Origin of the sequence: Croceibacterium salegens (assembly GCF_009827435.1) — a bacterium.
Classification (GTDB): domain Bacteria; phylum Pseudomonadota; class Alphaproteobacteria; order Sphingomonadales; family Sphingomonadaceae; genus Croceibacterium_B; species Croceibacterium_B salegens.
This window is the reverse complement of the sequence record NZ_WTYM01000052.1, coordinates 109,930-165,451: the sequence shown is the minus strand read 5'-3', so window position 1 is coordinate 165,451 and position 55,522 is coordinate 109,930. Positions and strand designations below refer to the sequence as shown.

Here is a 55,522-nt window from a genome sequence, read left to right as displayed (position 1 = left end):
AGCACGCGCTCGGGGCAATAGGCGATGGAGATGTCGGGTGTGCCGTCGCACATGCCCGGCACTCTTAGATCGGGGCGCTTGCTGGCGATCATGTCACGCATCGCCTCGGTCGTGCCGACCGGCGAGGTCGATTCGAGGATTACGCAATCGCCGGGCTTGATGACCCTGGCGACGTTCTCCGCCGCGGCGAGCACATAGGAGATGTCCGGCGTGTGCGCGCCATCCTTGTGGAACGGGGTCGGCACCGCGATGACGAAGACGTCGGCCGCCTGCACCTCGGTCCCGGCGCGCAACAGTCCGCGCTGGACCACGCCCTGCACCAGCCCGTCGAGATCCACTTCCTCGATGTGGATCTCGCCGCGATTGATCGTGTCGACCACGTGCTGGCTGACGTCCACGCCGTGCACATGCATGCCGCTGCGGGCGATGATCGCCGCCGTGGGCAGGCCGATGTAGCCGAGGCCGATGACCGAGACTTGCGGAAGGTTCTCGCCGCGCATGTAACACCCTTGCTGCTTGCGCCCACCGCCTTGGCAGCAAAGGGTTGATATTCGGGTAACGCTCTTGTTCGCCTCAAGCGCCGGCGCCGGCATCCGCCGGCTTGTCTTTCCTCCCCCGAACATGGTCCGGGGTCCGGACGGCCGTTCGGCCTTGCGGTCCGCAATGCGGACCGAATGCGCTATCCGACGAGCAGATCGGCGATACGCGCGGAGCTGCGGCCGTCGCCGAAGGGATTGTGCGCCCGCGCCATCGCGGCATATGCCTCGGCGTCGTCGAGCAACTGCTCGGCTTCGAATACGATGCGATCGGCATCGGTCCCGACCAGCTTCGCCGTGCCGGCTTCGACGCCTTCGGGCCGTTCGGTCGTCTCGCGCATGACCAGCACCGGCTTGCCCAGCGCGGGCGCCTCTTCCTGCACGCCCCCGCTGTCGGTCAGCATGAGGGTGGAGATAGCGATCAGACGGGCGAAGTGCGGGTAGTCGAGCGGTTCGATCAGCGCGACGTTGTCGAGGCCGACGAGACGCTCGTTCATGACTTTGCGCACGTTGGGGTTGAGGTGGACGGGGAAGACCAACGCGACGTCGCCGCGCTCTGCCAGGCGACGGATCGCGGTGGCGATTGCCTCCATCCCCTCGCCGAAGTTCTCGCGCCGGTGGCTGGTGACGCCGATCACGCGCTTGCCGGCGAAGCGTGCCTCGATGTCCGCGAGACCCGCAGCGAGCGATGGATCGGCTTCGACCCGTGCAACGATCCAGTGCAACGCATCGACCACGGTGTTCCCGGTGATATGGATGGTCGCCGGATCGACGTTCTCGCGCTTCAATGCAACGGCCGAAGTCTCGGTCGGTGCGCAATGCAGAGCAGCAATTGTGCCGATGATCTTCCGATTGACCTCTTCGGGCCACGGATGATGGATGTTTCCGCTGCGCAGGCCCGCTTCGACGTGGCAGACGGGGATCTTGCGGTAGTAGGCGGCGAGCGCCCCGGCCATGGCAGTGGCGGTATCGCCCTGCACGACGACCCAGTCCGGCCGTTCCACGTCCAAGACCTTGCCGAGACCGGTCAGCAGCGCCGCGGTGAGTCCGTCGAGGGTCTGGTCGGGCCGCATCAGGTCGAGATCGTGATGGGGCAAAATGCCCGCTATTTCGAGCACTTGGTCGAGCATGCCGCGGTGTTGCGCGCTCACGCAGACCCGGCTGTCGAACCGCGCGTCGGCTTCGAGCGCGTGGACCAGCGGGAAGAGCTTGATGGCCTCCGGACGGGTGCCGAAGACGGTGAGAATGCGTTTACGGCCGCTCATGCAGCCGCCCTTAGCCCAATTCGGTTAATCGCGCGCTTACGCTGTCAGTCGCCCGGCGGGGTAGCGAGATCGGCGTTGCTGTCCGGATTGACCGCGTCGTCGGCAGAGGCGGCCGCGGCGGCTGCGTCTTCGCGAGCGAGACGATCCATGTATTCTTTCTCGATCTGCTCGACGCGGGCCTGCGTCGCGGCAGCCTCCTCGTCGATCGTCGAGAGGCGCTCCTCGCGCGCCTTGGCAACCAGCTCGGCCATCTTGACCGAATTGCCGTGCTTCTTTTCCTCGTAGGCCGCCTCGATCATCTTCGCGGTGCAGCCGAGTTCGCCGCCGAGCCCGACGGCCGAGCACGACAGGGGGCCGAAATCGCCGACCGCCTCGAACGACTTCACGCGGTTGGTCCACGGCACGTTGTCCGGGCTGTCGCTCTGCCGCAGGTCGGGCGGGATGCGGTAGCGTTCGCTCTCGTCGAGGCGGGCGCAGACGGTGATTTCGCCACCTTCCGATTTGGGGCACTCGTCGTCGCCGTAAATGATCAGCTGGTTGATCTTTTCGCCGCCGTCGGCGTCCTGCGCGGCAGCGGGCACGGAGGCGAAGGTGCTTGCGGCGGCGAGCGCGGCGAGAACGGGGAGGGCTTTCATCGTCGGCATTCCTTCAATCGGCGGGCGCCATTGAGCATGTTGCGGCGTGAACTGCATATGAAGCGGCCCGCCGATGTGCGCCAGCCTTGTTCTATGAAACCGGCGACGCGGCGGCCTTGTTCCGCGTCAAATCTTCTCGGAAAGGCGGATTGCCGCGCGGCAGCCGAGCCGGATCGCCGCCGAGAGCAACGGATAGCCCGGCGCCCGCTCGGCGCCGGCGGCGAGCGCGGCATCGCGGTGCGCCTGCTCGTCGGCGCGGAATTCGGTGATCATCCGGGCGAGTTTGGGATCGTCGCCGTCTGCCTCGAGCTCGTCAAGCTGGCGGGTGTAGTGACGGTCGATCTCTTCCTCGATCGCCGCTGTGCAGGCCATGGCAGCTTCCGGGCCGATCAGGGCGGTCGCCGCGCCGAGGGCATAGCCGGCAACCGACCAGAACGGCTGCAGCGCGGTCGGACGCGTGCCGCGTTCCGCCATCAGGACGTTGAATTTCGCGAGGTGCCCCGCTTCCTGCTCGGCCATGGCGCGGATCTCGGCCGAATCCGGCCCCCGGTCGCCCATCACCGCGAGCTGCCCTGCATAAATCCTGGTCGCGCCGTACTCGCCGGCCTGGTCGACCCGGATCATCGTGGCGCGGTCGGTCATACAGCCTTCCTTCCCAAGAGGACGAAGATCACGATCGCCGAAGCGGTCGAGATGAGGAAGTTGTAGCCCGCCAGCGAGATTCCGAACAGCGACCATTGCACTTCGTCGCAACGCACCAGCGGGGCGTTGAGGATTGCGTCCATCGCGCTGCCGCCGTTTGCCGCGGCGGTGTTGCTGCACGCAGTCAGCCCTTCCCACCAGTCGTATTCGACCCCGGCATGATAGGCGCCGATCAGCCCGGACGTCAGGATGCCGCCTGCGGCAAGCGCGACCCACAGCCGCTTCGGCGCGATGACGAACGAGACGAGTGCCAGCGCCAGCGCCACAAAATGCGGCCAGCGCTGCCACCAACACATCTCGCAGGGGTAGAGATCGAAGCCGTACTGCCCGAGATAGGCCCCGCCGAGCAGGAGCAGCGGGACGGCGAGCGCCAGTTTCTGGGCGAGCCGGTCGGAACTGGTCACGGGAAGCCTTTCGGTCAGCGGCGGGCGGTCATCACACCGGCGGTGCGCTTGAGCGTCTTGATCGCATAGTCGAGCTGGAAGTCGTCGATGCCTTCCTTCTCGAGCTGCGCCGCGGTCTGGGTGAAGCGCGGATCCTGCTTGGTATCGCCTTCGAGCGCCTCGTCGTCGAGGTCGACCTCGTTGACGAGGTGCCGCTTGAGGTCGCTCTCGCGATAGGAATACTTTGCGCGGAGTTCGGCGTCGGGGTCGGACAGCTGCGGCACGCGGATGTCGGGTTCGATCCCGCCTTCCTGCACCGACCGGCCCGAGGGCGTGTAGTAGCGCGCCGTGGTCAGCTTGAGCGCGCTGGTGCGGGTCAGCGGCAGCAACGACTGCACGCTGCCCTTGCCGAAGCTGCGCTCGCCCATGATCAGCGCGCGGTGCTGGTCCTGCAACGCGCCTGCGACGATCTCGCTGGCCGAGGCGGTGCCTGCGTCGATCAGCACGATGATCGGGATGCCGGCGGCGGCATCGCCGCGGAACACTGATTCGGCGTCGTAGTAGACGGTGTCACGGCGCGTGCGGCCGCGCTGCGAGACGATCGCGCCCTTGTCGAGGAACAGGTCGGACAGCGCGACCGCCTCATCGAGCGAACCGCCAGGGTTGCGACGCAGGTCGAGGACCAGGCCGCCGAGCCGCCCGGACGCTTCCTGGCGCAGCGCGCGCAGGGCGTTGTTCACGTCGTTGCCGACATCGCGGCTGAACTCGTTGACGCTGATGTAGCCGATGTTGCCGGACTTCATCTCGTAGGTGACCGGTTCGAGCTCGATCACGCCGCGCGTCACGGTCACGTCGAACGGCGCATCGCGGCCGCTGCGTACCACCGAGAGGCGGACGGACGACCCGGCCGGCCCGCGCATCTGCTCGACCGCATCGTCGAGTTCGAGTCCGTAGATGAGCTTGCCGTCGATGTGGGTGATGAAGTCCCCGGCCTTGATCCCGGCCTTGTCCGCCGGGCTGCCCTTGAACGGGGAGACGACCTTCACCGCGCCCTGGTCCATCTGAACCGAGATGCCGAGGCCCTGGTAGTTGCCGTCAATCAGCGTCGTCAGGCGTTCGAAACTGGCGCCTTCGAGATAGGCCGAGTGCGGGTCGAGCGCGGCGAGCATGCCGTCGATCGCGCCCTTGATCAGCACCTTGTCGTCGACCGGCTCGACGTAGCTGGTCTTGATCCGCTGGTAAGTGGCGAAGAACTTGGCGAATTCCGGCGAGACTGCGCCGTCGACCTGGGCATAGCCCGCGGTCGTCGCAGGCAGCAGGGCGACCGCGGTCAGCAGGGCGGCAGCGCGCAAGTGGGGAACGAACTTCATCGGCGGATCCTCGTCGGTGTTGCCGGGGGTTGTATCGCGCGTGGCGGGTTAACGCCAGATGAGGCAGGCGCCTTGTCTCTCGGCGGCACTTTTCAGCCGACGAACTGCAATGGATTGACCGGTTCGCCGCCGCGCCGCAATTCGAGCGCAATGGTCGGCCGGCCCTGCCCGGCGATGCCGAGCGGAGCGCCGCCCACAAGCGTTGCGCCGACCTGTACGTCGATCCTTGCCATTCCGGTGACGAGGCTGGTCCAGCCGCCTGCGTGCTCGATGATCACGATCCGCCCGTATCCACGATAGGGCCCAGCGAAGACTACACGCCCTGCGGCGGGAGAGACGACCTGCGCGCCGCCGCGTGGCGCGAGCGTGAGTGCGCTGCTCTGCCCCCCCTCCGAGGGCGTGCCGAAACCGCTGACCGTGCGGCCGGTGACGGGTAGGTAATAGGGCGACGGCGGCGGCCCCGCACTGTCGTCACCAGCCGGTGCGACCGGTTCCGGCACCGCCTCGTTGCGCGCCAGCTCGGGATCGGGTGGACGCAGCACCGGCCCGGGAAGGGCGGCGAGACGGCGGCGCAGGTCGCCGTCCTTGTCGAGCTGGCCGACGAGACTGTCGAGGTCGCGTGCCTGCTCGGCCAGCGCCAGAGCCCGCTCCGCTTCGCGCGCGGCGTTACCGCCGGCTTCGCGCGAGGCGAGCCGCTGGCGGGTTTCGAGCGCAGCGAGCTCGGCGCTGCGGGTGTCGAAGTTCTCTTGCTCGTCGCGCAGCACGGCTGCGGCCTGGACCGCCTGCGCGCGCAAGGCGCGGCTGCGCGCCAGCCGGGCGCGCAAGCCCGAAGTGCGGCGCTGTACCGTGGGCACCGCGTTCGACAGCAGCGCGCGGGTATAAACGATGTCGCGCACCGATCCGGGACGCAGGATCGAGAGCGCGGCGGGACGGCGCGAGAACTGCTGCAGCGCCGCGGTCAGCTTGACGAGCGGGCCCTGCTGGCGGCCGAGCTCCTCGCGCAGGGTCGCGCGTTCGCGATCGACCAGCTTGATCCGCGCCTCGGCGGCGGCGATCCCGGCCTCGGCCTGCTGGACGCGGGCGGCGAGCGCGGCGGCCTCGCGACGGGTCTTGTCCGCCGCCACAGTGGCGCGCGCCGCTTCGGCTTCGAGTTGCTTGCTGCGGGTTTCCGCCAGTTTCTGATCGGACAGGGCCTGGCGCATCGCCTCGCGGGTCTCACCCGGATCGTCGAACAGCGGCGCAGCGCCGTAAGCCCCCACGCCGAGCGCGGCAGCCAGGGCAATCGCCAGAAGTGGAAGAGCGCGCTTCATCTGAAGCTACCCTGCCCGATGATAGGGATGCCCGGCAAGGATCGAGGTGGCGCGAAACAACTGTTCCACCAGCATCGCCCGAGCCAGCAGGTGCGGCCAGGTGGCCGATCCGAACGCGAGCAGCAGGTCGGCCCCGGCGCGCTCCTCGTCTGAGTGTCCATCCGCCGCGCCGATGACGAACCGGCATTCGCGAATTCCCCCATCGCGCCACTTTTCGAGCTGGTCGGCGAGATGTTCGGAGGAAAGGTCCTTGCCGTTCTCGTCGAGCAGGACGGTGCGAAGCGGTGTCTGCGGCTCAGGAACGCGACCGCCGCTCTCAGGCAATTCGGTGAGTTTGAGAGGCCAGGTGATGCGCTTCTCATACCGCGCGACGAGTTCCGCTTCAGGCGAGCGGGCAATCTTGCCGCGAGCGATGACGTGAAGGAGCATCAAACAGCCCTAGCCCAATTCGGCAAAACGCTGAAACGGTCCGCGACCAGCGGACCGCAAGGCCGAACGGCCGCCCGCAGTGGCCCCGCAGTCCCGGGTTCGTCCCGGGACGGAGGGAACAGCCACGAGGACGAGCGCCCGGAGGGGCGCTCGCAAAGACAGTCAGGCCGTGCCTACGGCCGTCGCGCCCTCTTCGCCGAAGCCCCACATCCTTTCGAGGTTGTAGAAGCTGCGCACTTCGGGGCGGAACAGGTGTACGACCACGTCGCCCGCATCGATCAGCACCCAGTCGGCGGCAGGCAACCCCTCGATACGCGGGGAGCCGTAGCCGGCGGTCTTGAGCCGTTCGGCGAGTTTCGTGGCAATCGCCGCAACCTGACGCGTCGAACGCCCGGAGGCGACGATCATGTAATCGGCGATACTGGATTTCCCTTCGAGAGGGATGGTCACGATGTCCTGGGCCTGATCGTCCTCGAGGCTTTCGAGAACGGAACTGAGCAATTCGTCAGCAGGCATGCGGACGGATTTGGCAATACCGGCAGCGGCCGGCGCGACATGCGCTGGTGTCATTACGGCAGTATGTGCTCCTGGAACGGGGAATGTCCGGTCCTGGTGCGGCTTGCCTCATGCGGCGGCCGTTCCGGGATGGTCGGATATGAGAGAGTGCGTAACCGCATCGCGCGGCTTCGGGCCGGACAACTTCTTGGCCCAATCGGAATCCGACTGGCGAAGCTGTGTCGCCGAACGCGGATCGGGATCGAAACGCAGTACAATCAGCGCCGGGGCGCTCCATTCCTTCCGGTTTTTCAAGCCGGATGCGGGCAACCGGTAGCGCCGCAGCCAGGCCATCGCGGGGCTCGCGAGAGCCTTTCCGTCATACCCCGGTCGGGCGATGACCGCAATCGGCATCGTTCTCGCTATGGCGCGCCAGTCCTTCCAGCGATCGAATTGGGCGAGGTTGTCGCTGCCCATGAGCCAGACGAATCGGCGTTTCGGGAAGCGACGCGTGAGCGCGCGCAGGGTGTCGATGGTGAAGCGCGTGCCGAGCTCGCGCTCGATCGCAGTCACCCTGATCGGCGCCCGGCGTGCCTGTGCCCGGGCCGAGCGGACGCGGGCGGGGAGCGGTGCCATGCCCTTGTTCGATTTCAAGGGGTTGCCCGGCGAGACCAGCCACCAGACTTCGTCGAGGCCGAGCGCTTCCATTGCGAGCAGCGAAATCCGCCGGTGCCCGCCATGCGCCGGGTTGAAGCTCCCGCCGAGCAGGCCGGTCAGCGGGCCGCGGCGCGTCACTTGGGCGAACGGCGCGGCGAGACGCGGAAGCCGTGGCGCTGGGTTTGCGAGGCGATGGCCCAGCCGGGATATTCGGGTTCGAGCGCGCCGATCGCTTCGAGCTCGGCCAGTTCCTCGCTGGTCAGCTCGATCTCGCTCGCCGCGAGATTCTGCGACAGCTGCTCGGCGCGCTTCACGCCGACGATGACCGAGGACACGACCGGGCGGTGGAGCAGCCAGGCGAGCGCGATGGCGGCGACCGAAACGCCGCGCTTCTCGGCCATCGGAAGCATGGCATCGACCGCGGCGAAGCTGGTTGCCTTGTCGACGCGCGGGAAATCGATCTTCGCCCGGCGCCCCTCGCCGCTGACCTTGCCCTCCTCGTCGCGGGCGTACTTGCCCGACAGCAGGCCGCCGGCGAGCGGGCTCCAGACCATCAGGCCGAGCCCTTCGCTTTCGAGCAGCGGGCCCAGCTCGCGTTCGAGTGCGCGGCCCGAAACGGCATAGAAGGCCTGCAGCGAGGCGTACTTGTCCCACCCATGACGATCCTGGATGCCGAGCGCCTTGGCGATCTGCCACGCGGCCCAGTTTGAGACCCCGACGTAGCGCGCCCGGCCCGAACGGACGATGTCCTCCATCGCCCTCAATCCCTCCTCCATCGGCGTGTGCGGGTCCCAGCCGTGGATCTGGTATAGATCGACGTGATCGAGCTGCAGCCGCTTCAGGCTGGCATCGACCTGGTGCAGCAGGTGATAGCGCGAATAGCCCGAATCGTTCGGCCCCTCGCCCATCGGCCCCATTCCCTTGGTGGCGATGACCACCTTGTCGCGCGGGGTGCCGAGATCCTTGAGCGCCTGTCCCAGGAACTCTTCGGACTGTCCCGCCGAATAAACGTTCGCCGTATCGATGAAGTTTATGCCCGCTTCGAGAGCTTGATCGACAAGAGCGGTCGACCCTGCCTGGTCGAGATCGTGCTGGAAGAAGCCGCTCGGCTTGTTGCCGAAGGTCATCGCCCCGAGGCACAGCTCCGAGACGACGAGACCCGAATTGCCGAGACGATTGTAGCGCATGTGCTTCTCCCTTCGCCCCGCTTCTACGGGGGCGGGGGAAGGAACATCAAGGGCGCGTTTGCCCGGTGCCGCGGACCTGCCACTTGTAGGTCGTCAGCCCCTCGAGAGCGACCGGCCCGCGCGCGTGGAGGCGGCCGGTGGCGATGCCGATTTCCGCGCCGAGTCCGAACTCGCCGCCGTCGGCGAACTGGGTGCTGGCGTTGACCATGACGATGGCGCTGTCCACCTCGGCAAGGAAGCGCTCGGCCACGGCTTCGTCCCCTGTGACGATTGCGTCGGTATGACCCGAGCTGTGGCGGGCGATATGGTCGAGCGCGGCATCGAGCCCGTCGACCACCGCGACCGACAGGATTGCGTCGAGGTATTCGCAATCCCAGTCGTTGGCGCTGGCCGGCCTGATCCGCTCATCGAGCGCCTGCGCCCGGGCGTCGCCGCGCAGTTCGCACCCGGCATCGAGCAGAGCGCCGACGACATCGCCGCCGGTGGCGAAGTCGGCGTCGAGCAAAAGGCTCTCCATCGCCCCGCAGATGCCCGTCCTGCGCATCTTGGCGTTGAGCGCGATCTCGCTGGCCATCGCCCGATCGGCGGCCGAATGGATGTAAGTGTGGCAAATGCCGTCGAGGTGCGCGAGCACCGGCACGCGGGCGTCGTTCTGCACGCGCTCGACCAGTCCCTTCCCTCCGCGCGGCACGATCATGTCGACGAGGCCTGCGGCCCTCAGCATGGCCCCGACCGCGGCGCGATCCTGCGTCGGCATGAGCTGGACCGCCTCGGCCGGGACACCGGCTTCGGCCAACCCCTCGGCCAGCGCGGCATGGATCGCACGGTTCGAATTGACCGCTTCCGACCCGCCGCGCAGCAGCGCGGCGTTACCCGCACGCACGCACAGTGCGGCGGCGTCTGCGGTCACGTTGGGCCTGCTTTCATAGATGATGCCGATGAGGCCGATCGGGATGCGCACGCGCACGAGGTCGAGCCCGCTCGGAGCGGTGGTGTGGGAGATGTGCTCGCCCACCGGGTCGGACAGTGCGGCCACTGCCTCGACGGCGGCGGCGATGCCCTCGAGCCGCTCCTCATCGAGCCTCAGCCGGTCGAGCATAGCTGGGGACAAACCGCGAGCCGTCCCGGCGGCGACATCGCGTGCATTGGCCTCGACGATCGATCCTGAATGTCGGCGCAGCGCCGCAGCAGCCGAACACAGCGCAGCAGCCTTGGCGGCATCGTCCATCCGCGCGAGCACGCGCTGGGCAGCGCGCCCTGCCCGGGCGAACTCGGCAACGAGCGCAGCGTAATTGGTCGTCTGGTCGGGTTGTGTCGACATAGGGCGCGCCTTACCATCGGTGTGGCGCTGTGTCAGGAGCGAACTGCTCCACCCGGCGACATGGCGACCGAACGAATCAGGCAGTTCTAATATGGTTCCCGCGATTCGTCGCGTTTCGATGCTGTGCCGAAACGACTCGTCCCGAATCCGGCCCGCCTCGCCCCCGAGTCCCGCCAGCCGGATTTGTCATTAACATTTACATTGGTACGCAGGCGTCACTCAAAGAAGAACGAAACTGGGGTCGAGAACTTGGAGAAACTCACCGCTGGCGGAATTCGGGACCGCCTGCGAGCCTGGTTTCCGGATCGCGAATTTTTCATGCGATCACGGGGGCAGGTGCGCTTTGTTACACTGACGTCGAAGATGCAGATGCTCGCCGCCGGCGGCGCGCTCGCGGCTGTCTCTATTTGGGGCGGATCGATGGGCGTGATGGGCATCCTGCAGTATCAGGCCCAGTCCGAGCGCAATTCGTTGCTGAGCCGCGAAGCTCAAGTGGCCAAATCGGAAAGCCGCGTCGCTGCCTACCGCGACGACCTCGACAAGGTCGCCGACGATCTCGGCCGGCGGCAGGACTTCATTGAGAGCGTCCTGCCGATGCTGCCCGACGACGTGAAGGCCGACGAAACCGTGTCCGACAGCAAGGACGAAGCGGCAAAGACCGTCGCCAAGGTCAGCGCGGCGATCCCCGAGGCTGGCGCTCTGGCTCGGCTCGAAGCACGCCAGCTCGCTTTCGTCGAAAACCTGACTCGCTATGCCGACCGCCGTTCAGCCGCTGCTGAGAAGGCGATCCGCCAGCTCGGGCTCGACCCGAGGCGCATGCTCGCCGAAACCCGCACCGGCCAGGGCGGTCCGCTACAGCGGCTTTCGACCAGCCGTGACGGCTCGCTCGACCCGCGCTTTGCACGCCTCGGCGCCAGCCTCTCACGGATGGACGCGCTCGAACGCGGCCTCAACGGCATTCCGCAATTCATGCCGGCCGACTACAGCCAGATTTCATCGGGCTTCGGTTATCGCCGTGACCCGTTCAACGGCGGCGCGGCAATGCACGCCGGCCTCGATTTCCGCGGACCGATCGGTTCGCCGATCCACGCCGCGGCCGCCGGCGTCGTCAGTTTCGTTGGGCAGATCAGGGGCTACGGCAACGTCGTCGAGATCCGCCACGGTAACGGCATGCTTACGCGGTACGCGCACATGTCGCGGTTCAAGACCAAGAAGGGTACGCCGGTCGAGGCCGGCGACGTGATCGGACTTATCGGCAGCACCGGCCGCTCGACCGGTCCGCACCTCCACTTCGAAGTCCGCGTCAACGGCCGCGCGGTCAACCCCCGCCCATTCCTGGAGTCAGCACCACATGTTCTCGAAGAAGCCCGAGGAACCCTTGCAACAAAGGACGCCTCGACCAATGGCTAACGGAAGTTCGACCTTTTCGGTCATCGGAACCGACGTCGTCATCAAGGGTGACGTCTCGGCCAGCGCCGACCTTCACGTCGATGGCCGGATCGAAGGCGACATTACCTGCGCCTCGCTCGTCCAGGGCGACGGCAGCACCATCGAAGGCGCGATCAAGGCCGACAACGCCCGCCTCGCCGGAACGGTCAAGGGCACAATCGAAGCCAAGGAACTGGTGGTCCTCAAGACCGCCAGGATCGAAGGCGACGTGCACTACGATGCCCTGACCATCGAGCAGGGTGCCGCGGTCGAAGGGCGCTTCGCCCACACCGAGCGTCGCGTCCAGCCCGTCGCCGCGCCGGCCCAGCCGCAAGCGAAGAAGGATGACGGCGAAGAGCCGCGCCTGACGTTGGCCGGCTAGGTCGAGGCCTCGCCCGCACAAGAAAAAGGGCCGCTTCCCCAGGGGAAGCGGCCCTTTTTCCTTGCCTTGGCTTCGCGTCGGATCAGGCCGGCGATTCGCTTTCTTCAGCGGCGCGCCTAGCCTCGAGCCATGCTTCGGCTTCCGCTTCCTGCGCGGCTTCGGCAGCGGCCTTTGTCGCCGCTTCCCGCTCGGCGCGCAGTTCCTCGATGAGCTTCTCGCGGTCGTCGCGCGGATCGATCACGACGGTTTCCTCGTCCTCGGTAACCTCGGGCTGCGGGGCGCGCTTGGCGGCCTTGGCCACTGCCGCATCGAGTTCGCGCTGCGAACATAGGCCGAGCGTCACCGGGTCCTTGGGCTGGATGTTCTGGATGTTCCAGTGCGAGCGCTCGCGTATCGCGTTGATCGTGTTGCGGGTGGTGCCGATCAGGCGGCCGATCTGGGCGTCGGAAATTTCCGGGTGGTTGCGAATGATCCAGGCGATGCCGTCGGGCTTGTCCTGCCGCTTCGAGACCGGCGTATAGCGCGGGCCCTTGGTGCGGCTGACGTCGACCGGCGCGCGTTGCATCTTGAGCGCATAGGTGGGGTCGGCCTGGCCCTTGTCGATCTCATCGTGCGTCAATTCGCCCGAGTGAACCGGATCGCGCCCGGTGTACTTCGAGCTGGCGAGGTCGTCGGCCATGGCCTGGACCTCGAGGATGTGAAGCCCGCAGAACTCGGCGATCTGCTCGAAGCTCAGCGAGGTGTTGTCGACCAGCCACGAGGCGGTCGCATGGGGCATCAGGGGAGTGGGCTGGGCCACGCTATCTCTCCGTCAAAAATACAAGGGCCGCCCCTCTCGGGACGGCCTGACACGAGGGGGATGTAGGCGATTAGGCGGCGCGCGGCAAGGATTCTCCTCCCGGCTCGGGCGGAGCGGCGGTTTCCTCTTCCGGGGGGAGCGGTTCGAGCGCGGCGAGGAACTGGTCGGTGCTTGCCTGCCAGGTGAAATCCCGGGCCCTGGCAAGGCACGCCGAGCGTTCGAGCCGCAACGCCCCGGCGATCGCGTCCTCGAGCCTTTCTGCCATCACGCCCGAGCGCGCATCGAGCACGTCGCGCGGTCCGCAGACCGGATAGGCGGCAACCGGGGTGCCGCAGGCCAGCGCTTCGATCATCACCAGTCCGAAGGTGTCGGTCCGGCTCGGGAACACGAAGACGTCGGCGCCGGCGTAGCAGGCGGCCAGTTCGAGGCCGATCTTGCGGCCGAGGAAATGGACCTCGGTCCATTCCGAGCGTAGCCGATCGAGCGCCGGGCCGTCGCCGACCACGACTTTCGACCCTGGATGTTCGTTGGCGAGGAAAGCCTCGATGTTCTTCTCCGGCGCGACGCGGCCGACATAAAGCTGGATTGGACGCGGCAGCCCCAGGAACAGGCCCGGCGGGGCGATTTCCGGGCGAAAGATCGAGATGTCGACCCCGCGCGTCCAAGGCCTGAGGTTGCCGATGCCGTGTGCGCGCAACTGCTCGCGCACACTCTCGGTGGCGACCATGACCCCGGCGGACTGGCGGTGGAAGCGCCGAAAGAGCGGCCAGAACAGTCCTGCGGGCAAGCCGGTGCGGCGGGCGACGTAGTCGGGGAACTGCGTGTGGAACGCGGTTGTGAACGGACGCCCGGAATGAAGGCAACTGCGCCGCGCCGCGCTACCCAATGGACCTTCGGTAGCTAAGTGGACAGCATCGGGCGCGAACTGGTCGAGCCGCAACCCGACGGCGCGCGCGCCGGCAAGGGCAAGGCGGATCTCGGGATAGGTCGGGCACGGCACGCTGCGGAACTGGTCGGGCGCGATGACCGCCACAGTGTGCCCGCGGCGGGTCAGCTCGCCGACCGTCGCCATCAGGGTGCGCACGACGCCGTTGACCTGCGGCAGCCAGGCGTCGGTCACGAGGGCGATGCGCATGTCAGGCGGCCGCCGGCATGCTCGCGGCGGCTGCGGCGGCTTCCTCGGCTTCGCGGCGGGCGATTTCCTCGGGCCAGTGGAGGATCTCCATCCGCCCGTCGAAATGCTCGACCAGCGCGGTGCAGCCTTCGACCCAGTCGCCGTCGTTGTAGTATTCCACGCCGTCGAACTCACGTATTTCGGCGGTGTGGATATGGCCGCAGACCACCCCGTCGACACCGCGCTGCGCGGCGGCGCGGGCGACAAGTTCCTCATACTGCGAGATGAACCCGACGGCGTTCTTGACCTTGTGCTTGGCCATCTTGCTCAGCGACCAGTACGGCAGGCCGAGGCGATTGCGCACCGCGTTGACCCAGCGGTTGAGGCCCATCAGCAACGTGTAGGCAGCGTCGCCGAGGAAGGCGAGCCAGCGGTGCGCCAGCATGACCGCGTCGAATTCGTCGCCGTGCATCACCAGCAGGCGGCGGCCATCGGCGGTTTGGTGGACGGCCGCACGCTCGATCTCGACGCCGCCGAAGTTCATGCCGGCGAACTGGCGGAACATTTCGTCGTGGTTGCCGGGGACATAGACGATGCGCGTTCCGCGCTTGGCCCGCTTGAGCGCGCGCCAGACGATGTCGTTGTGCGTCGCCGGCCAGTAGAGCCGCTTCTTCAGCCGCCAGCCGTCGATGATGTCGCCGACAAGGTACATCGTCTCGCTATCGGTGTGGTCGAGGAAGTCGATAAGCAGCTCGGCGTTGCAGCCCTTGGTGCCGAGATGAACGTCGCTGATCCAGATCGTGCGGAAGCGGCGCCGGCCCTCGATTTTGGGTTCGGGTATCCTTTGCGGGGCTAACCGATGCCCCGGAAAGGCGGAAACCCCGCGCGTGTTGCCGACGTCTTTCTCTTCGAATGCCTGTAGCATGATGCCCGTGCCCCTTGCGGCTATCCGGGCGCTTCCAATGACGTGCAATTGTTACAGGGGATTCACAGTTTGCGGTCTGTTCCGCGACACTGTGACCGTTCCGCGTCAGCCCGTCAGGCGAATTCCGGCATGACCTCGCGAGCGAACAGCTCGGCGCTCTGCGCGATTTCCTCCTGGTTCATGTCGCCGAAGCCGATCTCCAGTGCCATGTAGTCTATGCCGGCATCTTCGCGCGAACGGGCGACCCAGTCGCGCACCGAAGCCGGCGAGCCGCCGAACGCCATACCACTCTCCATTGCCGCACCGAAGGTCGGGGCGAGCGGGAATTCGGGCATGGCGAGCCGCCGGGGCAGCCAGTTAAACGAATCCGCGAAGCGTTTCCACGCCCGTTCACCGAGCGCGATGGCCACTGCATCGGTCGGCGCGACCACGAGCTGGCGGGCGAGTCCGGTGAACGGGATCGCATCTCCCGTCTTGCCCAACTTCGCCAGTTCCTCGCGGTAATCGTCGAACACCGGCCGCGCCCGGGTGTCGGGGATCAGGCACAGCAGGTTGACGTCATGCCGCGCGGCCCAGGCGTTGCGGTGGCTCGAGGCGGTACCGTACCACAGCGGCGGATGTGGTTTCTGCACCGTGCGGACGCGCAGGTCGACATCGGGCAGATCGTAGTACTTGCCCTTGTGCGCGCCGATCGTGCCGCCGAGACCCTCGACCACAAGGTCCATCGCCTCCTCGAACATCGGCGCGAGATCGTCGACCTCCAGGCCGTAACGGGTATGCTCCGCCGGTTGCCCGCCGCGACCGATCCCGACCTGGATGCGTCCGTTCGAGAGGTGATCGAGCATGCCGATCTCCTCGAGCACACGCACCGGGTGGTGAAGCGGCAGGAGGTAGACCAGCGAACCCAGCCTGATCGTCGAGGTGCGCTGCGCCGCTGCGGCGAGGAACACCGAGGGCGACGGCGCCATCCCGAGTTCGGTCGCGTGGTGTTCGGTCAGGTGGTAGCAGTAAAAGCCGAGCCTCTCGTAGAGTTCGACCAGTCGCAGCCGCTGGGCATACTGCTCGCCGGCCGATGTGCCGTTGGCATCGATGTGGTCGAAGATGCCGAAGCGCATGCCCCGGCTCACTTGCCGTTCTCCGCGAAAGGCGATCGCATGTGATAGGGCACGTCGATGAAGACTGCTTCGACCGCGGCGATTTCGCCGTCGACGATCTTGAACGCCTCCATCAGGTAATAGCTGTGCGGAAAGGTGTAGAAGCTGTGCACGGGCGTCTTCCCGTCGGTCCAGGTGAAGTCGACCAGCTTGCCCTTGTGGTCGATGAAGCCGCCGGCGATAACGACGCCCTTCTGCTCGTCGACCAGCGGGAAGCGCCGTTCGCGCAGGCGGTCGTCGTAGCGGTACTGGCCCAGCTCGAACTGCTCCTGGCAGCCGTACTTGGCGATCGGGTAGTTGGGGAACGCCGCCTCGTTGCGGGTCGTCTGCAGGCCGTTTTCGATCCGGTCGCATTCGGGCGAGAACCTGGTCAGGATGTTTCCGTCGTTCTGCTCGATGGTGTTGAAGTAGCCATCGGCCAACGCGATCATCCGTTCGCGCGAGGTCCGCTTCGATGCCGGGACATCGTCGAGCATGATCTTGCGCGGGGTGACATAGGTGTCGATCGAGGGGAACGGGCTGTTCTCGACCTTGCGGGTGACCACCTGCTCGACTTCCGCGATCTTCCCGCCTTCGATCTTCAGCCGCAAGGCCATGATCGCCGGGATGCCGTGCTCTTCGATCACCCCGAACCACGAGACTGCGCCGCTAGCGGGATCGGCGAACTTGAGGTCGTAGCCGCGCCTGCCGCTGACGGTGTCCCAGGTGCCGTCGCCAACATCGATCTGCACGTTGTTGTCGGTGAACACAACGTGGTCGGCCCAGGGCAGCCGCGCCGGGTCCTGCTTCACCAGCGCATCGAGATAGGCATCAGCGTGCCCGTAGAGGCAGGCCTGGTCGCAGGCGGTCACCGGGCTGGAGTTCATCCCGCCTTCGTGCGCCGCCGCCGGAACGGCAGCCCCGGCGAACAGGAGCGCCGCAATCACTCGCTTCATATGATTTATCCCTCTCCCGCGACGTTGAGCACGATTTTGCCGATATGCTCGCCCGCTTCCATCCTTTTGTGCGCCGCCGCAGCTTCGCGCAGCGGAAAGACCATGTCCATCGCCGGGCGAAGCTCGCCTTCGGCGACCGCCGGCCAGACGTTCTCGCGGATGTCCTGAGCCAGCATCGCCTTGAAGTCGGCCGAGCGCGGGCGCAGCGTCGAGCCCGTCAGGGTCTGGCGCATGACCATCATCTTGCCCACGTTGATCGTCGCCTCGCGTCCCCCGAGCGTGGCGATCGTCACCAGCCGGCCGTCCTGCGCAATGCAGTCGAGATTGCGCTGGGTGTAGCTGCCCGCGACCATGTCGAGCGCCAGCTCCACGCCCTTGCCGCCAGTCAGCCCGCGCACCGCTTCGACGAAGTCCTGCTCGCGGTAGTTGATCGCATGGTCGGCGCCGAGGGCGACGGCGGCGGCGCACTTGTCGGCGCTGCCGCAGGTTACGATCACCGTCATGCCGAACAGCTTGCCGAGCTTGATCGCCATAGTGCCGATCCCGCTGGTGCCGCCGTGAACCAGCATGGTCTCGCCGTCGCGGGCGAGGCCGCGCTGGAACACGTTGTGCCACACGGTGAAAAGCGTTTCGGGCAGTGCCGCGGCTTCGACCAGCGGCAATCCGTCGGGAACCGGAAGGCAGTGGCGCCAGTCGACGGCGCAATATTCGGCATAGGCGCCGCCATTGGTCAGGGCGCAGACCTGCGATCCGAGCAATTCCCGCGGCGCGGCTCCTCCAATGGCGACGACCTCGCCGGACATCTCGAGTCCCGGCAGCAGCGAAGCCCCCGGCGGGGGCGGATAGGCCCCGGCGCGCTGCAGGGCGTCGGGCCGGTTGACCCCGGCGTAGGCGACCCTGACGAGGATTTCGTTTTCACCGGGACGAGGCACGGCGCAGTCCTGCGCCACCAGCACTTCTGGTCCGCCCGGCTCGCTGATCGCGACCGCCGTCATCCTTTCGGGAATTGCCGTCACACCCACGCGTCCGCCCAGTTCCTGCCCTGTCGCCTCAAAGCCACATCCACATTGCTAACGACGGGCCCCATTGACAGCAAGCACCGCGCATTGCGATGCTTCCCGGCAATGGACGATGACGATCTCCCACGCGTTCGCGGAGATGCCGCCAGCCAGCTGGCGCAAGAGAGCCTCGACACTTATTCCCAGTTCGAACTGACCGCGCGCATCGAGCTGCTCGAAGCCGAGATCGCGCGGATCAGGGCCCACTCGAAGCGTGCCGCCAGCGACCGCGCCGCCGCCGAGGCGCTGTTCAGCCCACGAGAGACTGACTGATGGTTGCCCGCCCCTCGCAAATCGACCGGGGCGCACCATATCGTTGCTGTATGAAACGCACATTCGGCTTCCATTCAGGCCGGCCTTGCGAATTTCTTCACCCTTCGGATCGTATCAAACCGCCAACGAACGGATAAGACATGCCAAGTTTCGCCCAGAGCCTCGAAAAGACCCTGCATGGTGCGCTTCAGAACGCCACCGACCGGGCTCACGAGTATGCGACGCTCGAACACCTCCTCCTGGCGCTGGTCGACGACCCCGACGCCGCCGAGGTGATGACCGCCTGCGGAGTCGACCTCGACGAGCTGGGCAACGTGGTGCGCCAGTACCTCGACCAGGAATACCAGTCGCTGAAGACCGAGGACGAAAGCGATCCGCAGCCGACCGCCGGATTCCAGCGCGTCATCCAGCGCGCGATCCTCCACGTGCAGTCCTCAGGCAAGGACACGGTGACCGGCGCCAACGTGCTCGTCGCGCTGTTCTCCGAGCGCGACAGCTATGCCGTCTACTTCCTTCAGCAGCAGGACATGAGCCGCCTCGATGCGGTCAGCTTCATCAGCCACGGCATCGGCAAGGGCGGCAAGCAGCTTGAGAGCCGCCCGCCGCAGGGCGCCGCCGAGCCGGGCGAGAAGACCGAGGAAAAGGCCGAGAAGGGCAAGAAGGATTCCGCCCTCGACCAGTTCACCGTCAACCTCAACCAGAAGGCTTTGGACGGCAAGGTCGACCCGCTGATCGGCCGCGGCCCCGAGGTCGACCGCACGGTGCAGATCCTGTGCCGCCGCAGCAAGAACAACCCGCTCTACGTCGGCGAACCGGGCGTGGGCAAGACCGCCATCGCAGAGGGCCTGGCTCGCAAGATCGTCGAAGGTGACGTGCCCGAAGTCCTGCAGGACGCGGTGATCTACTCGCTCGACATGGGTGCGCTGCTCGCCGGCACACGTTATCGCGGCGACTTCGAGGAACGCCTCAAGCAGGTCGTCTCCGAACTCGAAAAGATGCCGGAAGCTATTCTTTTCATTGACGAAATTCACACTGTGATCGGCGCGGGCGCAACCAGCGGGGGGGCGATGGACGCTTCGAACCTGCTCAAGCCGGCGCTGTCGAGCGGCGCGATCCGCTGCATCGGGTCGACCACGTACAAGGAATTCCGCAATCACTTCGAGAAGGACCGAGCGCTGTTGCGCCGATTCCAGAAGATCGACGTGAACGAGCCCACCGTCGAAGACACGATCAAGATCCTCAAGGGCCTGCGCAGCGCTTTCGAGGAACACCACAAGGTCACCTACACGCCTGACGCGATCAGGACCGCGGTCGAGCTGTCGAGCCGCTACATCAACGACCGCAAGCTGCCCGACAAGGCGATCGACGTGATCGACGAGGTCGGCGCGATGCAGATGCTCGTTCCGCCGAGCAAGCGGCGCAAGAAGATCACCTCCAAGGAAATCGAAGCGGTCGTCGCGACGATGGCGCGCATCCCGCCGAAGTCGGTAAGCAAGGACGACAAGGCGGCGCTCGAGAATCTCGAAAAGGACCTCAAGCGCGTCGTCTTCGGCCAGGACGACGCGATCAAGCGGCTGTCGACGGCGATGAAGCTGTCGCGCGCCGGCCTGCGCGAACCCGACAAGCCCATCGGCAGCTTCCTGTTCACCGGTCCGACCGGCGTCGGCAAGACCGAGGTCGCGCGCCAGCTCGCCAGCATCATGGGCATCGAGCTCAAGCGCTTCGACATGTCGGAATACATGGAACGCCACTCGGTCAGCCGCCTTATCGGCGCGCCTCCGGGCTATGTCGGCTACGACCAGGGCGGCCTGCTGACCGACGCGATCGACCAGCACCCGCACTGCGTGCTGCTGCTCGACGAAATCGAGAAGGCGCACCCCGACCTGTTCAACATCCTGCTGCAGGTGATGGATAACGGCCGCCTGACCGACCACCACGGCAAGACGGTCGACTTCCGCAACGTCGTGCTGATCATGACGACCAATGCCGGTGCGTCGGACATGGCGCGCAATTCGATCGGTTTCGGTGCGGGCACCAAGACCGAAGCGCAGGAAGAGGCGGTGAAGAAGATGTTCACCCCCGAATTCCGCAACCGCCTCGATGCCATCGTGCCGTTCGGCTACCTCGGCACCGAGACCGTCAGCCGCGTGGTCGACAAGTTCATCCTCCAGCTCGAACTGCAGCTTGCCGAGCAGAACGTGCACATCCAGTTCGATAACGATGCGCGCAGCTGGCTGGCCGAACGCGGCTACGACAAGCTCTACGGCGCGCGGCCGATGGCCCGCCTGCTGCAGGACGAGGTCAAGCAACCGCTGGCTGAGGAACTTCTGTTCGGAAAGCTTTCGGCGGGCGGCGAGGTTCACGTCAGCATCAAGGACGACAAGCCGGCCTTCGAGCTGACCCCGGCCCCGCCCAAGTCGCGGCCGAAGCGCAGTCCGAAAAAGGCTGCGGCGGCGAAGAAGCCTGCTACGAAGTCGGAAGCCAAGGCCAACGATGGCCAGGACAAATCCGAGGACTGAGCCCTTTATGAATTCCGTCAAAGTCCTGCGCGCGGCGCTTGCCTGCAGCGCTATGCTTGTTGCCGCAGTGCCGGCCGGGGCGCGAGACATATCGCACGACGACGTTTCCCCGCACACGTCGGAGAGCGGCGCGCCGCTGACCGCGGTCGAACAGGCGATGGCGCTGCCCCACCTCGCGCTGGCGATCGACGTCTTCCCGGATTCGAAGACCATCAAGGGGTTAGCCGAATACACTGTGCAGGCGGCGGCCCCGCTTTCCACGGTGGAATTCGACCTCGACCATCGCTTCAAGATTACCGACATCACCGTCGACGGCGCCTCGCTCGGGAAGGACGCGTGGAGCAATGACGAGGGCCTGCTGCACATCGCCCTGCCCACTCCGCTCGCAACCGGATCGAGCATCCAGCTCGGCATCACCTATTCCGGCGCACCCCGCGTGGCGCCGAACGCGCCGTGGAATGGCGGGTTTGTCTGGTCCTCCACCCCCGACGGCAAGCCGTGGATCGCCACGGCGGTGCAGAGCGAGGGCTGCGACCTGTTCTGGCCATGCGTCGACCATCCCTCGCGACGGGTCGACGTTCTCGACCTTTCCGTCTCGGTGCCCGAAGGCCTCGTCGTCGCTTCGAACGGAAGGCTGATCGGCTCCGAAACGGTCGGCAAGCGCACGACCTGGCGCTGGCAGGCGCGCAAGCCCAACGGCTATGGCGTCTCGCTGCAGATCGGGCCCTACGAACTCGCGCAGGCGGACTATGCCAGCCGCTTCGGCAACTCGATCCCGATCAGCTTCTGGTACCTGCCCGGGAACAAGGCCGGCGCGGACCGGCTGGTCGCCGAAATGAAGGACTACCTCGACTTCTTCGAGAGCACAGTCGGGCCCTACCCGTGGGGCGACGAGAAGGTCGGCCTGGCAGAAACTCCGCACCTTGGCATGGAGCACCAGACGATCAATGCCTACGGCGAGAACTACAAGCTCGCGCCCGAAGGCTTCGACTGGCTCATGGCGCACGAATTCGCGCACGAGTGGTTCGCCAACCAGCTGAGCAATGCCGGCACCGCCGACATGTGGTTGCAGGAGGGCTTCGGCACCTACATGCAGCCGCTGTTCCTCAAGTGGAAGCAGGGCGAGGCTTCGTACATTTCGAAGATGTGGGAGGACCGTCCGAAGATCAGGTCGCGTGTCCCGCTGGCTCCGCGCGGATTCGTCCAGAGCAACTATTACGACGACGAGGAGGCCGCCTGGGGCGGCGACATCTACACCAAGGGTTCGTGGGTCATGCACACCCTGCGCTACCTGGTCGGCGACAAGGCGTTCTTCGCCGCGGTCACCAACCTCGTCTACAATCGCGACGATCCCCGGCCCGGCAATTTCGACATCGTCGTCGCCAGCACCGACGACTTCCAGCGCATCGCCGAGGAGAAATCGGGCCGCGACCTCGGCTGGTTTTTCGACGCCTATTTCCGCACCGCGCCGCTGCCTCGGCTCGATTCGGCCCGCTTCGGCACGACATTGTCGCTGGAATGGAGCACGCCTGCCGCCAAGCCCTTCGCCATGCCGGTGGAGGTCAACGTCGACGGCAAGCTGGTGACGGTGCCGATGACGGCCGGGCGCGGCGAGATCACGTTGCCCTCCGCGCAGGCGCACGTCGTGCTCGATCCTTGGGCGCGTATCCTGCGCTACGATCCGGCGATCGAGGCCTGGCAGGCGCAGCAGGACAAGGCGAGGGCGAAGGCGGCCCAATAGACCGCCGGTCAGGAACGAAGGCGTGCTATGCGCCTTTGCCTGACAATGGCCGCCCCGTTTTCCTGGATCCGCCCCGAACCGCACGGGATCTACGTCTCCCCGGCCGATTGCTGGATTGACCCGAGTCGCGCGGTCGGCCGGGCGCTGGTCACCCACGGCCACGCCGACCACGCCCGCGGCGGGCACGGCGGAACGCTCGCCACTCCGGCAACGTTGGCGATCATGGAGTTGCGCTACGCAACTCGTGACGGCGCGACGCCGGTTTCCTACGGCGAGACGATCCGCCTGCCCGGCGGAGTCGATGCGACCTTCGTGCCCGCCGGCCATGTGCTCGGCTCGGCGCAGGTCCTGCTCGAGCACGCCGGCGAGCGGGTTGTCGTCACCGGCGACTACAAGCGCCGCCCCGACCCGACTTGCCCGCCGTTCGAGGTCACGCCCTGCGACGTGTTCATCACCGAGGCGACATTCGGCCTGCCGGTCTTCACTCACCCGCCGGTCGCCGACGAAATCGGCAAGTTGCTCAAGGCGCTGGCGGATCATCCTGGTCGCTGCGTGCTGGTCGGAGCCTATGCGCTGGGCAAGGCGCAACGCCTGATCGCCGAATTGCGCGCCGCCGGACACACCGATCCGATCTACCTGCACGGCGCGATGGAGCGAATGTGCCGGCTCTACGAGGACTTCGGCGTCGATCTCGGCGAATTGCGGCTTGTTTCCGACCATACGAAGGACGAAATGCGCGGCAGCGTGGTCGTCTGCCCGCCCTCAGCGCTGAACGACCGCTGGAGCCGCCGCCTGCCGGATCCGTTCACCGCGATGGCGAGCGGCTGGATGCGGGTGCGCCAGCGCGCCCGCCAGCGCAACGTCGAGCTGCCGCTGGTCGTCTCCGACCACGCCGACTGGCACGAACTCACCCGGACCATCGCCGAAGTCGACCCCGCCGAGACCTGGATCACTCACGGCCGCGAGGAAGCGCTGCTGCGCTGGTGCCAGCTCAACCAGCGCCGCGCCCGCGCGCTGGCACTCGTGGGGTACGAGGATGAGGATGATTAGTGCCGGCCAGACTCTCCCCCCTTGTGGGAGGTGGCAGCGCGCAGCGCTCACGGAGGGGGTGAGGCACGCACTGTGCCAGCCCCCGCCACCACCCTTCGGGCGGTCCCCCTCCCCCAGAGGGGGAGGATCCTAGGTTGGAATCCTTCGCCGCCCTCGTCGATGCGCTGGTCTACACGCGCAGCCGCAACGAGAAGCTGCGGCTGATCGCCGAATACCTGCGCCGCACGCCCGATCCGGATCGCGGCTGGGCGCTCGCCGCGCTGACCGACGGGCTCGACTTCCCCGCGGTCAAGGCAAGCACGATTCGTAACCTGATGCACGAGCGCGTCGATCCGGTGCTGTGGACGCTGAGCCGCGATTTCGTCGGCGACACGGCGGAAACCGCGAGCCTGCTGTGGCCCGAGCCGGAGCGCGGCGCCATGACGCCGCCGAGCGTTTCGGAAGCGGTCGATCTCCTGCTGCACATGACTCGCGCGAGCGTGATGTCCGACCTGCCCCGGCTGCTCGACCGCCTCGATGCCGACGGACGCTATGCGCTGATCAAGCTCGCCGCAGGGGCGATGCGGATCGGGGTTTCGGCGCGGCTCGCCAAGGTGGCCTTCGCGCAGGCCTTCGAGGTCCCGGTCGAGGAGGTCGAGGAATACTGGCACGGCATCGACCCGCCCTACGCGCCGCTGTTCGACTGGGCCGCGCACGGCAAGCCGCCGCCCGACACCGAGAACCTGCCGCTGTTTCGGCCCTTCATGCTCGCCCACCCGCTCGAAGACACGGTGGTCAACCTCGTGGACTTCGTTGCCGAGTGGAAGTGGGACGGGATCCGCGTGCAGCTGGTCCACGCTGGCGGCGAGACGCGGCTGTTCTCGCGCGGCGGAGACGATATTACCGCCACCTTCCCCGAAATGACCGCGGCGCTCGACTTTCCGGCCGTGCTCGACGGCGAACTGCTCGTGCGCGGAACCCACCAGGGCGGTGACGCAGGCGGCGCGGCGAGCTTCAACGCGCTGCAGCAGCGGCTCGGGCGCAAGACCGTGAGCAAGAAGATGCTGGGCGAATATCCGGCCTTCGTCCGCCTCTACGACGCGCTGATCGTCGAAGGCGAGGACCTGCGCGACCTGCCGTGGAGCGAACGGCGCGCGCGGCTCGAAGCGCTGATGGCCCGCCTGCCCGCCGAGCGCTTCGACCTCTCCGCGGTGATCGAGGCCGATCATTTCGAGCACCTCGCCGAAATCCGCGAAGGCGCGCGCGAGGAGGCGATCGAGGGCCTCATGCTCAAGCGCCGCGACAGCCCCTATGTCGCCGGGCGCAAGACCGGGCTGTGGTACAAGTGGAAGCGCGACCCGCTGCTGGTCGACTGCGTGCTGATGTACGCCCAGCGCGGCAGCGGCAAGCGCAGCAGCTTCTACTCCGACTACACCTTCGGCTGCTGGGACGGCGAGCCCGATGAAGGAGCCGAACTGCTCCCGGTCGGCAAGGCCTACTTCGGTTTCAGCGACGAGGAACTCAGGCTACTCGACCGCCACGTCCGCCAGCACACCGTCAATCGTTTCGGCCCGGTTCGCGAGACCGACAAGAGCCTGGTCTTCGAGGTGGCCTTCGATTCGGTCCACGAGAGCAAGCGCCACAAATCCGGCCTCGCCATGCGCTTCCCCCGCATCCACCGCATCCGCTGGGACAAGCCGGCGCACGAGGCCGACCGGATCGAAGCGCTGCAGGCGCTGGTGCGGGATTAGTCGAAATTCGAACTGGCCAGGACATTTCGCTTCGCCCGAGTTCCCCTTGCCCCCCGTAACGTGCCAGAATAGATGGTCGCTTACGGGGCAAAGCAACCTCCCGGTCAGGCCTTTCGCGCCCAAGCGTTGCCTTCGCTGCCTGCCGTCGCCGCAGGTCTGGAGGTTCGCACGCAATGACCGATCCTGAAATCCAGACGCCGAGCTTCGGCGATCTCCTGCGCGTCTCGACCCGCATCGGCTTCCTGAGCTTCGGCGGTCCGGCCGGGCAGGTCGCGCTGATGCATCGGGAGCTGGTCGACGAACGGCGCTGGGTTGCCGAGGACGATTTCCTCCAGGCCCTGAATTTCTGTCATCTCCTGCCGGGACCGGAGGCGCAGCAACTCGCGACCTGGATTGGCTGGAAGCTTCACGGGTGGAGGGGCGGCCTCGCCTGCGGCCTGCTCTTCGTGCTGCCCGGAGCGCTGGTCATGCTCGCTCTGTCGATCCTCTACGGATTTGCCGCCCGGCTTGACTGGTTCGCGGCCCTGTTTCTCGGGATCAAGGCGGCGGTGCTCGCTATCATCGCGCAGGCCCTGCTGCGCATTGCCGGCCGGGCGCTCAAGACGGACTTCCAGCGTGCGCTGGCGCTGATTGCCTTCGCGGCCCTGTTCCTCTTCAACGCGCCCTTCCCGCTTGTCGTGCTAGCGGCGCTTGCCGTGGGCGCGCTGGCCGGAAGCCGGCGACCGGACTGGCTTGCGCTCAAACAGGCGGTGTCGCACCCGATTTCCGAGCGCAAACCGTGGCTCGCCTCGTTCAAGACCTTTGCAGTCTGGACGATCGTCTGGGTGCTTCCCCTGGCGGCCGTATTCCTGATGCTCGGACCCGACCACGTGCTGTGGCGCATAGGCCTGTTCTTCTCGAAACTCGCCGTGGTCACATTCGGCGGCGCCTACGCGGTGCTGGCCTATATGGCGCAGCAGGCCGTGACCGGCTTCGGCTGGCTCGGCCCGGGCGAGATGGCCGACGGTCTGGGACTTGCGGAGACCACTCCGGGTCCGTTGATCATGGTCACCCAGTTCGTCGGCTACCTCGCGGCCTTTCGCGATCCCGCACCGTTCAGCCCAATGGTGGCCGGCGTGCTGGGCGCCGTCCTCACCACCTGGGTGACCTTTGCCCCGTGCTTCCTGTGGGTCCTGACTCTCGCCCCGTGGATGAGCCGCCTGCAACGGGCGCCCGCCCTCAAGGGCGGACTCGCTGCCGTGACCGCCGCAGTCGTGGGCGTCGTCGCCAACCTCGCGGTCTGGTTCGCGCTCCATGTGCTGTTCGCGCAAGTTTCGGTGGTCGCGTTGGGCCCAATGCAATTGCAGTGGCCCGACTGGTCAACGTTCGATTGGCGCGCCGCATCGATCGCCGTCGTGGCCGTGCTGTTGATCTTTCCGCTCAAGCGCGGGATCACCACGACACTGGCCGTCACCGCAGCACTGGGACTGGCGTTGGGCCTCGTGTGACGGGGCAAGGGCTTCGCCGCACGAGCTAGTCGCGCGGCAACTGCACCAGCTTGTCCCGCCCGGTTGCGCCGCGCAACATGTGGAGGCGTGACGTCGCTACTCCAAGCGCTGAGGCGAGGAGTGCGAGGACGGCTTCGTTCGCCTCGCCGTCCTTGGGCTTGGCGCGGACCTTCACCAGCAGGACTCCCTCGCCGATCTCGATGCTTTCGGAACGCGCCCCCGGGGTGACGCGCAAGGCCAGCCGGCCCTCGCCATCAGCCAGCGCGCGGATCGCCTCCGCGGGGGGAAGGTCAGCCTTTGGACGCGCCACGCAGTTCGGCGAGATGCTTTTCGGCGAGGCGGCAGTAGCGCTCGGTCTGGAAGCGGATCTTCTCGACCTGTGCCTCGCTCTGCGTCTTGAGGAACTTGGCCGGGCGGCCGACCCAGATTTCGCGCGGCGGGATGTGCCTGCCCGGGCCGAGCAGCGCGCCGGCGGCGAGCATCGCGCCTTCGCCGATGCGGCTATCGTCCATCGCCACCGCGCCCATGCCGACGAATCCGCGATCCTCGACCGTGCAGCCGTGGACCACCGCCATGTGGCCGATCACGCAGTCCTCGCCAATGATCGTCGGGCAGCCGTCGGTATCGGGGCGCGGGCCCTCGACATGGAAGACGCCGCCGTCTTGCACGTTGGAACGCGCGCCGACTTCGATGCGGTGGATGTCACCGCGCAGGACGCAGTTGTACCAGACGCTGGCCTGCGGCCCGAGCGTGACATCGCCGATGATCCGCGCGCCGGGCGCAACGAAGGCGGTCTCGTGAATCTCGGGCCATACGCCCTCGAACGGCAGGATTGTCGCCCAGGGGAAGCGCTCGGCGGGGGTCATGCGGCGATCCTTTCCCATTCGGCCTGGTCGAGCGAATAGAGAATGATCCGTCCGCCATCGAGCGCGTAGGTCGGGTCGATGAAGTCGAGGTCCTCGCGCCGCTTCATGCCGAGCCGTTTCATCAGCCCCCAGCTGCGGTGGTTTCGCTCGACGGTCAGCGCGACGACGTGCGGGGCGCCGAACAGCTCGAACGCGGCATCGCGGGTGGCGATCGCGGCCTCGCGGGCATAGCCCTGTCCCCAGCAATCCTCGCGCAGGCGCCAGCCGATCTCGAAATCGCCGATCGGGCTGCCCGCTACGTCGCAGCGCTTGATGCCGCAAAAACCGAGGATCGCGCCGTCGGCCTTGCGCTCCATGACCCACAGGGTGTGACCGTATAGCGCCGCGCGCTCGATCACCTTGCGGCGGAAGTGCGCCTTCCTCTCGTCGTCGAGCAGCGGCGCGATGTGTTCCATCACCGCGGGCGTGTTGGTGTGGCGGAAAAAGGGCTCGAAATCCTCGTCGCGCCAGTCGCGCAGGACCAGGCGGTCGGTTTCGAGGCGGAAGTCAGGCATTGACCGCCTGCCATGCCGCGCGCTGGAGGCCGTAGACCTTGGTCGGGTTTTCTGCCGCCGGGTAGGCCGGGTCTTCGTAGTCGAGGTGGGCCAGCCGCTCCATGCCGAGCCGCTCCATCAACCCCCACGAACCGCGGTTGTTTTCCGAGGTCTGGCTGTAGATCACCGGCAGGCCGAAGCGCTCGAACCCCAGTCGCAGCATCGCCTGAGCGGCTTCGGAGGCGTAGCCCTGCCCCCAGCTATCGGCGCGGAACTGCCAGCCGATTTCGACCGAACCCCGGAGCTCGTCGGGTGCACATTCGGTCTCGATCTGGCCGAGCCCGCAGGCGCCGAGGAATTTCCCGTTCTCGCGCCGTTCGACCGCGAGGAACGAAAATCCCTTCTCGTCCCATCTCGCCTTCAGCCGGGCGAATTTCTCGGCGACCTTTTCGGGCGTATCGATCCCGCCAAGGTGTGCGCGCACTTCAGGCGTATTGAGGTGTTGCAGCCACTCGCCGAGATCGCTGTCCCGCCAGCGCCGCAGGATCAGCCGTTCGGTTTCAACGACGGTTTCAGCCACCGAGAAGTCGTGCCGCCAGCGGCGCGTGGTAGGTCAGCACGCCCGAGCAGCCGGCGCGCTTGAAGGCCATCAGCGTTTCGAGCACCAGCTCGTCGCGATCGCCAGCACCCGCCGCGGCCGCAGCCTCGATCATCGCGTACTCGCCGCTCACCTGGTAGGCGAAGACCGGAACCTCGAAGCGCTCTTTCACCCGCCGCACGATGTCGAGATAGGGCAGGCCCGGCTTGACCATCACGCTGTCGGCGCCCTCGGCAAGGTCGAACTCGACCTCGCGCAGCGCCTCCTCGCCGTTGGCCGGATCCATCTGGTAGCTCTTCTTGTCGCCCTTGAGCAGCCCGCCCGAGCCGACTGCGTCGCGGAACGGACCGTAAAAGGCGCTGGCGTACTTGGCGGCGTAACTCATGATCTGGACGTTGGGATAGTCGCTCATCTCGAGCGCCATGCGGATCGCCTTGATGCGCCCGTCCATCATGTCCGACGGCGCGACGATATCGGCCCCGGCCTCGGCCTGGTTGAGCGCCTGGTCGACCAGCACCGCGACCGTGTGGTCGTTGACCACGTAGCCGGCATCGTCGAGCAGCCCGTCCTGCCCGTGGCTGGTGTAGGGATCGAGCGCGACGTCGGTCAGCACGCCGATATCCTCGCCGCAGGCATCCTTGATCGCCCCTATCGCGCGGCACATCAGGTTGTCGGGGTTCAGAGCTTCCTTGCCGTTGTCGGAACGACGTTCGGGCTGGGTGTTCGGAAACAGTGCAACGCACGGCATGCCTAGATCAAGCGCTTCTTTCGCACGTTTTGCGATCCCGTCGAGCGACCAGCGCGAGACGCCGGGCAGCGAGCCGATCGGCTCCTCCACGCCCTTGCCCTCGGTGACGAACAGCGGCCAGATGAGGTCGGCAGGCGTCAGCACCGTCTCGCGGTGCAACGCCCGGCTCCAGGCCGAGGCGCGAGTGCGGCGCAGCCGCGTCGAGGGGTAGGAACCGGTCATCGGCGGGGGACTTGCCGCAATTCGCCACCGACCGCAATCGCCGCGGAGGTCAGCCGACCTTCTGCTTGCGCTCGATACGGTCGATCTCGCGCACCGGCTCGTCGGACAGCGCGGGGTCGGGCGTCATGGTCGCCAGCGCGGCCCCAGGCGCGATCTGCTGCAGCTTGGCGAGCTCGCCCCTAAAGGCCGCCAACTGACCCCCGCTGAGCTGCACGCGGGTGACGAAACGAACGCTCGAGGGATCGATGGTCTTGCCGCCGCGATACATCTCGTAATGCAGGTGCGGCCCTGTCGAGAGCCCGGTCGAGCCGACATAGCCGATCACTTGCCCGCGGCGCACGTGCTGGCCCGCGCGCACCGCAATGCGGCTCATGTGCGCATATCCTGTTTCCAGCCCGCCGCCGTGCTGCAGCTTGACGAAGTTGCCGTGCCCGCCGTGACGACCCGCGAATTCGACCGTCCCGTCGGTGACTGCATGGATCGGCTCGCCATACCCGGCTCTGAAGTCGATGCCCTTGTGCATCCGGCTGTAGCCGAGGATCGGGTGGCGGCGCATACCGTAGCTTGAGGAACGGCTCCCCGGGACCGGCGCGACCAGGCCAGAGCGCATCTCGCCGTTGCCCGATGCCTCGAAGAACTGCCCGTCGTTGCCCCAGCGCATCAACTGTTTGCGCGGTTTTCCGTCGCGGATCAGCCCGGCGTAGAGCAGCTTGCCGGCCTCGACCTCGCCGGTCGCAGCGCGCTTGTAGTCGACGATCAGGTCGAACTCGTCGTTCGAGGCGATTCCGCTCGATACGTCCATCTCGTTGCCTAGCGTGCGCAGGTACTCCTGCACGGCCTTGGCCGGGGCGCCGGCGTTGCGCGCTGAGCGATAGAGGCTCGAGCCGACCACGCCGCGAATCCGCAGAGGGGTGGTGTCGACCTTGATCGGGTGAGGATCGAGGACCAGGCGCCCGGATTCGCGCGAAACGCCGAGCTGGAGGTCGAAACGGGCGCGGAACGACAGCGCGTCGAGCGGCCGCGAAGCGCCGGGCGCCGGGCGGCGGCCGAGCGTGATGTCGACCTGCGTACCCGGAGCAATGTCGCCGAGCGGCATGGCGCCTGACACGAGGCCGGCGATGTGGTCGGCCTCGGCGCTGCTGACTCCGGCACGCTGCAGCATGCGCGCAAAGGTGTCGCCCCGGCTCAGTGTCGCCACGAGGTCGAGACGCGGGCGTTCGGGCGCGCTCTTGAGCGGCACCACCTCGCGCGTCGCCCCCATCCGGCGACCGCTGTCGCCGCCGAGGGCGAGCGGCATGATCATCTGGCTGCGGAACTCGTCGCGAACCGCATCGTCGACGGCCATCGCAGGCTTGGCTTCGAGCGGAGCGAAGTCGGGCCAGCCGGCCAGCGCCAGCGCCGAGAGCCCGACCAACGTCGCAGCGCCGCGCAGCCATTTTCGCGAACCGATGTCACGTGCCAGGTCCGGGGAAAGGTCGATATCTGCTAGGACCAGCGAGGCGCGCTGGCGCCACTGTTCGTAACGCTCGGGAAACGAGACGAAGCGCAGGATGCGGGTTGAATCGGAAGCGCCAAGTATCTGGAAATGCGACAGCGCTGCGGCGGCGGCCGAGCCACCACCCTGCTGCGAAACGTCGCTGTCGCGTTCCTTGAACAACACGCGCCCTCCTGCGCGGCCTTGACCAGCTTTGCCAGTTCGGCCCGATCCCGGGGTTCCTATCGGCGAAAGCAGCTAGCCGAATAAAGTAAAATTCCGCTTATTTCGGCGAGCCGAGTCGTTCCTGCGCCGAACTGTTGAGCGCAGCCGTGCAAGGCTTGCGGCGAGTGGTGCGCGCGGCCACATTCTGCGGCGACGTGACCACCAAGACCTCCGACAGCCAGGTCCGTGCCGTGCTCGGCCCGACCAACACCGGCAAGACCCACCTGGCGATAGAGCGCCTCTGCGGGCATTCGAGCGGGGCGATCGGATTCCCGCTGCGCCTGCTGGCGCGCGAGGTCTACGACAAGGTCCGGGCGATCAAAGGGGAACAGGCCGTCGCGCTGATTACCGGCGAAGAGCGGATCGAGCCCCCCGAAGCGCGCTATTTCCTGTGCACCGCCGAGGCCATGCCGCGCGACGGCGGGGATCTCGCTTTCGTCGCCCTCGACGAGGCGCAACTCGCCGCGGATCCCGAACGGGGGCACATCTTCACCGACCGGTTGCTCAACGCGCGTGGCCGCGAGGAAACGATGCTGCTCGGCTCGGCGACCCTCGAACCGATGGTCCGCGCCCTGCTACCGCGCGCCTCGATCGAGGACCGGCCGCGTTTCTCGACGCTCAAGCACGCCGGGCAGGCCAAGCTGTCGCGCTTGTCGCCGCGCTCTGCGGTCGTCGCGTTCTCGGCCGAGCAGGTCTACGCCATGGCCGAAATGCTGCGCCGCTTTCGCGGCGGCGCGGCAGTAGTGATGGGTGCGCTCAGCCCCGAGACGCGCAACAGACAGGTCGAATTGTTCCAGTCGGGCGAGGTCGACTACATCGTTGCCACCGATGCGATCGGCATGGGCCTCAATCTCGACGTAACCCATGTCGCCTTCGCTTCGCTCTCGAAATTCGACGGGCGGCGCCAGCGGCGGCTGACCCCCGCAGAGATGGCGCAGATCGCCGGACGCGCCGGGCGTCACCAGAAGGACGGCACGTTCGGCACGCTCTCGGGCAGCAAGGCCTTCGGCGGAGCCGAATTCGACGCCGACGAAATCTTCGCCATCGAGGAACATCGCTTCGCGCCGTTGACCCACCTCTACTGGCGCGAGGCCGAGCCGCGCTGCGACGACCTTGCCACGCTAATTGCCGATCTCGAGGCGCGGCCCGACGAGCCGCAACTCGCTGCCGCGCCCGAAGCGATCGACCTCGCCGTGCTGAAGCGCCTCGCCGAGGACGATGGAGTGGTGCATGGCCTCGGCTCTTCAGCCGCGGTGCGTCGCTTCTGGCAGCTCTGCCAGCTTCCCGACTTCCGCCAGCAGGGCACCGACATGCACGCCCGCTTTGTCGCGCGGCTTTGGCAGGACCTGCGCCTGGGCCATCTCGGCGAGGATTATGTCGCGGGCCGCATCGCCGACCTCGACAAGACCGAAGGCGATATCGATACGCTGCAAGGCCGTATCGCGGCGATTCGTTCGTGGGCCTACATCTGCCAGCGGCCCGATTGGGTCCGCTCGCGTGATGAGATGGCGGCGCGGGCGCGCGGTGCCGAGGCGCGGCTGTCCGACGCCCTGCACCAGCGCCTGACCGAGCGTTTCGTCAATCGCCGCACGGCCGTATTGATGAAGACGATGGGAAAGGATGCCGGATTGCTGCGCGTGACGCTTGAGGACGACGGTCGGGTCGTGGTCGAAGGCCATGTCATCGGCCACCTCGAAGGCTTTCGCTTCGTGGTCGATGGTGACGCGACCAGCGAAGAACGCCGCCTGTTGCTCGCGGCCGCCGAGCGGCACATGCCGCAACTGCTCGCCGAGCGGGCGAAGCAGTTGATCGCCAGCGAACTCGGCGAACTGCGTATCGCCCGCGGCCAAGTATGGCGCGGGGATCAAGCGGTGGCGACGATCGAACGCGACGCCTCGCGCGCCCGGCCGCGCCTGGAGCTGGCGAAAGAGCTTCGTTCGCTCGACCCGGCGCAGCGCAACCGGCTGTCGGAGGCGCTCGGCTTGTGGCTGTCCGGCCAGCTCGCGCCCCTAGCGCCGCTAGCGGACATCGAGGACGCGGCGCAGGACGAGGCGACCGGCAGTGAGGTTCGCGCGCTGCTGCTGACGCTGGCCGATCACGGCGCGACTTTGCCGCGCGAGCGGGCCGGCTTGGCGGTGGTGCCGAAGGACAAGCGGCCGCTGCTCAGGCGTCTCGGCGTCACCATCGGTTCGCTCGATGTCTTTGCGCCGGCCCTGCTCAAACCGGCGGCGCGCACACTGCTGCATGAGCTCGGGCTCGATCGGCGGCCGGTCAACCCGGGAATGGCGGCGGTCATCGCGGCCGGCAAGGCGGTTCCGGCCGGTTACCGTCGCGCTGGTGGACAGGCGATCCGCGTGGACATGGCCGAGAAGCTGTTCCGCGCCGCGCACGAGCAACGCGCCGCAGGCGGTCGGCGAGGATTTGCGGTCGACCCGGCGCTTGCCACTTCGATGGGCCTCAAGGAGGACAACTTCCTCCGGCTGATGCGCGACGCGGGCTTTCGCCGCAACAATCCGCCGCGTCTTGCGGAAGGCGTATTCGGTCCGCCCGCCCCGGCGCGTTGGAGCTGGCGTGGCCCGCGCAAGGACCGCGAGCCCGAGCCCCGCAGCCGTCCGCAGGCCCCGGCGAACTGCGCCTTCGCCGCGCTCGCCGAACTGATCCGCTAGGTGCGCCTCGACAAGCTGCTCTACTGCCTGCGCTTCGCCCGGTCGCGCGGGCTGGCGCAGCGTTGGATCGCCGAAGGCCATATCCGCCGCAACGGTACGCGCGTCATCCGCCAGGACCAGCCGGTCGGAGTCGGCGATGTGCTCACCCTTCCGCTGCGCTCGAAGGTATTGCCCATCGAGATCGTCGCGCTGCCCGAGCGCCGTGGACCGGCGGCGGAAGCGCGCGAGTGCTACCGCGAGCTTGACGGAGTCGGCGCAAGTGCCATAGCGGGCGAGCAAGACGCGCAAGAAGAAGGACCAGCGCTGCCATGACTTATGTCGTCACTGACGCCTGCATCAAGTGCAAGTACACCGACTGCGTCGAGGTTTGCCCGGTCGACTGCTTCTACGAAGGCGAGACCATGCTGGTGATCAATCCCAGCGAGTGCATCGACTGCGGCGTGTGCGAACCGGAGTGCCCGGCCGAAGCGATCCTGCCCGACACCGAGGGCGGTCTCGAGAAGTGGCTCGAGCTCAACACGAAGTATTCCGCCGAGTGGCCGAACATCACCGAGAAGAAGGATCCGCCCGAGGACGCCGACGAGCACAAGGGCGAAGAAGGCAAGTTTGACAAGTATTTCACGCCCGAACCCGGCGAAGGCGATTGATCCACAGCGGCCATCTGCCGCAAAATGAGGCACCCTGACCGGCCCCTCTCGCAGGGGCTGGCAATTTTGTTGCGAATCTGCTACATAATTGCCCAACTGCCGCGCTTTTCCACAGGCGGCAGCCGATAAGGACAAGCAGGAGCCCACCCCCAACGTCAACGAATAGCTGCACGGGTCGCCCCCCTCGGCGGTTCGGCCGGGTTTCGTTGACGTAACTATCCGGGCCCACTGCGCGACGAAAGGAATAAAAATGGCTGCGAATGCGCCCGCCTTCGATGTCGGCGATTATGTTGTGTACCCCAAGCACGGCGTTGGCCGTGTGATCGAGCTCCAGAGCGAGGAAATCGCCGGCATGCAGCTCGAGCTTTACGTGCTGCGTTTCGAGAAAGAGCGCATGACCCTGCGCGTTCCCGTCAACAAGGTCGAAGCGATCGGCATGCGCAAGCTGTCGAGCGACAAGACCCTCAAGGAAGCGATGGAGACGCTCAAGGGCAAGCCCAAGGTCAAGCGCACCATGTGGTCGCGCCGCGCCCAGGAGTACGAAGCCAAGATCAACTCGGGTGACCTCGTTTCGATCGCCGAGGTGACCCGCGACCTGTTCCGTCCCGAGGACCAGCCGGAACAGTCCTACTCCGAACGGCAGATCTTCGAAGCGGCCTCCAGCCGCCTTGCCCGCGAGCTCGCGGCGATGGAGAAGACCGACGAGCCGACCGCGCTCGGCAAGATTCTCGACGTGCTGCGCAAGTATGCGCCGCAGTACTACGAGAACACCGAAGACGCCTGACCGCCTGCCCGCAAGGGCCGGAAAAATGCGCAAGTGAAGGGCCGTCCGGGCGACCGGGCGGCCCTTCCGCATGTTCGCCGAGCGGCCGTCGCGGCTCGACGGACGGCATTGCAGGCGCTCCTCGCAGTGTGTATTATTGCCTTAATACACAAGAACAGGAGACCCGAGCGATGGGCTTCAAGAAAGTGCTCAAGGCAATCGGGCCGGTTATCGCCATCGCGGTCGCCGGCGGCCTCGCGGCGTGCGACGATGGCAACTTCACCTTCAACGGCGAGAAGGGCGTGCCGCTGGCCGACCTCGATCTCTCGGGCGATGCACCGACCGACATCGTCCTGCTCGGACCCGACACTCTCGACATCCGGACCGGCGAGACACTGAGCATCGAAGTCGAGGGCGACGAGGCGATCAAGGATCGCCTGAGCTTCGTGCGGAGCGACAATTCGCTCGCCGTTACACGCACCAAAGGCGATAGCGAAGGCACCGCGACGGTTATCATTACCATGCCCAGCCCGCGCCGCCTGACCATCGGCGGATCGGGCGTGATCAAGGCGGCCGAACTGACCGGCGATGCCGAGGGCAACGTCATGGGTTCGGGCACGCTCGAAATCGCCGGCATCTCGGCCGACAAGCTCTCGGTCACCGTCGCCGGTTCCGGTTCGATGAAAGCCGCCGGCAAAACCAAGTCGCTCGAGCTCGACGTCCTTGGCAGCGGCAGCGCCGACCTTGCTGGGCTGAAGGCCGACGAGGCCGAAGTGACCATTGCTGGTTCGGGCAGCACGACGTTCTCTTCCGATGGCGAGGTCAACGCCGAGATCCTCGGTTCGGGAAGTGTGACCGTGCGCGGCGACGCGCGTTGCAAGGTCCACTCGGTCGGCTCCGGCAGCCTGGTCTGCGAACGCAACGTCGAAACGGTCGACGACTGATCCGGTTCTTCCCCCCTTGCCGATTGCCGCAGAGGCGCGTTAACGACGGCCACGATGACGATTGCGGGGGCGGAGCCGTTATGGATTTTTCGAAGTGAGCCGGCTCGGGCTTCCGCCGGGCAAGCCGAAGCTGCGCAAGCGCGAAATAGCGCTCGCAGTCGGCGCGGGACTGCTTGCCTCGGTCGGCGCGGCCGCCGTCCTCGAAGGCATGCATGAGGAAAGGGCGCCGACTGTCGCTAGTGCGCCGGCCGAGGCGATCGGCAGCGAAGCCGACCGGGTCTACGAAGTCCCGGCCTTCGACAATATCGCCAGCATCGGTCCGCAGAACATCGTGGTCACCTACGGCAAGGCGTTTTCCGTTCGCTCCGAAGGCCCAGCCGGTGCGCTTTCCAGGCTGGAAGTCGTCTCGAGCAACGGGACGTTGACGATCAAGCCGCAGGGGAGCTTCGGCTTCAATGTCGGTCGGCTGAGAGATGCGACCTTCTACGTGACCTTGCCGCAACTCAGCAGTGTTGTGCTGACCGGGTCGGGCGACATGACCGTCGACAAAGTCGAGGGCGCCAAGTTTTCCGGCATGGTCGCCGGTTCGGGCGCGCTGCAGATCGACGCAATGCAGGTCGACGAGGCGAGCCTGAATATCGGCGGTTCGGGCAAGATTGCGGCCAAGGGCGTCGCACGTTCTACGAACATAAATATCGGCGGTGCCGGTGAAGTCGATGCCGGCGACCTCAAGAGCGACGATGCCTCCATCACCGTTGCCGGATCCGGCGATGTCGGACTGTTCGTTGCCAACCAGGCGAACATATCGATCATGGGCAGCGGCGATGTCGAGATCGACGGAACCGACAAATGCACCGTCTCGCGAATGGGCAGCGGGGACGTGATCTGCAACGGCAAGGATATCGAAGACCGGTCCGACCGCTAGACGATTGCTCTGCCAACGCCCGACCGGCCTCGGCGAACGGCATAGCCAGCCTGTTGATTACACATGTGGCCGCAATATGTTCTCGACAGAAGGAAATTGCCCGAAGGGAAGAGACATGCGTGCATATTCGATGTTTGCCGGCGCGCTCGCCGCTGCCGCGGCCTTCGCCGGCGTGGCCGCGGCCCAGTCGTCCGATCTGGTGACAGAGCAAATCTATTCGGTCGGGTCTTTCGACAAGGTGGCCGGCGTGGGCGCGAACCATTTCATCATCACCGTCGGCGCAGTGCCGTCAGTTCGCGCCAGCGGTCCGGCGCGGACGCTCGAGCATTATGAAGTCGTGGTCGAGGATGGCGAGCTCAAGATCGAGCCCAAGGAAAAGTACCGCCACGACGGGTCGATGCGGAACCTGCCGCCCGCGACCTATCGCATAACAGTGCCGCGTATCGCTGCCGCGACGCTGGCCGGATCGGGCGACATGGCCGTCGACCGCGTCGAGCAAGGCTCGTTCTCGGCCACCCTGGCCGGGTCGGGCAAGATGTCTATCGGGCGCATGTCGGTAGACCAGGTCGAACTCTCGCTCGCCGGGTCGGGCGATCTCGAGGTCAGCGGCAGCGCCCGTACCTCAAGCGTTTCGGTTGCAGGATCGGGCAAGCTCAGGGCACGCGGCCTGCGCAGCGAGACCGCCTCGGTTTCCGTGGCTGGCTCCGGCGACACGTCATTGACCGTCAACGGTTCGGCCGACATCTCGATCGTCGGCTCGGGCAATGTCGACATCGACGGCACGAGCCGCTGCTCGGTCTCGAAGATGGGGTCGGGCAAGGCAACTTGCTCCGCATAACGCCTCGCGCGCCATTCACACGCGGGCAATTCTCGTTCACCTAGGCGGGCGACATGACCTCGCCCGCCTCAAGGGGCCTGCGCTACGCCGCATTGGCCGCCCTCGCCCCGCTGCTGCTCGGCGGCTGCCTCGCCAAGACCGTCGTCGATGTCGCGACGGTGCCGGTCAAGGCGACCAGCCGCGCGGTTGACCTGGCGACGACCAGCCAGTCCGAAGCCGACGAGAAGCGCGGGCGCGAAATTCGCCGACGCGAGGAAGAACTGGGCAAACTCGATACCCAGCTGCGCAAGCAGGAGGAACGGTGCCTCAGGGGCGACGACCGGGCCTGCCGCGAAGCGGTCGAGACGCGCCGCGACATCGAGACCCTTTCGCCGAGCGTCCCGGTCGAGCGCCGCTAGGCGGCGGCGCGACGCAGGCGGTCGTTGATCGCCACGCCCATCCCCTTCTCGGGAATCTCCGCCACGGCAATTCGCAGCTTCGGTGACGCCGCGCCTTCGTGCAGGCAACGATAAAGATGCGCCGCCGCTTCGGCGAGGTCGCCGCTTGCCGAGAGATTGCAGTCGCCCTCGACCGCTCCGAAACCGATCAGGAACTCGTCGCCATACGCCGCCCGTGCCCCAAGCCGCACCGGCTTGCCCGGCGAATAGTGCTGCGCCAGCTGGCCCGGCGCTTCGATCGCCGCGCTTTGCAGGGGCAGCGGAGCGCCGAGCAGGCCAGTCAGTTCGTCCTCGCCGACCGGTCCGGGGCGGAGAAGTTGCCAGCCATTGTCGCGCAGCGCGACTATCGTCGATTCGAGCCCGCGCGGGCAGTCCCCGCCGTCGATGACTGCCGCCACGGCGGGGCCGAGCGAGGCAACGACGTGCTGCGGGTGGGTCGGACTGACCCCACCGCTTCGGTTGGCAGACGGGGCGGCGAGCGGCAGGCCGGTTGCGGCGAGCAGGCGGCGCGTCGCCGGGTGGTCCGGCATGCGCAGGGCTACGGTCGGCAGTCCAGCCGTCACCGCCGGGGTAAGTTTGCTATCATTGCTCATAGGAAGGACGAGAGTGAGAGGCCCCGGCCAGTAGCGCGCGGCGAGCAATTCGGCGCGCTCGTCGAGCTCCGCAAGGCGGCGCGCCATGTCGAGCGAGGCGACGTGAACGATCAGCGGGTTGAAGTCGGGCCGCCCCTTGGCGCGGTAGATCGCCGCCACGGCGTCCGCCTGGTCGGCCCGCGCGGCGAGGCCGTAGACCGTTTCGGTCGGCACCGCGACGAGCCCGCCGCCGCGCAGGATCTCTCCGGCACGGGCGATCCCGGCGGCGTCGGGGGCAAGGATTTCGGGCGTTTCGTTCACCGCGCGGCGCTACAACGCGCGGGCGGGCCGCGCTAGCCCGGCGTTCCCGGCACGTGGAAGGTCCCGCCTTCGGGCGCGACGATCGGCACTTCGGCCGGCGGCGCGACTTGCGGCATCCAGCCGTAGGGAATGCGGTAGGCGCGATAGACCGTGTTCGAATGACGCGGCCCCTCGCCCGGCGGGTTCATGAATTCCCACACGATGTCCTTCTCGGCGGTGACCTCGAAGATCCGCCCCGGCGCACCCTCGGTTATCAGCGTGTTGCCGTTGGGCAGGCGCTGCGCGCCGCTGATGTTGAAGCTGTAGAAGTTCGGCGCGCTGTACGACCAGACCAGCTCGAGGCTGACCGGATCGATCTCGAGCACCCGCGAACCGGCGCGCTGGTAGATCGAATCCCCGCGCGCCGAAGTGCCGCTCACGTCGCCGTATCCGCTGTAACCGCCGTTATCGAACACCAGCAGGTTGCCCGCGCCGGGCAGCCCCTTGGGAATCAGGTGCGCGTGATGCTGGCCGATGATCTGCCCGATCTTCATGAGCTCGGGCGAGGCGCCGAAATCCGGCCCGATCTGCCAGGCGATCTCCCCGCTGGGCCTGACGATGGCGATGATGCTGGTGGCGCGGCTGGAGATGATGACGTTGCCCGGATCGAACCGGTCGTCGCCCGTATCGAACCACTTGTTCGGCCCGAGCCATGTCGCCGCGTTGATGTGGAACCAGTCGAAGTTGTCGCGCGCGGCCAGGCGGCGAATCGCGGCGCGGGCGGGCGCACCGAAACCGAGGGCGTCAATGTGCTTGCTCGCCTGCCACTCCCATTCGAGCTTGCCGTCCGGCCCGAGCACGATGAGCCGGTCGTCGTCGAGAATGACATCGGCAATCGCCGGATTCTTGGCGCTTTCGTGCGTCAGCAGCAGCTTCCGCGACCCCTCGAGCGAAGGCGCAACGCCCGGCGAATAGTAGCCGGCGGGAAAGGAATCGAGCTGCCAGTCGTGGTGCTGGCGTGCGCTCGGAACGGCCTTGCCGTCGCGCTCGATCGTCGTCGTATCGTCGCGCCGCCACAGTTCCTTGCCGTCGAAGTCGCGCGCGACGAGCGCGTTCGCTTCGAGATGGCCCTGCACCGCCCCTTGCGGGGCAACGACGATACCGCCCGGAAGGACCCGCGCCGGTCCGCCCGAGAAAACGTCGAAATCGTCCCAGCGCTTGACCGTCCGCCCGTTCATGTCGAGCACTACCACCGCGCGGGTGTCGAGCAGCGAGAGCACGGTGAACCCGCTCCACGTCTTGGCCGGGTCGAAGATCGTGGTGCCGGTCGGAAAAACGGTCGGCGCGGCCCAGCCGGGCGCCGCCGCAAGTCCGGCCATGCCCACGAGCCCTCCGGCGAATCCACGCCGGGTCAAAGCGATGCTCATCGTCTCAATCCCCTCTCCCACCGGCAAGTCTAGGCAATACGCTCCACGCGGCAAGACCAATCGCCGCTTGACCGCGGGGCCGCGGATGGCCGAACCAGCCGGCATGACCGACCTAGCCGACCTGCTACGCCGCCTGCTCGCCGAACTGGGCGAGGCAAAGTCGCGCGAGACGACCGACTGGACCTCGGCCCCGGCCTATGTCTGGACCGGCACGGCCGGCAAGCCGGTCGCGGCGATCGATGCCCCGCCGCTCGCCCTGCTGAGGGGCATCGACCGGCAGAAGGCCGCGGCGGTCGAGAACATCGCCCGCCTCGCCAGGGGTCACGCCGCGCACGACATGCTGCTATGGGGCGCGCGCGGCATGGGCAAGTCGGCGCTGGTCCGCTCCGCGATCGCCTCGGCGCAGGCCGAGGGGGCGGACCGGATCGCGCTGGTCCAGGCCGGGACCGATTCGCTCGACACCCTGCCCGCGCTGTTCGCCGAGCTGGCCGGACAGGAGCGCAACTTTCTCGTCTTCATCGACGATCTCGGGTTCGCCGAGGGCGACACCCACGGCCCCCGGCATTTGCGAAGCTGGCTTGAAGGCGGCGTGGAGGCACGCCCCGACAACGTGCGCCTTGCCGTCACGTCGAACCGCCGCGCCATCGTGCCGCGCGAAATGAGCGAGCAGGACGACCCGATCAATCCGCGCGACGCGGTCGACGACCGGCTTGCTCTCGCCGACCGTTTCGGCCTTTCGCTCGGCTTCCACGCCTGTTCGCAGGACGAATACCTCGCCATTGTCGCCGGGTACGCCGACGAGCACGCGCTCAAGTGGGACGAAGGCGAAGCGCTCGAGTGGGCCAAGCGGCGCGGCGCGCGCTCGGGCCGGGTCGCCTGGCACTACGTGACCGAACTGGCCGGGCGCGCCGGCCAGCGGATCTGATCGCTATTCCTCGTCGAAGGCGCGCGAAGGATCGCCCTTCAGCTCGCGCTGCGGTGGGAGCGGCTTGCCGGTGTTGCGCACCTGCGCCCTGGCCGGCTCGGCGCCGGGCCGGTTAACCCTCCAGATGATGCCGGCGGTATCGTCGCTGACCAGCAGCGCGCCGGTCTTGTCCCACGCCACCCAGGTCGGGCGGCCGTTGGTCTCGTCGTCGTTCCTGAGGAAACTCTTGAGCACCTGCACCGGCTTGCCGACCGGGTTGCCGCGTTCGTCGAAGGCGACGTAAACGACATCGTATCCCGAAGCCGGCTTGCGGTTCCACGATCCGTGCCGGGCGATGAAGGCGCCGTGGTCGAATCCCGCGCCCATCAAGCTTCCCTCACGGGTGAAGGCGAGACCGAGTGCGGCGACGTGCGGGCCGAGCGCGAACTCCGGCCGCCGGGTGTATTCGGCGAGGAACTGCGGCATCGGCTCCTCCACGCGGTCGTCGAACTTGTCGCCCCAGTAGATCCACGGCCAGCCGTACTGCGCGCCGACCGGCACGTTGGTCATGTAGTCGGGCACGAGATCGGAGCCGAGCATGTCGCGCTCGTTCACCGTGGTCCACAGCTCTCCGCTCCATGGATTCCAGGCGAGGCCGTTGGGATTGCGCAGGCCGAGCGCGAAGGGCCGCGTCGCGCCGCTGGCGATGTCGTATTCGTGGATGGCGGCGCGGTTTTCCTCCGCCTTCATCCCGCTTTCGCCGATGTTCGAGGCCGAACCGACGGTTATGTAAAGCGACTTGCCGTCGGGGCTGAGAACGATGTTGCGCATCCAGTGGTTGCCCGCCGGGGGCAGGTCGACCAGCTTCTCTGGCTCGCCGGTAATCGCCGCGTCGCCGAGCTGGTAATCGAAACGCAGCAGCGCGTTGTGGTCGGCGACGTAGAGCTTGCCGTCCTGCCAGGCCATGCCGCCGGGCGAGGCGAGGTTCTCGCGCAGCACTTCGCGCGTCTCCGCCTTGCCGTCGCCGTCGGCGTCGCGCAGCAGGACGAGCTTGTCGGGCGAAGGTTCGGCGGCCCCGGCCTTGCTGAACAGGAAGCCGGCAACGACGTTGGTCAGCCAGCCGCCCGCGACGATGCGGTCGGGCGCGTTGCTCTCCGAAACGAGGATATCGCCGTTGGGCAGCGGGTAGATCACGCGCGGATGGTCGAGCCCCTCGGCAAAGCGGGTGACCGCCATGCCCTCGGCCGCTTCGGGCGCAGCGCCGTCGGGCCAGCCGACCGGCGTGAACACCTTGACCGTCGGCACGGTCTGCGGGTCGGGCTCGGCCAGCTGAGGGTCGTCGCCGGTCACGGCCTCGACGCTGAGATCCGCGGAACTGCCGCGCAGCACCCACCAGAGGGCGACGGCGAGGATGAGGACCAGCACCAGCAGGGCGATGCCGATTTTCTTCAGGATAGCCATGGCCGCTGGATAGGGCAGCGCCGGGCTTGCGGCAATGGCGCCGCAAGCCTAGCTGGCGGACATCATGTACGATTTCACCGCCGACCTCGACCAGCCCAAGTCCGAATTCTACCGCGAGCTCGTCTCCGCCGCCGACGCATTGACGGCAGGGGAGCCCGACGCGGTGGCCAACATGGCCAATGTCGCCGCGCTGGTATGGCAGCTGGTGCCCGAGCTCAACTGGGCCGGTTTCTATCGCGTCATCGGCGATGAACTGGTGCTCGGCCCGTTCTGCGGCCGCCCGGCGTGCATCCGTATTCCCTTCGGCAGCGGCGTGTGCGGGACTGCCGCGCAGAGCGGCGAGAGCCAGCTGGTGGCCGACGTCCACGCCTTCCCCGGGCATATCGCCTGCGATGCGGCGAGCCAGTCGGAACTGGTCGTGCCGGTCATCCGCGACGGCGCGGTCATCGCGGTGATCGACCTCGATTCGCCGCGGACCAGCCGCTTCGACGAGGACGACCTCGCCGGCTTCACGGCGCTCGCCGGGATTCTCGCTTCCCGCATCTGACTCGACCCGTTTCGGGACATGGGCGGCGAACCCTTTGGTTTGCCGCGCTTCGCGATGGTAACCGGCAGGTTAATTCGCGGGCACAGCCGCGTGCGGATTCGACACCGCGTTCATTCAGGGGACAAGGAATCATGAAGCGCGTCACCTCTTTGCTCCTCGCCGCCTCCGGTCTTGCCATGGTGGCATCGCCTGCCCTGGCCCAGGACAGCTACACGCTGCCGCCGCCTCCGCCGCCGGTCGTCTACCAGCCGGCGCCCGTGCAGCAGGCCCCGGCGGTCATGCCCGTTCAGACCTATCCGGCCGCGCCGATGCCGCAAGTCCAGTACCAGGGGCAGTATGAGGGCCAGGTCCAGGCAATCGGCCCGGTTCGGCAGTACGGCTACGGCGCGGTGCAGTACCCGCAGCCCGCTCCGCAGTACGCACCGCCCGTGACGCAATACCCGGCCGAATATCCCGCGCAGACCGGCCTGCCGCCCGTGCCCACGGTCGGCTACACTCTCCAGCAGCGCGAGGCCTGGCTGGCCGACTGCCGGCGGCGGTACTACGGCGAGAAGAAGAAGAGCGGCGGCCTCATCGGCGGCCTGCTCGGCGCGATCGGCGGAGGCATCGCCGGCCATGAGGTCACCAACGGTTCGAGCCACCGCCGTCTCGGGGGGACGCTGATCGGCGCCGGCGTCGGCGGGCTGCTCGGTGCGGCGATCGGTTCGGCGATCGGCGCGGCGTCCGACCGTGACGATATCGACGAGTGCGAGGCCTACCTCAACAACTACACCGGCGGTTACGGCCCCGGCCCGGCCTATGGTCCCTATGGCTACGGCTACACCGGCTACGTCACCGTGATGGTGCCGGTGGCGACGCAGGCGACCTACACCTACTCTGCGCCCACGCGCCGCGAGACGCAGTACGTGACCGAGGAAATCGTCGAGGAAAAGGTCGTCGTGCCGCAGACCAAGTACGTGCGTACCGCGCCCGCGACGAAGACGACGAAGTACACCAAGTCGACCAAGTAGGCGCCGCGCTCAAGGCGAGCCGCCGACCGACGGCTCGTCGTCGCGGCTGGCGATCGTGCTCGCCTGCAGCCGCATGATGCCGACCTCGACCAGCGTTGCATCGGGCGACAGGATCGCCGTCCGGCCGAGGTCGCGCACGGTGCCCAGCGCCTTCGCGCTGCTCGCCCCGAGACGCAGGCGATAGGTGCCATAGGGCACCCGTTCGAACAGGAAGAACCCGTCGAACTCGGTCATCGTGGTGGCCGCGACATCGCCGTCCTGGTCGACCAGTTCGAGCTCGACCCCGGCGCGCGGAGTGTCCTCGAGGCCGCGAACTTCGCCCTCGACCTCCCCGGTCGGGGCGACGGGAAGCTCGATCTCGCTGGTAACCCCGGCGCGCGGCGTCAGCACGAGGCCCTTCTTCACCGGCATCAGGAACGGATCGGGCAGGGTCGATTCGTCGACCGCCAGCAGGACCTGCTCGTAGGGCGAGAGGTTCTCGACGATCGTGCGGCCGTCCTTGTCGGTCGGGTCGGAGGCTCCGAACTGGCCGGCGGTGACCCCGACATCGGGCAGGGCTCCCTCGCCGGGCGAGCGGATCCCGTCGCCGTTCTCGTCGAGGAAGACGGTAACCGCGGCCTGTCCACGCCGGGCGAGCTTGTTCTGCGAAAAGCGCAGGCCGCGGCCGAACGGGTCGGGTCCGAAGCTGAAGTTGAGCGCGACATTGGCGCCGAGCGCGCCGTTGGTGTCGGCCGTCGCCGCGGTGCTGAGCGAGAACTTGTCGAACTGCCGCACATAGCCGGCCTGGAACTCGGTGACCCGCTGGCGCGCATCGTATTCCGCCTCGAGCCGCAGGTCGGAGCGTTCGTCGAGCGACTTCTCGATCGTCATGCGCGCGCTTTCGAAGCCCTTGCGCGAGCCGCCAATGCGGTACTTCCCGTCGGCACGCACCGTCAGCCCGAGGATCCGGGTGTTGGCGAGCAGCCCGACCGAGGTGCTCTCGTCGTGGAGCTGCGGGCCGTAGACCTGTCGATGCACGAGGATGCCGGTCAGCGCGAGGCGGGGCAGCACGAGCGAGGCGCGTGCTAACCATTCGTTAACCTTTTGGCCGTTGCTCTTCGCGGTGCGCTGGAAGCCGGCCGAGAGCGGGAAGACGCGCCGGCCCCTGCCCAGCACCGTATCGAGCTGGAAGCTGTGCGCCGCCTTGTCGTCTTCCTGCACGAGGCCGCTGGTGAACCCGCCGTCGATGAAGAACGACTGCGCCTGGACGTTGATCTTTCCGAACCGGCCCAGCGCCTGGGCGCGATAGGCTCGTCCGCGACCCAATTCCTGGGCCGCAGACAGGTTGAGGACCATTTTCCCGAGCGTCCGCTGCAGGTCGAGTTCGGCGTACTGGCGTCGTTTTCCATTGAGCACGAGCGATTGCCCGTTCGCCCCGACAACCGTGAAGTTGTCGAGGCCGTATTGCGTCCCGAATCCGTATTGCCAGCCCGTTTCGGGGCGCATTGGCGGATCGTGGAAGTTTATCAGGTCGCGATTGCGCTGGATCACGCCAGCCCAGTACTCGAGCTTGCCCGGCGCCACGGCGCCGTAGCCCACCGGGATCGACTGCGTCTCGCGCCGGACCTGCCCTTGCGGGCCGTAGAGGATCACCTCAAGGTCGTTCTGGCCGTAAACCAGGTTGACCTCGAATTCGTAGCGCCCGTCGTCGCGATTGCTCTGGAAGGCGAGCAGCTGACCGTTGCGGTAGAGCTCGGCGTCCCAGCCGATCGGCAGGACCCCGCGCAACACCGTGCTGCCGAACCGCGTCGGGCGCTGCAGCGGGCGATTGCTGATGAAGGCGCCGCGGCCGATGCCCGCGGCACCGGCGAGGTCGCCTGAAAACATCTCGACGTCGCCGGCAGCGACATGCGTCGCCTTGAGCGGCCCGAGCATCTCGCCCTTGGGATCCTTGCGATAGGCGCGGACCCGCAGGGTGTCGGGCGTACCCGCGTTGTCCGAGGCGAGTCGGGCATCGTAGCTGACCTTGGCGACCTCGCCGCTGGCGAACAGCTCGTAGCGCAGGTCGAGTTGCGTCTGGCCCTGGTTGCTCCGCACCCCGGAGCGCGCGACCACGTCGACCGAGGGGGCGCGCCACGTCTTGTAGGGGGTGTCCGCCTGGGGATAGGCCGAGAGATCGAAGGACTTATCACCGCGAAGTCGCGCGGCACGACTCTTGCGCTCGATCGCCTCGATGAACGGCAGCGGTTGCTCGCTGTCAAGCTTGAGCACCGACTGGTAGAGGTTGGGCGTGAGCGTGGCGCCGAGCCAGCCGCCAAGCGACTTCACGTCGACGCACCAGCCCTCGGGCATGTCGTAGATCTCGCCCGGGAGCAGCTTTCGTTCTGTGTTCACGATTTGTACCGCATTTTTGTCCCGGTCGATCGTGAAGGTCTGATCCTCCCGGAACAACCAGCCGGTCGCGCGGCGCGACTTTTTGTCGAGCCGGACCGGGAGGTCGAGGGCGAGGATCATGTCGGCGAGGTCGACGCAGACCCCGTTATTCGTCTGGTAACCACGCAACTCGTTGCGCAGGTTGTATTTCTTCACCTGAAGCTGGAGCAGGACGAAGTCTTCGTCGGTCGGCGGCGTGGCGGCAGCGGATTGCGCCTGCGCCGTTGACGGGACGCCGGACGCGAGGAAGGCCGCCGCGCAAAGCGCGAAAGCCTTCCTCGTCGAGGTCCGGAAATGCCGCATGGCCCCTGTCCGCTGGCGGACCGCCCCCTAGCCGAGCACCGCGTCGACTGAGGCGATCAGGCCGCCGCCGTTTTCGACCGAATCGCGGAATTCGACCCGCACGGGGCCCTTCAGCGCGGCGCTCTGCTCGGGCGAGATGCCGAACATCGCGTGGCGCTCGTTGATCTCCGGATAGACGCCGAGCCCGCGGGCGACGAACACCGGCTCGCTGGCGCCCTGCGGGTAGACCAGCAGGTCCCCGTATATTGACGAGGTCCCGTTGCGCTCCATGTCGATGGCGAAGGCGTCGCCCTGCGCGGTGTGCAGGATTCGCGGGTTGGCGAGGCCGGCGGTGACCTTCAGCTCGCCCTTGCGGATGATGATCGGCATGACGATGCCGTAGATCGGCGTGAGCTTGATCGAGATCCCGTCTCCGGCACTAGCCTCCTGATCGGCCACCGAATCGACCTTGGGAAGCGCTGCAAACGACATGTGGACGCGATACTCACCATCCGGCAGGTCGGCGCCCGGGCGAGCGCTGATCCGGACCGATTGCGGCTGGTCCGGCGGCAGCGTCACGCGGCGCGGGGCATAGCGGATCATTTCGAGCGCGGCCTTTTCCGATGCGGTCTCTTCGCTTTCGGCGACGGGCACGAGATTGCCGTCCTCGTCCATCCGGCGCAGCTCGAGCGTGATGCGGTAGGTCGCTTCGTCGTTGCCCATGTTGTTGAGGATCACCTCGCCCCCACGGCGGCCATCGAGCACCAGGCGGGTCGGGGCAATTAGCAGGTCGCCCTGGGCCGAGACCGGCAGCGGGGCGATCGTCGCGATCGCAGCCAGCGCGGCAACCGAGGTCTTGAAATATATGCGGAAAGGTTTCGCGGCGGGGCGCATCGGCTCGGTCTCCCTCGGGGAAACGCCCTAAGCGGTTTCCCGTAATTTTCGCCTTCCACCCTAAGCGAACAAGGTTAATTCGCCGTAAACTCTATGCCTTCCGGCAAAGCAAAACCGCCCCCGCGACGATGCGCGAGGGCGGCTTTCTGTTCGCCGGCGACCAGGTTGACCGCCGGGCGTTCGATCAGTTGTACGCGACTGAAACGGTCAGGGTGCCGCTGTAGACGCCCGGAGCCATGTTCGGCTGCACGATGAGGCTTCCGCCGACGTTGAACGAACCGGTGCCGCCTGCGGAGAGCAGGAGCTGGTTGGTCACCGCGCCGTTGAGCGCATCGGTCTGGAAGTTGTTTACGGTCATCGTCGAGTTGAAGCCGGCCGGAGCAGCGCCGCCGTTGGCGACGGTGTCGTAGCTCAGCGTTTCCGATGTGTTCACGAACGAAACGTTGACCGCGAGTCCGCCGAGGCCGGTGACGTTGAACTTCGGAGCCGCCGTGGTGCCGCCGCAGATCAGGCCGGTCGGGCAGGCGCCGCGGACACCGGCGGTGCTGACGGTGATCGTCTGGTTAGCCGTGATGCCGCCGTCGGCGATCGTGCCGAAGTTCAGCGTGTCGGCGGCCGGATCGACGTCAACCGACAGCGCGGTGAGAATGGTGGCCGTAACGTCGGCCGAATCGGTGGTCGCAGCATTGGCAGCCGAGGCAACGCCGAGCGACGCCATGGCAACGCCAGCAGCGGCGTAACGAAGAATCTTGCTCATATGTGGTCCCTTCCAAGGAATACTCGAACGAACAGGCACCCTTTTGCCCGCAGAACGACACGCGAGATCTCCCCGGCCCGTTCAGTTGGCGCTGATACGCCCGGTTTCGTTCCGTCTTGGTTGGTATGCGTGGTTAACGGTTACGCGTTTTTCCTTAACGGAATCCGCGTGAAAGGCCACTTGCCTAGATAGAAGCGCCCGTTAGACGCTGACAAATGAGGTCGAGCTGGTCGAGCGTGCGGTAACGAATGGTTACCGCGCCCGAGCGCGGATCCGAATCGGTCGCGATTCGCACGTTGAGGCCCAGAAACTCCTCGAGATGGTTCTGGACCGCGGCGATATCGGCGTCCTTGGCCGGATCGCGCGGCTCGCGCGCCTTGCGCTGCGTGCCACCGCCCTTGGCACCGCGGGCCAGTTTCTCGACGTCGCGCACCGAAAGCCCTTCGGAAACCGCGCGTTCGGCCAGCTCCCGGGCATTCTCGACGCCGATCAGGGCGCGGGCGTGACCCATGTCGAGCCGCCCGGCCTCGACGTGGTCGAGCACCGGATCGGGCAGTTGCAACAGCCGCTGCAGGTTGGCGACGTGGCTGCGCGACTTTTCGACCAGCTTGGCGATCTCGGCCTGGGTCATCCCTTCCTGGTCCGACAGGCGTTGGTAAGCGCGCGCCTCTTCGACGGGGTTGAGATCTTCGCGCTGGATGTTCTCGATGAGCGCCAGCGCCATGACCTCGCGCTCTTCGAGATCGCGAATAATGGCTGGAATTTCATGTACTTGCGCCTTCTGGGCGGCGCGCCAGCGACGCTCGCCCGCGACCAGCTGGTAGCGTCCGCCGGCGAGCGGGCGGACGATGACCGGCTGGATTACGCCGCGCGCGGCGATCGACTGGGCGAGTTCAGCCAGCGCAGCCTCATCGAATCGCCTGCGCGGCTGCTCCGGATGCGGCTCGATAGCCCCGACTGCGAGCATGGAGAGACCATCGGCGGACCGGTTGTCTCCCTGAGTTCTCTCGGTTTCGTCGCCTTCATCCGTCACGGCGTAGGGATTGATCCGCACCAGCGGCTCTTCGCGCCGGGCTTCGCCGAGCAGCGCGCCGAGGCCCTTGCCGAGCTTGCGGCGCGGGCCCGCCTTGGCCGCGGCGATGTCGTCGTTGGCGTTCATGCGGCCATCCTTTCCTTGGGCAAGCGGCCGATCAGTTCGCGCGCCAGCGCCATGTAGGCCCGACTCCCGGCACAGGCGTGGTCGTAGACCAGGGCGGGAAGGCCATGGCTCGGCGCCTCCGAGAGCCGCACGTTGCGCGGGATGACCGAATCGAACACGAGGTTGCCGAGGCACTCGCGCACGTCTTCGGAAACCTGGTCGGTCAGGCGGTTGCGGCGATCGAACATGGTCAGGACGATTCCGACGATGCCAAGATCGGGGTTAAACCGACCCTGCACCCGCTCAACTGTTTGAAGAAGCTGGCTAAGTCCCTCCAGCGCGAAAAATTCGCACTGCAGCGGAACCATCAAGGTATCGGCCGCAGTAAGGGCGTTGAGCGTCAGCAGCCCAAGCGACGGCGGGCAGTCAATGAAGCACACTTCGTGGCCCTTATGCCTGGCAAGGGCATCGCGAAGGCGCGTCGCCCGGTCTTCCTCGGCAACCAGCTCCAGCTCGGCCCCGCTGAGATCCACGGTCGAGGGAACGATGTCGAGATTGGGAATCGATGTGGCAATCGTGCAATCGTCGACCGAGACGTCCTCGACCAGAAGGTCGTAAGTCGTGCGCGTGCGTTCGGAGCTGGCGACTCCGAGACCGGTCGAAGCGTTGCCCTGCGGATCAAGGTCGACGAGAAGCGTCCGCCAGCCGGTTGCGGCCATGGCCGTAGCGATGTTGATGGCAGTGGTGGTCTTGCCCACCCCGCCCTTCTGGTTCGCGATCGCTATCCGTATCATGCCTGTTCGGGCCTGCCTTTGCCTACGAGTATGCCCGCCTGCGGATCGGTGACCGAGTGTTCCACGTGGAACATTTGGGCGGTCCTTGCGGGCAGGTCCTGCACTTCCTGCCCTGCCGAACGCCCTTTCGGCAACAGCCATACGGTGTCCCGTGTGGAAAACCGGGAGGACAAGTCGAGCAATTTGGGCAGTGGTGCGAAGGCGCGCGCGGAGATTGCGGCGGCGGAAAAGCTTTCGACACTTTCCAGTTTGCGCGCTTCGACTCGACAATTGGGCAGTCCCAGCTCGGCGGCGGCGCGTGCGAGCCATTCCGCGCGCTTCTTGCGCGATTCGACGAGGACGCAGGTCAAGTCCGGGCACATCGCCGCGATGACTAGTCCGGGCGGCCCCGCTCCCGTCCCGAGGTCGAGCCAGGGCGATGTTCCACGTGAAACATGCGCCAGGAGCTGAGCGCTGTCGGCGATGTGTCGCACCCAGAGGAATTCCTCGCTGTTGCGGGCAATGAGGTTCTGGACGCGGTTTTCCGCGAGGAGTAGTTCGGCAAGCCGCTCGAGGCGGGCAAGCCCCGCAGCGTCGGTGAACCTTGCACAGTAGGCCCGCGCTTCTTCTTCGTTGCTCAGGATCATGCCGCCTCGCCGAGCCTCCGGGCGTGTACAAGGATTGCCGCCAGTGCCGCGGGGGTAATTCCTCGCACCCGTTCGGCATCGGCGAGCGTCAGCGGCCTTGATGCGGACAGGCGTTCGACCATCTCGCGGGACAGCCCGGGGATGGTGGCATAGGGAAAATCCTGCCCGAGGAGCACGGCGCCGTTCGCCCGCATATCGCGCAATTCCGCGGCCTGCCGGGCGAGATAGGGCGCATAACGCGCATCCTCCTCGACCTCCGAGGCAAGCTCGCTTGCGGGATCTAGATCGGCATCGAGCCACGGGCGCAGGTCGGCCAGATCGAGGTCGAAACGCAGCCAGTCGGCGATCGAACGGCGACCTCCGTCGCGCTTGACCGGCAATCCGCCCTCGGCGAGCTCCTGCGCTAATAGTTCCTGCCCCAGCATTTGCTGCCACCGTTCCGCCTCGACGGCGCGTCGCTCGAACCAGTCGCATCGATCGGCGCCGACACACCCGGCAGCCACCGCAAGCGGCGTGAGCCGGGTCGAGGCGTTGTTGGCGCGCAGGCGCAGGCGGTATTCCGCCCTCGCGGTGAGCATGCGGTAGGGTTCGCTGACCCCGTGCAAGGTAAGATCGTCGACCATCACCGCCATGTAGCTGTTGCTACGGTCGAGCGCCGCTGGCTCGCGCCCCAGCATCGCCGCGGCAGCATGCATTCCGGCCACCAGGCCCTGTGCCGCGGCTTCCTCGTAGCCCGTGGTGCCGTTGATTTGCCCGGCGCAATAGAGTCCGGGAATCGAACGCATTTCCAGCCCGGCGGTGAGACTGCGCGGGTCGATATGGTCGTATTCCACCGCGTAGCCCGGAACGGCCATCTCGACCTGCTCCAGGCCGGCCATGGTCCGGAGCATGTCGAGTTGCACATCGGTGGGCAACGAGGTGCTGATCCCGTTGGGATAGACGAGGTGACTCGCCAGTCCCTCGGGCTCGATGAAGACCTGGTGCCCGTCGCGGTCGGCGAAACGGTGGATCTTATCCTCGATCGAGGGGCAATAGCGCGGCCCGGCAGCGCCAATCGCGCCGGTAAACAGCGGCGAGCGGTGCAAGTTGGCGCGGATGATGTCGTGACTGCGCTCGTTGGTACGGGTGATGGCGCAGAAGACCTGGGGATTCACCCGCCGTCCGGTCAACAGCGACATGGTCCACGGCTCCTCGTCGGATCCCTGCCGTTCGAGGTTCGCCCAGTCGATTGTCCGCCCATTGAGCCGCGGCGGCGTACCCGTCTTGAGCCGCGCCAGCGGCAGCGCCGCCTCGCGCAAACGGTCGGCAAGGCGGTGCGCGGCATTCTCGCCGATACGGCCGCCGTCGAACCGTTCCTCGCCGCGGAACAGCCGCCCTCCGAGGAAGGTGCCGGTGCACAGAACGACCGCGGGAGCTTCCAGCAAGCTGCCATCAGCCATCCGCAGACCAGCCACCCGGCCACTCGCGATCTCGAGGTCCTCGCCCTCGCCCGCCACGATGTCGAGGTTGTCCTGCGCCGCCAGCATCGCCTGGATCGCTGCCTTGAACAGCTTGCGGTCGGCCTGCACCCTCGGGCCCCAGACCGCCGAGCCCTTCGACCGGTTGAGCATGCGGTAGTGAATCGCCGCGGCATCGGCAGCGCGGCCGATCAGCCCGTCGAAGGCATCCACCTCGCGCACGAGGTGGCCCTTGCCGAGTCCGCCAATCGCGGGGTTGCAGCTCATCGCCCCGACCGTCTCCGGATCGAAGGTCACCAGCGCCGTGCGCGCGCCCATGCGCGCCGCCACCGCAGCGGCTTCACACCCGGCGTGACCTCCGCCGACAACGATGACGTCATAGCTGCGCATTACGGGTCGCCGATAATCCCCTCGCTCGCTTCGGTCAAAACAACTCGGTGTTTCACGTGAAACACCTACTTACCGATGCAGAACCGGCCGAACAGCGCGTCGAGCATGTCCTCGGTCGCCGCACGACCGGTCAGGCGGTCGAAGGCCGAGCGGGCCAGGCGCAAGTGTTCCGCGGCAACCAGCAGGTCTCCTCCCGCCTCGCAGGCCGAAAGCGCCTCGGTTGCCTCGGTAATCAGTTCACGCTGGCGGCGGGCGAGCGTGGTCCTGCCCAACCCACCCATGACGCTCCGCGCCTCGGCAACGAGCGACTGCCACAAGTCGGCAATCCCCTCGCCGGACACGGCGGAAAGGCGGAAATCGGGTGACGTCTTGGTTTCGTGGCCGGGAAGATCGACCTGCGCCTCGATTTCCCACGCGCCGTCGGGGCCCTCGCCCTCCGGACCGAGCCACAGGACCAGGTCGGCGCGCTCCAGTTCGTCACGGGCCCGGCCGATGCCCATGGCCTCGATCACATCGCCGGTCCCCTCGCGCAGGCCCGCCATGTCGACGAGGGTGAAAGGGACACCGCCCAGTGCAATATTGCGCACCAGCACATCGCGCGTGGTTCCCGCCGCCGGGGAAACGATGGCCGCCTCCTCCTCAAGCAAGCGATTGAAAAGCGTGGATTTACCAGCATTCGGCGGGCCGGCGAGCGCCACCCGGTAGCCCTCGCGGAGCATTTCCGCCTGCGGCGCGGCCAGGGCATCGTGCAGGTCTTCGGCCAGGTCATTGATATCGCTCTCGAACTCTGGTCCGAGACCGCCGACATCGTCCTCGTCGTCGAAGTCCAGCGCTGCCTCGACCTGCGCCGACAACGTCAGGACCCGGGAAAGCCACCCCTCCACGTCGCGCGAGAGCGAGCCACCCGCAGCGCCGACCGCCGCGCGGCGCTGCATCTCGGTCTCGGCCATGACGAGATCGGCCAGACCTTCGACCTGCAGGAGGTCGATCTGCCCGTTGGCAAAGGCGCGGCGGGTGAATTCGCCAGGACGGGCGTGGCGCAGACCCTCGATCGTCGCCAGCTCGGCGCAGACCGCCTCGACCACCGCACGCCCGCCGTGGAGCTGCAGTTCGGCGCAATCCTCGCCGGTTTCCGATTTCGGGCCGGGAAACCACAGCACCAGCGCCTCATCGAGCAAGGCGCCGGCGGAATCGCGCAATCGCCCCAGTTTGGCTTGCCGCGGGGCTGGAATCTTGCCGACGAGCCTCTCCAGCGCCAGTCCGGCCTTGGGCCCGCTGATCCGCACCACGGCGATCGCCGCGGGCGGAGCCCCGCTGGAAAGCGCGAAAATGGTGTCCATGGCCGCCCCCGGCAGAACTCAGTCGTCCGCCTTCTTCTCGGTGCCGTTCTTGGCGGCGCCTTCCATGAAGCTCTGGAACACCTTGAGACCCATCTGGCCCATCGGCGCGAGTTGCTTGGCGTAGGTTTCGAGCTGGTCGGTGTTGGAAACGCCCTTCATCGCCTTGGTGATCGCGTCGATGTAAACCGTGTTGGCCTTCTCGACGTCGGGCAGGCCCATGAACTGGCGTGCTTCTTCCGGCGAGCAATCAATTTCGATATGGACTTTCATCACCTTCACTCCGCCTGGCGCGTGACGATTGCTCCGGAACGCGCGATACCGTTTCGCGTATGACAGGCACACGCTGGGAGGATCCTATATGAGCGAGACCGTCGGTATTTCCACCCTCGAAGGCGACGCCACCTTCGATTGCTACCTCGCCCGCCCTGCCGGCACGCCCA

Annotated in this window: 56 protein-coding genes (2 of these 56 running past the window's edge); 20 read left to right on the top strand and 36 right to left on the bottom strand. The window is 66.9% G+C overall.

The genetic code is table 11. The annotated features are described in order from the left end of the window. From wecC to GRI89_RS13425, 12 genes are all read right to left on the bottom strand, one after another. On the bottom strand, positions 1-500 hold the 5' end (the start) of the coding sequence (wecC, locus tag GRI89_RS13480) for a UDP-N-acetyl-D-mannosamine dehydrogenase (protein ID WP_159796581.1). Its footprint begins 805 nt before the window's first position; only the first 500 of its 1,305 coding nucleotides appear in the window; it begins with the start codon at positions 498-500; the stop codon falls past the left edge of the window. Between the two features lie 179 nt (positions 501-679). Further along, positions 680-1,801 (bottom strand): non-hydrolyzing UDP-N-acetylglucosamine 2-epimerase, encoded by a 1,122-nt coding sequence (wecB, locus tag GRI89_RS13475; RefSeq protein ID WP_159796578.1) that lies wholly within the window; start codon positions 1,799-1,801, stop codon positions 680-682. A gap of 44 nt (positions 1,802-1,845) precedes the next feature. Beyond that, positions 1,846-2,436 (bottom strand): hypothetical protein, encoded by a 591-nt coding sequence (locus tag GRI89_RS13470; RefSeq protein WP_159796575.1) that lies wholly within the window; start codon positions 2,434-2,436, stop codon positions 1,846-1,848. A 126-nt stretch (positions 2,437-2,562) separates the two neighbouring features. Then, positions 2,563-3,078 carry a demethoxyubiquinone hydroxylase family protein gene (locus tag GRI89_RS13465; RefSeq protein ID WP_159796572.1) on the bottom strand — a complete coding sequence of 172 codons (516 nt, stop codon included), beginning with the start codon at positions 3,076-3,078 and terminating at the stop codon, positions 2,563-2,565. Further along, the gene (locus GRI89_RS13460; RefSeq protein ID WP_328598259.1) at positions 3,075-3,542 is read right to left on the bottom strand and encodes a disulfide bond formation protein B; all 468 of its coding nucleotides are present in this window, start codon (positions 3,540-3,542) and stop codon (positions 3,075-3,077) included. Before GRI89_RS13460 ends, GRI89_RS13465 begins: the two co-directional genes overlap by 4 nt. A gap of 14 nt (positions 3,543-3,556) precedes the next feature. Then, on the bottom strand, positions 3,557-4,891 hold the full coding sequence (locus GRI89_RS13455) for a S41 family peptidase (protein WP_159796569.1): 1,335 nt from the start codon (positions 4,889-4,891) through the stop codon (positions 3,557-3,559). Positions 4,892-4,983: 92 nt separating this feature from the next. Continuing rightward, positions 4,984-6,201: a murein hydrolase activator EnvC family protein gene (locus GRI89_RS13450; protein ID WP_159796566.1), complete on the bottom strand. Its 1,218-nt coding sequence runs from the start codon at positions 6,199-6,201 to the stop codon at positions 4,984-4,986. A gap of 6 nt (positions 6,202-6,207) precedes the next feature. Continuing rightward, complete coding sequence (locus GRI89_RS13445) at positions 6,208-6,630, bottom strand: 23S rRNA (pseudouridine(1915)-N(3))-methyltransferase RlmH (RefSeq protein ID WP_159796563.1); 423 nt, start codon at positions 6,628-6,630, stop codon at positions 6,208-6,210. Between the two features lie 162 nt (positions 6,631-6,792). After that, positions 6,793-7,146: a ribosome silencing factor gene (gene rsfS, locus GRI89_RS13440; protein WP_235913360.1), complete on the bottom strand. Its 354-nt coding sequence runs from the start codon at positions 7,144-7,146 to the stop codon at positions 6,793-6,795. A gap of 108 nt (positions 7,147-7,254) precedes the next feature. Beyond that, positions 7,255-7,920: a nicotinate-nucleotide adenylyltransferase gene (locus GRI89_RS13435; protein ID WP_328598258.1), complete on the bottom strand. Its 666-nt coding sequence runs from the start codon at positions 7,918-7,920 to the stop codon at positions 7,255-7,257. Continuing rightward, positions 7,917-8,969, bottom strand: a complete 1,053-nt coding sequence (locus tag GRI89_RS13430; protein ID WP_159796557.1) for an aldo/keto reductase — start codon at positions 8,967-8,969, stop codon at positions 7,917-7,919. Before GRI89_RS13430 ends, GRI89_RS13435 begins: the two co-directional genes overlap by 4 nt. A gap of 46 nt (positions 8,970-9,015) precedes the next feature. Then, positions 9,016-10,290 carry a glutamate-5-semialdehyde dehydrogenase gene (locus tag GRI89_RS13425; protein WP_159796554.1) on the bottom strand — a complete coding sequence of 425 codons (1,275 nt, stop codon included), beginning with the start codon at positions 10,288-10,290 and terminating at the stop codon, positions 9,016-9,018. 336 nt (positions 10,291-10,626) lie between these two features. Here GRI89_RS13425 and GRI89_RS13420 point away from each other — a divergent pair, with 336 nt between their 5' ends. Both GRI89_RS13420 and GRI89_RS13415 read left to right on the top strand, forming a co-directional pair. After that, positions 10,627-11,700: a M23 family metallopeptidase gene (locus tag GRI89_RS13420; RefSeq protein ID WP_328598257.1), complete on the top strand. Its 1,074-nt coding sequence runs from the start codon at positions 10,627-10,629 to the stop codon at positions 11,698-11,700. Beyond that, positions 11,693-12,100, top strand: a complete 408-nt coding sequence (locus GRI89_RS13415) for a bactofilin family protein (RefSeq protein ID WP_159796548.1) — start codon at positions 11,693-11,695, stop codon at positions 12,098-12,100. The genes GRI89_RS13420 and GRI89_RS13415 overlap by 8 nt, the downstream gene beginning before the upstream one ends. Positions 12,101-12,182: 82 nt before the next feature. Here GRI89_RS13415 and GRI89_RS13410 read toward each other — a convergent pair whose 3' ends face one another. The 6 genes from GRI89_RS13410 to GRI89_RS13385 form a co-directional block, all read right to left on the bottom strand. Continuing rightward, positions 12,183-12,878, bottom strand: a complete 696-nt coding sequence (locus GRI89_RS13410; RefSeq protein WP_159796545.1) for a DUF1013 domain-containing protein — start codon at positions 12,876-12,878, stop codon at positions 12,183-12,185. Positions 12,879-12,969: 91 nt separating this feature from the next. Further along, positions 12,970-14,034: a glycosyltransferase family 4 protein gene (locus GRI89_RS13405; protein ID WP_159796542.1), complete on the bottom strand. Its 1,065-nt coding sequence runs from the start codon at positions 14,032-14,034 to the stop codon at positions 12,970-12,972. Between the two features lies 1 nt (position 14,035). Further along, positions 14,036-14,938 (bottom strand): UDP-2,3-diacylglucosamine diphosphatase, encoded by a 903-nt coding sequence (locus GRI89_RS13400; RefSeq protein WP_159796539.1) that lies wholly within the window; start codon positions 14,936-14,938, stop codon positions 14,036-14,038. A 113-nt stretch (positions 14,939-15,051) separates the two neighbouring features. Next, positions 15,052-16,065, bottom strand: a complete 1,014-nt coding sequence (locus GRI89_RS13395) for an LLM class flavin-dependent oxidoreductase (RefSeq protein ID WP_159796536.1) — start codon at positions 16,063-16,065, stop codon at positions 15,052-15,054. Further along, positions 16,062-17,027: a hypothetical protein gene (locus tag GRI89_RS13390; protein ID WP_235913358.1), complete on the bottom strand. Its 966-nt coding sequence runs from the start codon at positions 17,025-17,027 to the stop codon at positions 16,062-16,064. The genes GRI89_RS13395 and GRI89_RS13390 overlap by 4 nt, the downstream gene beginning before the upstream one ends. Positions 17,028-17,032: 5 nt before the next feature. Further along, on the bottom strand, positions 17,033-18,022 hold the full coding sequence (locus GRI89_RS13385; protein ID WP_159796815.1) for an NAD(P)H-quinone oxidoreductase: 990 nt from the start codon (positions 18,020-18,022) through the stop codon (positions 17,033-17,035). A gap of 129 nt (positions 18,023-18,151) precedes the next feature. Between GRI89_RS13385 and GRI89_RS13380 the strand changes: the two genes are divergently transcribed. The 6 genes from GRI89_RS13380 (at position 18,152) to chrA (ending at position 26,885) form a co-directional block, all read left to right on the top strand. Beyond that, positions 18,152-18,358 (top strand): DUF1192 family protein, encoded by a 207-nt coding sequence (locus GRI89_RS13380; protein WP_159796533.1) that lies wholly within the window; start codon positions 18,152-18,154, stop codon positions 18,356-18,358. 140 nt (positions 18,359-18,498) lie between these two features. Continuing rightward, complete coding sequence (gene clpA, locus GRI89_RS13375; protein ID WP_159796530.1) at positions 18,499-20,877, top strand: ATP-dependent Clp protease ATP-binding subunit ClpA; 2,379 nt, start codon at positions 18,499-18,501, stop codon at positions 20,875-20,877. Positions 20,878-20,884: 7 nt separating this feature from the next. Next, positions 20,885-22,618 (top strand): M1 family metallopeptidase, encoded by a 1,734-nt coding sequence (locus tag GRI89_RS13370; RefSeq protein WP_159796527.1) that lies wholly within the window; start codon positions 20,885-20,887, stop codon positions 22,616-22,618. A 45-nt stretch (positions 22,619-22,663) separates the two neighbouring features. After that, complete coding sequence (locus GRI89_RS13365; protein WP_159796524.1) at positions 22,664-23,668, top strand: ligase-associated DNA damage response exonuclease; 1,005 nt, start codon at positions 22,664-22,666, stop codon at positions 23,666-23,668. Between the two features lie 134 nt (positions 23,669-23,802). Continuing rightward, positions 23,803-25,398 carry a cisplatin damage response ATP-dependent DNA ligase gene (locus GRI89_RS13360; RefSeq protein ID WP_159796521.1) on the top strand — a complete coding sequence of 532 codons (1,596 nt, stop codon included), beginning with the start codon at positions 23,803-23,805 and terminating at the stop codon, positions 25,396-25,398. Positions 25,399-25,571: 173 nt separating this feature from the next. Beyond that, positions 25,572-26,885 carry a chromate efflux transporter gene (chrA, locus tag GRI89_RS13355; protein WP_159796518.1) on the top strand — a complete coding sequence of 438 codons (1,314 nt, stop codon included), beginning with the start codon at positions 25,572-25,574 and terminating at the stop codon, positions 26,883-26,885. A 25-nt stretch (positions 26,886-26,910) separates the two neighbouring features. Here chrA and GRI89_RS13350 read toward each other — a convergent pair whose 3' ends face one another. Genes GRI89_RS13350 through GRI89_RS13325 form a run of 6 tightly spaced genes read right to left on the bottom strand, consistent with a single transcriptional unit; the run spans position 26,911 to position 31,509 of the window. Next, complete coding sequence (locus GRI89_RS13350; protein ID WP_328598256.1) at positions 26,911-27,195, bottom strand: DUF167 domain-containing protein; 285 nt, start codon at positions 27,193-27,195, stop codon at positions 26,911-26,913. After that, the gene (locus tag GRI89_RS13345; protein ID WP_159796515.1) at positions 27,176-27,751 is read right to left on the bottom strand and encodes a gamma carbonic anhydrase family protein; all 576 of its coding nucleotides are present in this window, start codon (positions 27,749-27,751) and stop codon (positions 27,176-27,178) included. The genes GRI89_RS13350 and GRI89_RS13345 overlap by 20 nt, the downstream gene beginning before the upstream one ends. Then, positions 27,748-28,305 carry a GNAT family N-acetyltransferase gene (locus GRI89_RS13340; protein WP_159796512.1) on the bottom strand — a complete coding sequence of 186 codons (558 nt, stop codon included), beginning with the start codon at positions 28,303-28,305 and terminating at the stop codon, positions 27,748-27,750. Before GRI89_RS13340 ends, GRI89_RS13345 begins: the two co-directional genes overlap by 4 nt. Further along, positions 28,298-28,864 carry a GNAT family N-acetyltransferase gene (locus tag GRI89_RS13335; protein WP_159796509.1) on the bottom strand — a complete coding sequence of 189 codons (567 nt, stop codon included), beginning with the start codon at positions 28,862-28,864 and terminating at the stop codon, positions 28,298-28,300. The genes GRI89_RS13340 and GRI89_RS13335 overlap by 8 nt, the downstream gene beginning before the upstream one ends. Beyond that, entirely contained in the window at positions 28,857-29,852 is a 996-nt protein-coding gene (gene hemB, locus GRI89_RS13330) for a porphobilinogen synthase (protein ID WP_159796506.1), read from the bottom strand. The genes GRI89_RS13335 and hemB overlap by 8 nt, the downstream gene beginning before the upstream one ends. A 49-nt stretch (positions 29,853-29,901) precedes the next feature. Further along, positions 29,902-31,509, bottom strand: coding sequence for a M23 family metallopeptidase (locus GRI89_RS13325; RefSeq protein WP_159796503.1), 1,608 nt, complete (start codon positions 31,507-31,509; stop codon positions 29,902-29,904). A gap of 170 nt (positions 31,510-31,679) precedes the next feature. On the opposite strand from GRI89_RS13325, the gene GRI89_RS13320 reads away from it, so the two are divergent. The 8 genes from GRI89_RS13320 (at position 31,680) to GRI89_RS13290 (ending at position 38,732) form a co-directional block, all read left to right on the top strand. Beyond that, a complete protein-coding gene (locus GRI89_RS13320; protein ID WP_328598255.1) occupies positions 31,680-34,217 on the top strand; it encodes a helicase-related protein in 2,538 nt (845 codons plus the stop codon). Further along, positions 34,218-34,529: an RNA-binding S4 domain-containing protein gene (locus tag GRI89_RS17830; RefSeq protein ID WP_328598254.1), complete on the top strand. Its 312-nt coding sequence runs from the start codon at positions 34,218-34,220 to the stop codon at positions 34,527-34,529. Next, positions 34,526-34,864 carry a ferredoxin FdxA gene (gene fdxA, locus GRI89_RS13315; protein ID WP_159796500.1) on the top strand — a complete coding sequence of 113 codons (339 nt, stop codon included), beginning with the start codon at positions 34,526-34,528 and terminating at the stop codon, positions 34,862-34,864. Before GRI89_RS17830 ends, fdxA begins: the two co-directional genes overlap by 4 nt. A gap of 250 nt (positions 34,865-35,114) precedes the next feature. Continuing rightward, positions 35,115-35,648, top strand: a complete 534-nt coding sequence (locus GRI89_RS13310; protein ID WP_159796497.1) for a CarD family transcriptional regulator — start codon at positions 35,115-35,117, stop codon at positions 35,646-35,648. Between the two features lie 170 nt (positions 35,649-35,818). Continuing rightward, a complete protein-coding gene (locus GRI89_RS13305; RefSeq protein WP_159796494.1) occupies positions 35,819-36,571 on the top strand; it encodes a head GIN domain-containing protein in 753 nt (250 codons plus the stop codon). Between the two features lie 94 nt (positions 36,572-36,665). Beyond that, a complete protein-coding gene (locus GRI89_RS13300; RefSeq protein ID WP_159796491.1) occupies positions 36,666-37,496 on the top strand; it encodes a head GIN domain-containing protein in 831 nt (276 codons plus the stop codon). A gap of 115 nt (positions 37,497-37,611) precedes the next feature. Then, positions 37,612-38,334 (top strand): head GIN domain-containing protein, encoded by a 723-nt coding sequence (locus GRI89_RS13295; protein ID WP_159796488.1) that lies wholly within the window; start codon positions 37,612-37,614, stop codon positions 38,332-38,334. Positions 38,335-38,387: 53 nt separating this feature from the next. Further along, positions 38,388-38,732 (top strand): hypothetical protein, encoded by a 345-nt coding sequence (locus GRI89_RS13290; RefSeq protein WP_159796485.1) that lies wholly within the window; start codon positions 38,388-38,390, stop codon positions 38,730-38,732. Here the strand turns inward: GRI89_RS13290 and GRI89_RS13285 are convergent. Together GRI89_RS13285 and GRI89_RS13280 are read right to left on the bottom strand one after the other, a co-directional pair. Next, the gene (locus tag GRI89_RS13285; RefSeq protein ID WP_328598253.1) at positions 38,729-39,664 is read right to left on the bottom strand and encodes an L-threonylcarbamoyladenylate synthase; all 936 of its coding nucleotides are present in this window, start codon (positions 39,662-39,664) and stop codon (positions 38,729-38,731) included. The genes GRI89_RS13290 and GRI89_RS13285 overlap by 4 nt on opposite strands. Before the next feature lie 32 nt (positions 39,665-39,696). Then, entirely contained in the window at positions 39,697-41,070 is a 1,374-nt protein-coding gene (locus GRI89_RS13280) for an aryl-sulfate sulfotransferase (protein WP_159796482.1), read from the bottom strand. 103 nt (positions 41,071-41,173) lie between these two features. On the opposite strand from GRI89_RS13280, the gene GRI89_RS13275 reads away from it, so the two are divergent. Further along, positions 41,174-41,995 (top strand): ATP-binding protein, encoded by an 822-nt coding sequence (locus GRI89_RS13275; protein WP_159796480.1) that lies wholly within the window; start codon positions 41,174-41,176, stop codon positions 41,993-41,995. A 3-nt stretch (positions 41,996-41,998) separates the two neighbouring features. On the opposite strand, the gene GRI89_RS13270 is transcribed toward GRI89_RS13275, so the two are convergent. Next, complete coding sequence (locus GRI89_RS13270) at positions 41,999-43,435, bottom strand: PQQ-dependent sugar dehydrogenase (protein ID WP_159796477.1); 1,437 nt, start codon at positions 43,433-43,435, stop codon at positions 41,999-42,001. Positions 43,436-43,499: 64 nt separating this feature from the next. On the opposite strand from GRI89_RS13270, the gene GRI89_RS13265 reads away from it, so the two are divergent. Beyond that, on the top strand, positions 43,500-43,982 hold the full coding sequence (locus GRI89_RS13265) for a GAF domain-containing protein (protein WP_159796474.1): 483 nt from the start codon (positions 43,500-43,502) through the stop codon (positions 43,980-43,982). Positions 43,983-44,113: 131 nt separating this feature from the next. Beyond that, positions 44,114-44,992: a hypothetical protein gene (locus GRI89_RS13260; RefSeq protein ID WP_159796471.1), complete on the top strand. Its 879-nt coding sequence runs from the start codon at positions 44,114-44,116 to the stop codon at positions 44,990-44,992. A 9-nt stretch (positions 44,993-45,001) separates the two neighbouring features. On the opposite strand, the gene GRI89_RS13255 is transcribed toward GRI89_RS13260, so the two are convergent. From GRI89_RS13255 to GRI89_RS13215, 9 genes are all read right to left on the bottom strand, one after another. After that, positions 45,002-47,707 (bottom strand): MSCRAMM family protein, encoded by a 2,706-nt coding sequence (locus GRI89_RS13255; protein ID WP_159796469.1) that lies wholly within the window; start codon positions 47,705-47,707, stop codon positions 45,002-45,004. A gap of 27 nt (positions 47,708-47,734) precedes the next feature. Continuing rightward, positions 47,735-48,580 carry a fimbrial biogenesis chaperone gene (locus tag GRI89_RS13250; RefSeq protein WP_235913357.1) on the bottom strand — a complete coding sequence of 282 codons (846 nt, stop codon included), beginning with the start codon at positions 48,578-48,580 and terminating at the stop codon, positions 47,735-47,737. A 184-nt stretch (positions 48,581-48,764) separates the two neighbouring features. Then, positions 48,765-49,337 carry a DUF4402 domain-containing protein gene (locus tag GRI89_RS13245; RefSeq protein WP_159796466.1) on the bottom strand — a complete coding sequence of 191 codons (573 nt, stop codon included), beginning with the start codon at positions 49,335-49,337 and terminating at the stop codon, positions 48,765-48,767. Between the two features lie 184 nt (positions 49,338-49,521). Continuing rightward, positions 49,522-50,496, bottom strand: a complete 975-nt coding sequence (locus GRI89_RS13240; RefSeq protein WP_159796463.1) for a ParB/RepB/Spo0J family partition protein — start codon at positions 50,494-50,496, stop codon at positions 49,522-49,524. Beyond that, on the bottom strand, positions 50,493-51,269 hold the full coding sequence (locus GRI89_RS13235; RefSeq protein ID WP_159796460.1) for a ParA family protein: 777 nt from the start codon (positions 51,267-51,269) through the stop codon (positions 50,493-50,495). The genes GRI89_RS13240 and GRI89_RS13235 overlap by 4 nt, the downstream gene beginning before the upstream one ends. Continuing rightward, entirely contained in the window at positions 51,266-51,895 is a 630-nt protein-coding gene (gene rsmG, locus GRI89_RS13230) for a 16S rRNA (guanine(527)-N(7))-methyltransferase RsmG (RefSeq protein ID WP_159796457.1), read from the bottom strand. The genes GRI89_RS13235 and rsmG overlap by 4 nt, the downstream gene beginning before the upstream one ends. Beyond that, positions 51,892-53,742 (bottom strand): tRNA uridine-5-carboxymethylaminomethyl(34) synthesis enzyme MnmG, encoded by a 1,851-nt coding sequence (mnmG, locus tag GRI89_RS13225; protein WP_159796454.1) that lies wholly within the window; start codon positions 53,740-53,742, stop codon positions 51,892-51,894. Before mnmG ends, rsmG begins: the two co-directional genes overlap by 4 nt. Positions 53,743-53,807: 65 nt before the next feature. Further along, entirely contained in the window at positions 53,808-55,082 is a 1,275-nt protein-coding gene (mnmE, locus tag GRI89_RS13220; protein WP_159796451.1) for a tRNA uridine-5-carboxymethylaminomethyl(34) synthesis GTPase MnmE, read from the bottom strand. An 18-nt stretch (positions 55,083-55,100) separates the two neighbouring features. Beyond that, a complete protein-coding gene (locus tag GRI89_RS13215; protein WP_159796448.1) occupies positions 55,101-55,352 on the bottom strand; it encodes a DUF6489 family protein in 252 nt (83 codons plus the stop codon). 88 nt (positions 55,353-55,440) lie between these two features. Here GRI89_RS13215 and GRI89_RS13210 point away from each other — a divergent pair, with 88 nt between their 5' ends. Next, on the top strand, positions 55,441-55,522 hold the beginning of the coding sequence (locus GRI89_RS13210) for a dienelactone hydrolase family protein (RefSeq protein WP_159796445.1). 620 nt of this gene lie beyond the right edge of the window; the window shows 82 of its 702 coding nt (coding positions 1-82); the start codon lies at positions 55,441-55,443; its stop codon lies beyond the right edge, outside the window.

What these genes read in the sequence shown, in the direction of transcription:
- GRI89_RS13265 (WP_159796474.1), top strand. Translation starts at nt 43,500, where the DNA reads ATGTACGATTTCACCGCCGACCTCGACCAGCCCAAGTCCGAATTCTAC.
- GRI89_RS13400 (WP_159796539.1), bottom strand. Translation starts at nt 14,938, where the DNA reads ATGCTACAGGCATTCGAAGAGAAAGACGTCGGCAACACGCGCGGGGTT.
- GRI89_RS13465 (WP_159796572.1), bottom strand. Translation starts at nt 3,078, where the DNA reads ATGACCGACCGCGCCACGATGATCCGGGTCGACCAGGCCGGCGAGTAC.
- GRI89_RS13345 (WP_159796515.1), bottom strand. Translation starts at nt 27,751, where the DNA reads ATGACCCCCGCCGAGCGCTTCCCCTGGGCGACAATCCTGCCGTTCGAG.
- GRI89_RS13255 (WP_159796469.1), bottom strand. Translation starts at nt 47,707, where the DNA reads ATGCGGCATTTCCGGACCTCGACGAGGAAGGCTTTCGCGCTTTGCGCG.
- GRI89_RS13470 (WP_159796575.1), bottom strand. Translation starts at nt 2,436, where the DNA reads ATGAAAGCCCTCCCCGTTCTCGCCGCGCTCGCCGCCGCAAGCACCTTC.
- GRI89_RS13430 (WP_159796557.1), bottom strand. Translation starts at nt 8,969, where the DNA reads ATGCGCTACAATCGTCTCGGCAATTCGGGTCTCGTCGTCTCGGAGCTG.
- GRI89_RS13290 (WP_159796485.1), top strand. Translation starts at nt 38,388, where the DNA reads ATGACCTCGCCCGCCTCAAGGGGCCTGCGCTACGCCGCATTGGCCGCC.
- GRI89_RS13450 (WP_159796566.1), bottom strand. Translation starts at nt 6,201, where the DNA reads ATGAAGCGCGCTCTTCCACTTCTGGCGATTGCCCTGGCTGCCGCGCTC.
- GRI89_RS13340 (WP_159796512.1), bottom strand. Translation starts at nt 28,305, where the DNA reads ATGCCTGACTTCCGCCTCGAAACCGACCGCCTGGTCCTGCGCGACTGG.
- GRI89_RS13240 (WP_159796463.1), bottom strand. Translation starts at nt 50,496, where the DNA reads ATGAACGCCAACGACGACATCGCCGCGGCCAAGGCGGGCCCGCGCCGC.
- GRI89_RS13280 (WP_159796482.1), bottom strand. Translation starts at nt 41,070, where the DNA reads ATGAGCATCGCTTTGACCCGGCGTGGATTCGCCGGAGGGCTCGTGGGC.
- clpA (WP_159796530.1), top strand. Translation starts at nt 18,499, where the DNA reads ATGCCAAGTTTCGCCCAGAGCCTCGAAAAGACCCTGCATGGTGCGCTT.
- rsfS (WP_235913360.1), bottom strand. Translation starts at nt 7,146, where the DNA reads ATGCCTGCTGACGAATTGCTCAGTTCCGTTCTCGAAAGCCTCGAGGAC.
- GRI89_RS13215 (WP_159796448.1), bottom strand. Translation starts at nt 55,352, where the DNA reads ATGAAAGTCCATATCGAAATTGATTGCTCGCCGGAAGAAGCACGCCAG.
- GRI89_RS13260 (WP_159796471.1), top strand. Translation starts at nt 44,114, where the DNA reads ATGAAGCGCGTCACCTCTTTGCTCCTCGCCGCCTCCGGTCTTGCCATG.
- GRI89_RS13370 (WP_159796527.1), top strand. Translation starts at nt 20,885, where the DNA reads ATGAATTCCGTCAAAGTCCTGCGCGCGGCGCTTGCCTGCAGCGCTATG.
- GRI89_RS13310 (WP_159796497.1), top strand. Translation starts at nt 35,115, where the DNA reads ATGGCTGCGAATGCGCCCGCCTTCGATGTCGGCGATTATGTTGTGTAC.
- GRI89_RS13270 (WP_159796477.1), bottom strand. Translation starts at nt 43,435, where the DNA reads ATGGCTATCCTGAAGAAAATCGGCATCGCCCTGCTGGTGCTGGTCCTC.
- GRI89_RS13415 (WP_159796548.1), top strand. Translation starts at nt 11,693, where the DNA reads ATGGCTAACGGAAGTTCGACCTTTTCGGTCATCGGAACCGACGTCGTC.
- mnmE (WP_159796451.1), bottom strand. Translation starts at nt 55,082, where the DNA reads ATGGACACCATTTTCGCGCTTTCCAGCGGGGCTCCGCCCGCGGCGATC.
- GRI89_RS13275 (WP_159796480.1), top strand. Translation starts at nt 41,174, where the DNA reads ATGACCGACCTAGCCGACCTGCTACGCCGCCTGCTCGCCGAACTGGGC.
- GRI89_RS13455 (WP_159796569.1), bottom strand. Translation starts at nt 4,891, where the DNA reads ATGAAGTTCGTTCCCCACTTGCGCGCTGCCGCCCTGCTGACCGCGGTC.
- GRI89_RS13385 (WP_159796815.1), bottom strand. Translation starts at nt 18,022, where the DNA reads ATGACGGCGGTCGCGATCAGCGAGCCGGGCGGACCAGAAGTGCTGGTG.
- GRI89_RS13365 (WP_159796524.1), top strand. Translation starts at nt 22,664, where the DNA reads ATGGCCGCCCCGTTTTCCTGGATCCGCCCCGAACCGCACGGGATCTAC.
- hemB (WP_159796506.1), bottom strand. Translation starts at nt 29,852, where the DNA reads ATGACCGGTTCCTACCCCTCGACGCGGCTGCGCCGCACTCGCGCCTCG.
- GRI89_RS13380 (WP_159796533.1), top strand. Translation starts at nt 18,152, where the DNA reads ATGGACGATGACGATCTCCCACGCGTTCGCGGAGATGCCGCCAGCCAG.
- chrA (WP_159796518.1), top strand. Translation starts at nt 25,572, where the DNA reads ATGACCGATCCTGAAATCCAGACGCCGAGCTTCGGCGATCTCCTGCGC.
- GRI89_RS13295 (WP_159796488.1), top strand. Translation starts at nt 37,612, where the DNA reads ATGCGTGCATATTCGATGTTTGCCGGCGCGCTCGCCGCTGCCGCGGCC.
- GRI89_RS13425 (WP_159796554.1), bottom strand. Translation starts at nt 10,290, where the DNA reads ATGTCGACACAACCCGACCAGACGACCAATTACGCTGCGCTCGTTGCC.
- mnmG (WP_159796454.1), bottom strand. Translation starts at nt 53,742, where the DNA reads ATGCGCAGCTATGACGTCATCGTTGTCGGCGGAGGTCACGCCGGGTGT.
- GRI89_RS13250 (WP_235913357.1), bottom strand. Translation starts at nt 48,580, where the DNA reads ATGCGCCCCGCCGCGAAACCTTTCCGCATATATTTCAAGACCTCGGTT.
- GRI89_RS13445 (WP_159796563.1), bottom strand. Translation starts at nt 6,630, where the DNA reads ATGCTCCTTCACGTCATCGCTCGCGGCAAGATTGCCCGCTCGCCTGAA.
- GRI89_RS13390 (WP_235913358.1), bottom strand. Translation starts at nt 17,027, where the DNA reads ATGAAGCGAGTGATTGCGGCGCTCCTGTTCGCCGGGGCTGCCGTTCCG.
- rsmG (WP_159796457.1), bottom strand. Translation starts at nt 51,895, where the DNA reads ATGATCCTGAGCAACGAAGAAGAAGCGCGGGCCTACTGTGCAAGGTTC.
- GRI89_RS13410 (WP_159796545.1), bottom strand. Translation starts at nt 12,878, where the DNA reads ATGCCCCATGCGACCGCCTCGTGGCTGGTCGACAACACCTCGCTGAGC.
- GRI89_RS13305 (WP_159796494.1), top strand. Translation starts at nt 35,819, where the DNA reads ATGGGCTTCAAGAAAGTGCTCAAGGCAATCGGGCCGGTTATCGCCATC.
- fdxA (WP_159796500.1), top strand. Translation starts at nt 34,526, where the DNA reads ATGACTTATGTCGTCACTGACGCCTGCATCAAGTGCAAGTACACCGAC.
- GRI89_RS13405 (WP_159796542.1), bottom strand. Translation starts at nt 14,034, where the DNA reads ATGCGCATCGCCCTCGTGACCGACGCCTGGCTGCCGCAGGTCAACGGC.
- GRI89_RS13245 (WP_159796466.1), bottom strand. Translation starts at nt 49,337, where the DNA reads ATGAGCAAGATTCTTCGTTACGCCGCTGCTGGCGTTGCCATGGCGTCG.
- wecB (WP_159796578.1), bottom strand. Translation starts at nt 1,801, where the DNA reads ATGAGCGGCCGTAAACGCATTCTCACCGTCTTCGGCACCCGTCCGGAG.
- GRI89_RS13235 (WP_159796460.1), bottom strand. Translation starts at nt 51,269, where the DNA reads ATGATACGGATAGCGATCGCGAACCAGAAGGGCGGGGTGGGCAAGACC.